Origin of the sequence: Mesobacillus thioparans, assembly GCF_965138835.1 — a bacterium.
Taxonomy (GTDB): Bacteria; Bacillota; Bacilli; order Bacillales; family Cytobacillaceae; genus Mesobacillus; species Mesobacillus thioparans.
Genome location: NZ_CBCSFH010000018.1, coordinates 1 through 56,124 on the forward strand (window position 1 = coordinate 1; position 56,124 = coordinate 56,124).

The window sequence follows — 56,124 nt, forward strand, 5'->3', positions numbered from 1 at the left end:
CAGGTTTGGAGGAAAAGCAGTGAAAGCTGTCCGAACAAGGTGTAACTTCAGACAGGTTTGNAGGAAAACCAGGAAAAGCTGTCCGAACNAGGTGNAACTTCAGACAGGTTTGATGAAAAAACAGNANNAGCTGTCCGAANAAGAGTCAACTTCAGACAGGTTTGATGAAAAAACAGCAAGAGCTGTCCGAACNAGGTGCAACTTCAGACAGGTTTGGAGGAAACCAACGAAAAGCTGTCCGAAGAAGAGTCAACTTCAGACAGGTTTGGAGGAANNCAANGAAAAGCTGTCCGAACNAGGTGCAACTTCAGACAGGTTTGAAAGAAAACCAGGAAAAGCTGTCCGAACCCAGTACATCTTCAGCCAAGATTGTTAAAGCAGAAGACCTCATAAAGCAAATAACCCCCCCTTCCTACTTGTCTTAAAGTTGGTAAGCAGCAACCATATATAATCCATCCCGAAATCGAAACCTACACATAGGAATATGACAATTAATCCCGTGTCTCTATAATTCATGAAGGACAAATGAATCTTTTGTTGAATTTATAAAATCATAAGCAAACCCTCACTCCAATATCGAATAGGAGGTCTTCATGACAAGCCAATTGAATTTATGGTCGTTCATTTTATCGATTATCTGGGTTTTACTATTTTTCGTAGTTTCCTCAATAGGGCCGAATGATTACACGATCTTTGGAGCACATCCACACGTCCTGCTTTTATGTGCCTTTTTACTGACATTATTTATTGGGCTAATCGGGCTTTCTGGTATAAAAAATTGGAAGAGCATGGCCAGGGGTTTATCAACGATCCTGCTAACTCTAGGGCTATCAGCATTTTTAGTCTTCATTATCTTCTTTGGCAAGTTAGCAAGTTAGTAGATACAGGCACAGTTGCCATCCTCAGACAATAAGATATATCAGTTATTCCATATGCTATATACCCTTTCCAAAAGTAACTCAAGTTTCATTGTTCCCTTCGCTCTGCCAGCTGCAATCCTAAGCTGTTCCTGATCATAAATTTTTCATTGATGTTCTCTATATAAGTTTCCGCTTACCTCAAAATGGGTATAATAACCAACAATCCCCTTATTAACATCATTTGGCATACATAATTTTTGGAGAAGTGAATTCAAGATGCATCGATTGCATCGAAAAAAATTTTTTTGTATAATTAATGTCAAATATAGTCAAAGTCAGATTGGGGGAGGTTTAGTGAGGAATATATCGGACATCATAGAAATTTACCTTAAGCAGGTCTTGGAAATGAGCGATAAGGACATCGTTGAAATCAAGCGAAGTGAAATCGCCGATAAATTTCAGTGCGTGCCGTCCCAAATCAATTATGTCATCAATACAAGATTCACGATTGAACGTGGCTATCTTGTTGAAAGTAAACGGGGTGGCGGCGGATACATCCGGATCATCAAAGTCCAGGCTTATGATCATGCCCACTTGATTGATGATTTACTGTCTTTGATTCGGACACGGGTTTCGCAAAGCAGTGCTGAAGATGTCATCTACCGGCTTGTCGAGGAAGACGTAGTCACGGCACGCGAGGCGAAAATCATGCTGAGTGTACTCGACAGATCTGTCCTGTATATTGAGCTGCCGCAGCGTGATGAGCTGCGAGCGAGAATGTTGAAGGCGATGCTGATGGCATTAAAGTATAAATGATACCCAAGCAGACAAAGAGGTGAGGGCATTGATTTGCCAAGAGTGCAATCAAAGGCCGGCAACGCTGCACTTCACGAATTATTCAAATGGTGAAAAGTCGGAACTGCACTTGTGCGAAATGTGTGCACAGGAAAAAGGTGATTTGTTCATGATGAACAATGGCCCGGCTTTTTCGATCAATAGCTTGCTGGCCGGATTATTGAATATGGAGCCTGCTTTTCCTGAACAAAAGAAGGAAGCTTTTGAGACTGAGCAAGTTGCCCAGTGCCCGCAGTGTTCGATGACATTTCCGCAATTTGTTAAAGTAGGCAGGTTTGGCTGTGCGACTTGCTATGATACTTTTCGCGAGCAATTGACCCCGATCGTCAGGAGACTCCATAGCGGAAATTCCATGCACAATGGGAAAATACCGAAAAGGATCGGAGGCGACCTTCACTTAAGGAAGACAATCGATCAACTGAAGCAAACCCTGAAGAACCAAATCTCGGAGGAGGAATTTGAGAAAGCTGCCGGGACGAGGGACCAGATCAGGGAACTTGAAAGGAAATTGTCAGCAGGTCAAGAGGGAGGGGAGTAGCCTTGTCATTGGAGAAGTTCATCAATCAGGCTGTCAGCTCCTGGATGAGTGATGATGGTCCTGATTCAGATATTGTCCTTAGCTCTCGTATCCGCTTTGCACGGAACCTTGATGAATATAATTTTCCGACATTGTTCACCAATGGAGAGGCAGAGGCGGTCATCGGCACAATCATGGAACGTGCCAGTCAAACTTCAGCAGTTGGCTTCGGACAGCTGGAAATGATCAAAATGGATGAGATTCCGCCCCTTAAGAAAAGGGTTTTGGTCGAGAAGCATTTAATCAGCCCTCATTTAGCTGAAAACGCGGTCCATGGTGCAGTCCTCTTGTCGGGAAATGAAGAGATCAGCATCATGATCAATGAAGAGGATCATATCAGGATCCAATGTTTATTCCCGGGCTTCCAGTTAACAGAAGCTTTAAAGGCTGCCAATGAAATCGATGACTGGCTTGAAGAAAATGTGAATTATGCTTTTGATGAAAAATTCGGCTATCTGACCAGCTGCCCGACCAATGCCGGAACTGGCCTGAGGGCATCGGTGATGATGCACCTGCCAGGACTTGTTCTGACTCAGCAAATGAACCGGATTGTCCCGGCGATTAACCAGCTGGGTTTGGTGGTAAGAGGTATTTACGGCGAGGGCAGTGAAGCACTGGGCAATATTTTTCAAATATCGAACCAGATCACACTTGGAAAATCGGAAGAAGATATCGTGGATGATCTGAAAAGTGTCGTCAGCCAGATAATATCTCAGGAAAGGTCGGCGCGAGAAGCATTAGCGAAGACTTCGAACATACAATTAGAAGACAGAGTGTTTCGCTCTTACGGGACGCTTGCCAACAGCAGGATCATCGAGACAAAGGAAGCTGCACGATGCCTGTCTGATTTGAGGCTTGGTATAGATATGGGTTATATAAAAAATATCTCGAAATCGATTTTGAATGAATTGATGATTTTGACTCAGCCAGGTTTTTTGCAGCAATATGCGGGAGGACCTTTAAGACCGAATGAACGGGATATCCGCAGAGCTGCTTTAATAAGAGAACGATTGATAATGGAGACAAAAGAAGAGTCAGGAGGATGATCTTATGATGTTTGGACGATTTACAGAGAGAGCACAAAAAGTATTGGCACTCGCACAGGAAGAGGCAATTCGCCTTGGACATAACAATATCGGTACAGAACACATCTTACTTGGCCTTGTGCGTGAGGGTGAGGGCATAGCAGCAAAAGCGCTTTATGGTCTCGGCCTTGGTGCAGAGAAAATCCAGAAGGAAGTGGAAAATCTGATTGGCCGCGGCCAGGAGACATCCCAGACAATCCACTATACTCCTAGGGCCAAAAAGGTGATTGAACTTTCAATGGATGAAGCGAGAAAGCTTGGACATTCCTATGTAGGCACAGAGCATATCCTTCTTGGCTTGATTCGTGAGGGAGAGGGCGTAGCAGCCAGGGTGCTGAACAATCTTGGCGTCAGTCTCAATAAAGCACGCCAGCAGGTCCTTCAGCTGCTTGGCAGCAATGAAACATCCGGACATCAGGGAGGCGGTGCGGCGAATGCCAATACTCCGACACTTGATAGCCTGGCGAGGGATTTAACAGCAATCGCAAGGGAAGGCAGCCTTGATCCGGTTATCGGCCGAAGCAAGGAAATCCAGCGTGTGATTGAAGTGTTAAGCCGCCGGACAAAGAACAATCCTGTTCTGATTGGGGAACCTGGTGTCGGTAAAACAGCAATCGCTGAAGGCTTGGCACAGCAAATCGTCAATAACGAGGTACCGGAGATCCTTCGTGACAAGCGTGTTATGACTCTCGATATGGGAACAGTGGTTGCGGGCACAAAATACCGCGGTGAATTTGAGGATCGCTTGAAGAAAGTCATGGATGAAATCCGTCAGGCCGGTAATATCATTCTGTTCATCGATGAGCTTCACACGCTGATCGGTGCCGGCGGAGCGGAGGGTGCGATAGATGCATCCAATATCCTGAAGCCATCACTTGCCCGTGGTGAGCTCCAATGTATCGGCGCGACAACATTGGATGAATACCGCAAATATATCGAAAAAGATGCAGCATTAGAAAGACGCTTCCAGCCAATCACAGTGGATGAGCCAACGGCTGAGGAGTCAGTGCAAATTTTAAAAGGGCTTCGTGACCGGTATGAAGCTCACCACAGAGTATCGATCACAGATGAAGCAATCGATGCAGCGGTAAAATTGTCAGACCGTTACATTTCAGACCGTTTCCTTCCGGATAAAGCGATTGACCTGATCGATGAGGCTGGCTCTAAGGTCCGCCTGCGCTCATATACTACACCGCCAAACCTCAAGGAGCTTGAAGTGAAGCTTGAGGAAGTGCGCAAGGAAAAGGATGCTTCCGTACAAAGCCAGGAGTTCGAAAAAGCAGCTTCACTACGGGACACAGAACAGCGTCTGCGCGAGCAGCTTGAGAATACGAAGAAGACCTGGAAGGAAAAGCAAGGCAAGGAAAACAGCGAGGTTACTGTTGAAGACATCGCGAATGTTGTCTCCAGCTGGACGAATATCCCTGTTTCGAAGCTGGCACAAACGGAAACAGATAAGCTGTTGAATCTTGAAGAAATCCTTCACTCACGTGTGATTGGACAGGATGAAGCTGTCAAGGCCGTATCAAAAGCTGTCAGACGTGCACGTGCAGGCTTGAAAGATCCTAAACGCCCGATTGGTTCATTCATCTTCCTCGGCCCGACAGGTGTTGGTAAAACGGAATTGGCGAGGGCGCTTGCTGAGTCCATGTTTGGCGATGAGGATGCGATGATCCGTGTCGATATGTCCGAGTATATGGAGAAGCATTCAACATCACGTCTGGTCGGTTCGCCTCCAGGTTATGTAGGCTATGATGAAGGCGGCCAGCTGACTGAAAAGGTCCGCAGGAAGCCATATTCTGTCATCCTGCTTGATGAGATCGAAAAAGCACATCCAGATGTGTTTAATATTTTGCTGCAGGTCCTTGAGGATGGCCGTTTGACAGATTCTAAAGGCCGCACAGTCGATTTCCGCAACACGATCATGATCCTGACATCCAATGTTGGTGCAGAAGCGTTGAAGCGCAATAAATACGTAGGCTTCAACATCCAGGATGGAGAGCAGGATTACAAAGATATGAAGGGCAAGGTGATGGAGGAGCTGAAAAAAGCCTTCCGTCCGGAATTCCTGAACCGTATCGATGAAATCATCGTGTTCCATGCGCTTGAAAAACCGCATCTAAAAGAAATCGTGACACTGATGTCCGATCAGCTTGTGAAGCGTCTGAGAGAACAGGAAATCTCGCTTGAGCTCACGGATGCGGCAAAAGAGAAGATCTCTGAAGAAGGCTATGATCCGGAATACGGCGCCCGTCCATTGCGCAGGGCGATCCAGAAGCATATCGAAGACCAGCTGTCGGAAGAATTGCTGAAAGGAACAGTCCTGACAGGGCAAAATGTCGTCATTGATGTCGAAGAAGGCAAGTTCGTCGTCAAGACTCCGGAAGGATCCGCAAAGGCCTAATCTTGCTTAACATTTGAAACTCAAGGGGTATACGTATTAACATGCGTGTACCCCTTTTTTCTACTATGTTTTGGTGGAATTTGAGCAGCAGGATATGGACATAACTAACTTTGGCCTTTCCGTGAACATGAAAAAATTACATATATCCTCCAATCGCTATTATTTCTTTTATTACTTGTTAAGCATTATTATAGAGATAACTACATTTGTACTGAGAGGCTAAGAAAATGGCTAAAAGAAAAACAAAATTCATGTGCCAGGAATGTGGCTATGAATCTCCTAAATGGATGGGGAAATGTCCGGGCTGCGGACAATGGAATAAGATGGTCGAGGAAGTGGAGAGCACTGGCTCGACAAGAAAGGGCGCTTTTGCCAACACAGGGAATACCACTGTTGCGGCGAAGGCGACTCCAATCACTACAATTGAAACGGTCAGTGAGCCGCGGGTCAAGACGGACCTCAATGAATTGAATCGCGTGCTAGGCGGAGGTGTTGTCAGGGGATCACTAGTCCTGATCGGCGGAGATCCGGGTATCGGGAAATCGACACTCCTGCTCCAGGTATCCTATCAGCTGGCGAAAAAGGCTCATTCTGTCCTTTATATTTCAGGTGAGGAATCGATGAGGCAGACAAAGCTGCGTGCTGACAGGCTTGGAGTCACGTCTGACAATCTGTTTGTCTATTCGGAAACGAATCTGCATGAAATCAGCCTGACAATCGAAAACAGCAATCCGGACTTTGTCATCATCGATTCAATCCAGACGATTTTCCATCCGGAAGTAACCTCTGCGCCGGGAAGTGTGTCACAGGTAAGGGAATGTACGGCGGAACTGATGCGCATCGGAAAGACAAAAGGCATTGCTATTTTCATCGTCGGACATGTGACGAAGGAAGGGTCGATTGCCGGTCCAAGGCTGCTTGAGCATATGGTGGATACCGTTCTTTATTTCGAGGGAGAAAGGCACCATACATACAGGATCCTCAGGGCGGTTAAAAACCGTTTTGGTTCGACGAATGAGATGGGCATTTTTGAGATGAAAGAAGCGGGGCTTGAGGAAGTGGCAAACCCATCGGAGATCTTTTTGGAAGAAAGGTCGCAGGGTGCTTCCGGTTCGACGGTTGTCGCTTCGATGGAAGGTACCCGCCCGGTCCTGGTTGAAATACAGGCGCTGATTTCACCGACGAGTTTCGGGAACCCGCGGCGGATGGCTACGGGGATTGACCATAATCGCGTGTCGCTGTTGATGGCGGTGCTGGAAAAGCGGGTCGGTTTGCTTCTCGCCAACCAGGATGCTTATTTGAAGGTGGCTGGAGGGGTAAAGCTGGATGAACCGGCCATTGACCTTGCGGTTGCGGTAAGCATCGCATCGAGCTTCAGGGATAAGCCAACCCGTGCCTCGGATTGCATCATCGGTGAGGTCGGCCTCACAGGGGAAGTCCGAAGGGTATCAAGGATCGAGCAGCGTGTCCAGGAAGCAGCGAAGCTTGGTTTCGAAAGAATTATTTTACCGGAAAATAATCTTGGCGGATGGACTCCTCCACGGGGAGTGGAGTTGATTGGTGTATCATCTGTCAGCCATGCACTTAAAGTCACCTTAGGGGGTTGATGGATTGGAACAAAAGGAGCTTGAAGAAAAAGCGTTGGGTGAAATCCTCCGGTTTATTGCTCCCGGTACGCCGCTAAGGGACGGTATCGACAATGTTCTCCGTGCCAAAACAGGCGGGCTGATTGTTTTTGGCTACAATGAGAAGGTGAAAAATCTTGTGGATGGCGGGTTTGAGATCAACTGCAGGTTCAGTCCAAGCTTTCTCTATGAATTGGCGAAAATGGATGGGGCGATCATTCTTAACGAGACGGGCAGTAAAATATTGTTCGCCAACGCCCAGCTTGCTCCGGATACGGGTGTCCCGTCGACTGAAACCGGGATGCGGCACAGGACGGCGGAGCGCGTGGCACGACAGACAAAGGCTCTTGTCATCGCGATTTCCCAGCGGAGGAATGTCATCACCCTTTACCAGGGCAACCTGCGCTATGCATTGAAGGAAATCGGCGTCATTTTAACGAAGGCCAACCAGGCAATCCAGACGCTTGAGAAGTATAAAGTGGTCCTCGAGCAGAGCATTACCAATCTGGGAATCCTCGAATTTGAGGATCTAGTCACCTATAATGATTTGCTGCAGGTCATTCACCGGTTTGAAATGGTGCTGAGGATCAAGACCGAGCTGTTCACCTACCTGAGTGAACTTGGCATGGAGGGGCGGCTGATTCGCCTCCAGATGCAGGAGCTTTTATCTGAGATGGAACGGGAAGCCTTGCTGGTGATCAAAGATTATTCTGCAGAACCCGAGGTGAAGGCAGACGAAGTGATGACAAGGTTCCAGGAATTATCGAAGTCGGGTGTCATAGAGGATTCTACTATCCTGAAAATGCTCGGACACCAGGGATATGTGCACATGGACGAATTCATCTGTCCAAGAGGGTATCGGATGCTCAATAAGATTCCTCGGCTGCCGATGATCATCATTGAAAATCTGGTCAAACGCTTTGGGAAATTCACCAATATGATTTCTGCATCGGTCGAGGAACTGGACGATGTCGAGGGTATTGGAGAAGTAAGGGCGCGGAAAATCAAAGAGGGCTTTAAACTCATCAGGGACCAGCTAATGGCAGACCGCCAAATGTAATGTAGAGCATTGGCGGTCTGCTATTAATTGACACTGGCATGTGTCGATGCTAATTTAAAGAAGAGATACTCCTATAGGGATTTTGGCGAATTTCTATGAGTGGAGGAATATTTTAACAGCGCCTTCTTTTAAAAATGTCCAATAAATAACGTAACCTTTTCACAGGTTGAAACGTATTAAACTTTGGGTATATTAAATAGATTGAAAACGAAAATGTTTTCAATATACAGGGTTTCAAATTTTGGAAGTTGTTTATAATGAGTAAAAGGAGGTGAAAGGATGTTAAGACGTATCATTCAAGCCTGCTTCCTGATCATTGGGGGAACGCTTGGTATATTCTTAATTCCTGATTTATTATCATTGATGAACGCGGGAGATATGACCCTCATCAATAATCCTTATGTAACAGCCATTTTGGGCGCACTTATTTTTTATCTTCTTACTTTTTGGGCCGTCGATCCTGTGACCAATTTCGTGAAGTGGGCTGAAGAATCGCTGATCAAGGCACCAATCACGGATGTCCTTTTCGGCAGTGTGGGACTTTTCTTTGGTCTGCTCGTGGCGTTTTTGGTCGGTTTTGCTTTGAATGCCATCCAGGTGCCGGTCGTAAATACCGTGGCCCCGACACTGTTAACCCTTTTGTTTGGTTATCTGGGATTTCAGGTCGGCTTCAAAAAACGTGATGAGCTGCTTGGTTTATTTTCACGTTCGAAGAAAAAGGGCAATGAAGAAGAAGTGGAAAAAGAAAGTCGTGCAAGAGAGTGGAAGATTCTCGATACAAGTGTGATTATTGATGGCAGGGTAGCGGATATCTGCCAGACAGGATTCCTAGAAGGAACGATTGTCATTCCGCAGTTTGTCCTTGAAGAACTGCAGCATATCGCTGATTCATCGGATGTGCTGAAGCGTAATCGCGGACGACGGGGATTGGACATCCTTAACCGTATTCAAAAGGAACTTAAGATCAAGGTTGAAATTTATGAAGGCGATTTTGATGACATCCAGGAAGTCGACAGCAAGCTGGTGAAGCTGGCCAAGCTGACAAATGGCGTTGTCGTCACAAATGACTTCAACCTGAACAAAGTCTGTGAACTGCAGAAGGTTGCCGTACTGAATATCAACGATCTAGCCAATGCGGTCAAACCAGTCGTCCTTCCTGGAGAAGAGCTGAACATCCAGGTCATCAAGGATGGAAAAGAGCATAACCAGGGTATCGCCTATCTTGATGATGGCACGATGATTGTTGTCGAAGAAGGCCGTGACTTTATTGGAAAGCGCATTGATGTGCTCGTAACAAGTGTCCTGCAGACATCTGCAGGAAGAATGATCTTCGCGAAGCCCAAACTCGCGGAAAAAAGCGTAATCAGTTAATTTTTACATGACAAAACAAGCCTTTATGGGCAGTTGATCCCCGCTTCCGCATGAAGCAGGCTTCGGCTGCCCCTTTATGTGTATTTCACTTTGAAAAATGTCTAGCTCCAGTGCCTAGCCCCTCGTGTTGCTTCAGTGGTCCGTCCCCGAAGAAAAGAATTACTTCACTGGTCGGTCATCCAGCGCTTGTCGGGGCGAACCTATGAGCTAGCGCTTTTCAAATTAGATAGGAGTTTTCTATATGCCTTATCAGGTCATTATTCCTGCTGCAGGTCAGGGCAAGAGGATGGGGGCAGGGAAAAACAAGCTGCTGCTGAAGTTGGAAGCAACCCCAATCCTCATCCATACGCTAAAGGTGTTCGAAGCCGATCCAGAGTGCTTGGGCATCATTCTTGCGATCCATCCCGATGATGAGCAGGAGTTCAAGTCGTTATTGAATGAGTATGGTATACATAAGGTATCTTCACTTGTCACTGGCGGAAAGGAAAGGCAGGACAGTGTGTACAACGGACTGCTGGCAGTAAGTTCGCTTGATGGGATTGTGCTTGTGCATGATGCCGCCCGTCCATTCATCAAAGTCGAGACGATTCATAAGCTTGTGGATGCGGCAGGCAAGGACGGCGGAGCGATCGTGGCGGTTCCCGTGAAAGATACAATCAAGAAAGCGGCCAATAACCAGGTAGCTGAAACCGTCGAACGCTCGAGTCTGTGGTCCGTCCAGACTCCGCAGGCTTTTCGCGCCTCTATTTTGCTCGAAGCACATAACAAGGCAGCGAGGGACCAGTTCATCGGGACAGATGAATCAAGCCTGGTTGAACGCATCCCCCATCCTGTGAGCATCATAGAAGGGGACTATGATAATATTAAGCTGACAACACCAGAAGATTTATATTTTGCCGAGGCAATTCTGCGCAAGCGGAAGGAATCCGGTCTTTAATAGAGGTTCAAATCACAGCACTTTTAAAAGGAGTCATTCACTATGTTTAGAATTGGACAAGGTTTCGATGTGCATCAATTGACGGAGGGCCGACCGCTGATCATCGGCGGAATCACGATCCCGTATGAAAAAGGGCTGCTTGGCCATTCGGATGCGGATGTACTTTTACATACCGTTGCCGATGCGTGCCTGGGGGCAATTGGAGAAGGGGATATCGGCCGGCATTTTCCAGATACCGACCCTGAATTCAAGGATGCCGATTCGGCAAAATTGCTTGAGCATGTATGGAAGATTGTAAAGGGAAAGGGTTATGAGCTCGTTAACATCGACTGCACGATCATCGCCCAGCAGCCAAAGATGGCACCGCATATCGAAGCGATGCGTGAAAGGATCGCGGGACTGCTTGAAGGAAACACAGATCAGGTAAACGTCAAGGCAACGACAACAGAAAAGCTTGGATTCCCTGGCCGTGGTGAAGGGATCGCTTCCCAGGCAACCGTGCTGCTGAAGCAGACTGAGAAATAAATCCGGTGCTACTTCCGCTTTATATATCGATAATGGTACAATAATGAACAGCTATATTAGAGGAGGATTCACTATGTCATCAGATATCCGGGTGCGTTACGCTCCGAGTCCGACTGGACATTTACATATCGGGAATGCCCGTACAGCATTATTCAATTATCTATTCGCACGCAACAGAGGCGGAAAGTTCATTATCCGTATTGAAGATACAGATAAAAAGCGCAATATCGAAGGCGGAGAGCAGAGCCAATTGAAGTACCTTCAGTGGCTTGGGATCGACTGGGATGAGAGCGTCGATGTTGGCGGCGAATATGGACCATACCGCCAATCGGAACGTAACCATATTTATGAGCAATACAATCAGGAACTTTTGGATAAAGGCCATGCCTATAAATGCTACTGCACTGAGGAAGAACTGGAAGCTGAGCGCGAGGAGCAGGCAGCACGAAATGAGACGCCTCACTATTCCGGACGCTGCCGCAACCTGACAGCCGAGCAGAAGGAGCAGTTTGAAAAGGAAGGACGCCAGCCGAGCCTTCGTTTCAAGGTGCCTGCAGGCAAGATCCTGAAGTTCGATGATATGGTAAAAGGCGACGTCAGCTTTGAATCAGACGGAATGGGTGACTTTGTCATCGTCAAGAAAGATGGCACACCTACTTACAACTATGCGGTTGTCATGGATGACCACTTGATGAAGATTTCCCACGTCCTTCGCGGGGATGACCATATCTCCAATACACCGAAGCAGCTTGTGATCTATGAAGCGCTTGGCTGGGAGCCGCCTGTGTTTGGCCATATGACGCTGATCGTCAACGAAAGCCGCAAAAAGCTGAGCAAGCGTGACGAGTCTATCATCCAGTTCATCGAGCAGTATGAGGAGCTTGGCTATCTGCCTGAAGCGTTGTTCAACTTCATTACGCTGCTTGGATGGTCTCCATCAGGTGAAGAGGAGATTTATTCAAAGGATGAGTTCATTGAGATTTTCGACCCTGCCAGACTTTCAAAATCTCCGGCTCTCTTTGACCAGCAGAAGCTTGCCTGGATGAACAACCAATATATGAAAAAAGCAGATTTGGACAGGGTTGTCGAGCTTGCACTGCCGCACCTCGTCAAAGCTGGAAAAGTCAGCGAGAACCGTAATGCAGAAGAGGAAGCATGGGTACGCAACCTCATATCCCTGTATCATGATAAAATGAGCTTCGGAGCTGAAATCGTCGAGATGTCGGATTTATTTTTCCGCGATGAGGTAAACTATGATGAAGAAGCAAAAGAAGTTCTTGCAGGCGAGCAGGTTCCTGAAGTGCTGAAAGCATTCCTTGGTGAAATCGAGCAGCTTGAAGAATTCAAGGCGGATGGAATCAAGGCCGCAGTGAAGGCAGTCCAAAAGGGCACCGGCCATAAAGGCCAGAAGCTGTTCATGCCAGTTCGCGCGGCTGCGACAGGCCAGACACATGGACCGGACCTGATGCTTGCGATGGAATTGATCGGGAAAGACAAGGTTAAGGAAAGAGTCCAGAAACTTTTAGGCTAATAACTTTTTTAAGCTGTTTTAGTTAACAGAAATTCAAAAATGTAATATAGTAAGAGTAATTCTATAAAACCAAAGTGTTGAAGAGGAAAAGTAGAAGAATGACGCTTATTAGAGAGAACCATCACCGGCTGAAAGTGGTTCAGGCCTCTCATTTTTTGAAATGCGCCTCAGAGTCCCTATACGAAAAGGCAAACAAGGCCACAGTAGTATCGGGCGGGACCTCCCGTTAACAGGTGAAAGTTGAGGCCATGCCGGGTTTAAAGGCGGCCTAAACAGAGTGGAACCGCGCATACCAAGCGTCTCTGTCGTCTACGACAGGGGCGCTTTTTTATATGTGTACTGGCCGGCGGGATTATGTGCCCGGAAAGGCTGGATTCAGGAGCTGACGGTCACAAAAACGAGGAACATATGCCCGAAAAGGCTGAAGGAGTAAGATTTCGGTCACAAAAACGAGGAACATGTGCCCGAAAAGGCTGAAGGAGTAAGATTTCGGTCACATAAACGAAGAACATGTGCCCGAAAAGACTGAAACAGCAAAATTTCGGTCACATACAGCCAAAGCAATCAGGTTATAGCCAATCTCGGCTCTAAAGGTGCTCACTGCTGAGCAAAATTCCAATTGATTTTTAAAAGAAGGAGGGTTTCAACATGTTTAAGATGATGAAGGAAGATATAGAAGTTGTGTTTGAACAAGATCCTTCTGCGAGAAGCGCGCTGGAAGTGATTTTGACTTATGCGGGATTACATGCGATCTGGTCTCATCGTTTGGCGCATGCTTTCTATAAGCGCAAGTTTTATTTTATCGCCAGGGCCATCTCGCAGATCAGCCGCTTTTTTACGGGGGTTGAAATCCATCCGGGAGCAAAGATTGGCAGAAGGTTCTTCATCGATCACGGGATGGGCGTCGTCATCGGCGAAACTTGTGAAATCGGTGATAATGTGACGGTTTTCCAGGGAGTTACCCTCGGAGGGACCGGCAAGGAAAAAGGCAAGCGCCACCCAACGGTGATGGACAATGCGTTGATTGCGACTGGCGCGAAGGTTTTAGGTTCGATCACGATTGGAGAGAATTCTAAAGTCGGGGCAGGGTCGGTTGTCCTGAAGGATGTGCCGCCGAACTCCACTGTGGTCGGCATTCCGGGAAAAATCGTCATACAGGATGGGGTCAGGGTCAAAAAGGACTTCAATCATCGCGATTTGCCGGACCCTGTTTCAGATCGATGCCAGGAAATCGAAATGGAACTGGTTAAACTAAGAAAAGAACTTGAACTAGTGAAGTTACAGGAAGAGATGGAAGTTGCGAAACAAGGAAGGGGCATGGAAAATGGGAATCAAAATTTATAATACACTTACCCGCAATAAAGAAGAGTTTATCCCACTGGAAGAGGGAAAAGTGAAGATGTATGTCTGCGGACCTACTGTCTATAACTATATCCATATCGGAAATGCCCGTCCTGCCATTGTGTTCGACACGGTGCGCCGCTACCTTGAATTCCGCGGATATGATGTCCGATTTGTTTCTAATTTCACTGATGTCGATGACAAGCTCATCAAAGCAGCAAACGAATTGGGTGAAGACGTACCGTCCATCGCCCAGCGTTTCATCAACGCCTATTTTGAGGATGTCCACGCGCTTGGCTGCAAAAAGGCCGATGCACATCCAAGGGTGACCGAAACAATGGACTTGATCATCGACTTCATCGGTGCCCTGATTGAAAAAGGCTTTGCCTATGAATCTGGCGGGGATGTCTATTACCGTACGAGGGAATTCGAAGGATACGGGAAGCTTTCCCACCAATCGATCGAGGAACTGAAGGTCGGGGCAAGGATCCAGGTCGGAGAGAAGAAGAAGGACGCCCTTGATTTTGTCCTTTGGAAAACAGCGAAGGAAGGCGAGATTTCCTGGGACAGTCCTTGGGGCAAAGGTCGTCCGGGCTGGCACATCGAGTGCTCGGCAATGGCCCGTGAATATCTGGGGGATACCATCGATATCCACGCAGGAGGCCAGGACCTTGCATTCCCGCACCATGAAAATGAAATCGCCCAGTCAGAGGCATTGACAGGAAAGACGTTTGCCCGCTACTGGATGCATAATGGCTATATCAATATCGATAATGAAAAGATGTCCAAATCACTTGGCAATTTTGTCACCGTCCATGACATCATCAAGCAGCATGATCCGCAGGTGTTAAGGTTCTTCATGCTGTCGGTGCATTACCGCAATCCAATCAACTACAGCGTGGAGCTGCTTGAAAATACGAAGGCTGCCTTCGAACGTCTGAAGACTTCTTACCAGAACCTGAAGCACCGTATGGATGCAAGCGCTGAGTTGACCGATAACAATCAGGAATGGCTCGATAAAATCGCTGCGCTCCGCGGGCAGTTCATCAAGGAAATGGACGATGACTTCAATACAGCGAATGGTGTGTCCGTATTGTTCGACCTTTCGAAGCTCTCCAATCTGTACTTGATGGAAAAAAATACTTCTGCAGAAGTGATCCAGTCATTCATCAATGAATTCGAAGCATTGTTCGGTGTGCTCGGTCTGTCATTGAAGGATGAAGAGCTGCTGGATGAAGAAATCGAGGCGATGATTGAAAAAAGGACACAGGCACGGAAGGAAAGGAACTTCCAGCTGGCAGATGAAATCCGTGACCAGCTGAAGGAAATGAACATCATCATCGAGGACACTCCTCAAGGCATCAGATGGAAAAGAGGCTAAATGATGCTGCATTATGAAAAAAGAGTGGATGAAAAACAATTGAACAGCCTGGCGCTTGCTTATATGGGTGATGCGGTGTACGAACTGTATGTCCGGCATCACCTGCTGCACAGCGGCAAGGTCCGACCAAACCAGCTGCACAAGGAAGCAACCGCATATGTTTCGGCAAAATCGCAGGCTAAGTACCTCCATAAGCTGATGGAAATGGATGAGCTGTCGGAAGAAGAAATGGCCATTGTAAGACGGGGCCGCAATGCAAAGTCAGGCTCTGTCCCGAAAAATACCGATGTCCAAACATATCGCTACAGCACAGCCTTTGAGGCCTTGATTGGTTCTTTGCATCTGGCAGGGAATGAAAGACGGATAGAAGAACTGATTGCCAAAGTATTCGCACTCGCTGAAGAATAGATAGGAGGATGGGTTCCAGATGAGCCAGAGACAAAAGCAAAAACAGAACCGGAACACCAGGCAGAAGCAGGATGACGATAAAAACCGGAAACCTGCGCGGAACTTGGCGCAAAAACCGGACGATAAACCAGGGAAAAAACATGCCAGGAACCAGGACCAGAAACACGATGCAAAACGCGGCCAAAGGCCGGGAACAGGCCGTGATATGAAGCAAAGGCAACAACCTGAACAGCTGCTTGAACAAAATGAAAACCAGGATTACATCATTGGTAAAAATCCGGTGATCGAAGCGCTGAAATCTGATCGTGACATCAATAAGATCCTGATTGCCGAAGGCTCCCAGAGCGGACAGATGCAGCAGGTCATCGGGATGGCGAGGGAAGCGAATGTCATGGTCCAATTCGTCCCGAAAAAGAAAATCGACCAACTGGCAGAGGGTAATCACCAGGGTGTCATTGCCCAGGTAGCGGCTTACGAATATGCGGAACTCGATGATCTTTTCGCGGCAGCTGAAAAAAAGAATGAGACACCTTTCTTCTTGCTGCTTGATGAAATCGAGGATCCTCATAATCTGGGCTCGATCATGAGGACGGCAGACGCAACAGGCGCACATGGCATCATCATTCCGAAGAGACGGGCGGTTGGCTTGACAGCAACAGTCGCGAAATCGTCAACTGGTGCGATCGAGTACATCCCGGTTGTCAGAGTCACGAATATGTCGCAGACAATCGATGAGCTGAAGGAACGCGGTATCTGGATCGCCGGAACCGATGCATCCGCAAAACAGGATTATCGCCAAATGGATGGCACTTTGCCGCTCGGCCTGGTAATCGGCAGCGAAGGAAAAGGCATGGGAAGGCTGATTCGCGATAAATGCGATTTCCTATTGAGCATGCCTATGGTCGGACATGTCACATCCTTGAATGCATCAGTGGCCGCGGCGCTTTTGATGTATGAAGTTTACCGTAAACGTCAACCGCTAGGGGAATAAGAATGGATATCCTGCTTGTTGACGGCTACAATATCATCGGCGCATGGCCGGAACTGGTCAGCCTGAAGAAGAAAGAACTCTCAGCGGCCAGGGACAGGCTGGTGGAAATCATGGCTGAATACCAGGCTTACACCGGCTATCGCGTCATCATCGTTTTCGACGCTCATTTCGTATCGGGAACACAAAAAAAGTACAAGAACTACAAGGTGGAAGTAATTTTTACAAAAGAAAATGAAACAGCCGACGAACGGATTGAAAGACTGGCAATCGAGCTCAGCAACCGCAGGACGCAAATTCACGTAGCCACCTCTGACTATACCGAGCAATGGGCGATTTTTGGGCAGGGAGCCTTACGGAAGTCAGCAAGGGAGCTGCTTAATGAAACGAATCTCATCAGCAAAAAAATTGAAAAACGGGTCAAAGTGATTCAGGAGAAAAAGCCGAGTGCAAAGATTCCGCTTACAAAAGAAGTGGCAGAAATTTTTGAAAAATGGCGCAGAGGAGAGCATTGACCTGTTGACGCCTTAAAAAGCCCTGCTGTATAATATTTCTAACTGTATGTGCGGGCGGGGGGATCGAAATGAGTGCTGACATCGGGAATCGTTTAAATGACGCTTATTTATTGCTGGAAGATGAAGAAATTGTAGAAGCAGTGCACAGAGGAGAAAGCGATGCACTTGATTTTCTGATTCACAAATACAGGAATTTCGTGCGCGCGAAGGCGCGGTCATATTTCCTGATTGGAGCAGATAAAGAGGACATCGTGCAGGAAGGGATGATCGGCTTGTACAAAGCGATCCGCGACTTCCGTGAGGACAAGCTGACATCATTCAAAGCATTTGCAGAACTATGCATTACCCGTCAGATCATTACGGCCATCAAGACGGCCACAAGGCAGAAACACATCCCGCTCAACTCCTATGTTTCCCTGGACAAGCCGATTTATGATGAAGAATCGGACAGGACACTGATGGATGTTTTATCCGGAGCCAAAGTGATGGACCCCGAAGAATTATTTATCAATCAGGAAGAGTTTGACCAGATTGAAGTGAAAATGTCAGAGCTTCTGAGTGATCTTGAACGAAAAGTGCTCGCATTGTATCTGGATGGACAATCCTATCAGGAAATTTCTGAAGAGCTGAATCGCCATGTCAAGTCAATCGATAATGCCCTTCAGCGCGTTAAGCGAAAGCTTGAAAGGTATCTCGAACTGAGAGAGCTGTCAGTGTAGGCGGAATTGACGAAAAATAGCCATAAAACTGACTTTTATTCCCGGAACCGCTTATTGACACAATCTATCAGCCATGTTATCTTTTTAAAGATATAATAGATGGCGGTTTCATAGAGCAACACCGGAACCAGCCTGTTGAAGCGGGTGTAGATGTCAATGAACAACAAAGTGACTCTTGCTTGTCAGGAATGCGGATCACGCAATTATTCCACTGCGAGCAACAAACAAACGCAAACGGAACGACTGGAGCTGAAAAAGTACTGCAGCAACTGCGGTGCCCATACGGTTCATAAGGAAACGAAATAAGGTTTTCAGATAGATTATCATCATATGGAATTCCGATAAGTTGGAGGTTACAAAATGCAGCGCATCACTAATTTTTTCAGTGAAGTTGGACGTGAAATGAGGAAGGTCAGCTGGCCTAGACGCAAGGAACTGACTCGCTACACAATTACAGTTCTGTCTACAGTTGCTTTTGCTGCTCTGTTCTTCGCAGTGTTAGACCTTGGTATTTCTGAATTGATTCGCTTAATTCTTGAATAACCACTACGCACTCATGGTATAATGGAAAATATAAACGCAGGACAAGTTTAAAAGCCCGGATAACGGGTTTTTTATTTGCTTGAAAAAAATTCGCATTCAATGCCTGGGCTGCAGTGTTCGCTTAACTGTATTGCCTGGACGTTTGGAAATGGGGAGGGACGGACGATTTAGTCCTCGATAATGGAAAAGAATTGGTATGTAGTGCATACTTACTCAGGCTATGAGAACAAGGTTAAGACAAATCTTGAAAAGCGTGTTGAAACAATGGGCATGCAAGATAAGATTTTCCGCGTGATTGTACCTGAAGAAGAAGAAACAGATTTCAAAAATGGTAAAAAGAAAGTTGTGAAGAGAAAGACTTTCCCTGGCTATGTTTTAGTAGAGTTAGTCATGACAGATGATTCCTGGTATGTTGTCCGCAATACGCCAGGCGTAACAGGCTTCGTCGGCTCTTCAGGCGCAGGATCGAAACCTACTGCACTGCTGCCGGAAGAAGTAACCTTCATCCTTAAGCGCATGGGCGTAGTGGAGAAGAAGGTAGATGTCAACTTCGAACTTGGCGAAACAGTTCAGGTCAGCGAAGGGCCGTTTGCTAACTTCACAGGCACAATTGAAGAAATCGACAAGGATAAGGCGAAGCTTAAGGTTCTTGTCAATATGTTCGGCCGTGATACACCGGTTGAGCTTGAATTTTCCCAGATTGAAAAATTATAATCTGAAATAACTTGAAATCAACTTTAAAAAGTGTTAATATTTCATAGGTCAGTATGTCTTGGACGATTGACAGATATATGTCAAGTTCTTTATTTTATATAAAGGCTTTTGTTATGAGTGGGAGGGGAAAATCCCCTATTACCACATCACGGACTTTAAGGAGGTGTGTCTCGTGGCTAAAAAAGTAATTAAAATGGTTAAATTACAAATCCCTGCTGGTAAAGCCAATCCGGCACCACCAGTTGGACCTGCACTAGGTCAAGCCGGTGTTAATATCATGGGATTCTGTAAGGAATTTAATGCTCGTACAGCTGATCAAGCTGGATTGATCATTCCTGTTGAAATCACGGTTTTTGAAGACCGTTCATTTACATTTATTACGAAAACTCCTCCTGCTGCAGTTCTTTTGAAGGTAGCAGCTGGAATCCAGTCTGGTTCTGGTGAACCAAACCGTAATAAAGTAGCAACAGTCAAGCGTGAGAAAGTACGTGAGATTGCTGAACAAAAAATGCCTGACCTAAACGCAGCTAGCGTTGAAGCAGCAATGCGCATGGTTGAAGGTACTGCACGCAGCATGGGAATCAATATCGAAGACTAATTTCTGCTGCAGAGGATGAATGGGTTGCGGAGTTGAATTCGATTTCACCCGCAACCTTTTGTCTGATACGGCGCCTTTATGGCGCCTTCGCTTTTCGTTGTCTAGCTCCGATGCCTAGCTCCTTGAGCCAAGGTGTCTTCGCTTTTCAACATGTCTAGCTCTGGCACCTAGCCCCTCGGGACACTTCAGCCCTGCCAATAAAGTCAAAGAACGACTTTATTGGCTGGTCTTCCAGTGCCTGTCGGGGCTGACCAGGTGCCTCCGCTTTTCAAAGTGGGAGGTTATTCCGTTAAAACCACAATTTAGGAGGAAATAAAAATGGCTAAAAAAGGTAAAAAGTATCTTGAAGCTGCTAAGCTTGTAGACCGCTCTCAAGCATATACAGCTGCAGAAGCAGTTGAGCTTGCTAAAAAGACAAGCACAGTGAAATTCGACGCTACAGTTGAAGCTGCTTTCCGTCTGGGCGTAGACCCTAAGAAAGCTGACCAGCAAATCCGTGGAGCAGTTGTGCTTCCAAACGGAACTGGTAAAACTCAACGTGTACTAGTATTCGCTAAAGGCGAAAAATTAAAAGAAGCAGAAGCTGCTGGCGCAGACTATGTTGGCGATGCAGAATACATCAACAAGATCCAGCAAGGCTGGTTCGACTTCGATGTAATCGTTGCTACACCTGACATGATGGGTGAAGTTGGTAAGCTTGGTCGCGTATTGGGACCTAAAGGCTTAATGCCAAACCCTAAGACTGGCACAGTTACTTTCGATGTAACGAAAGCAGTTAACGAAATCAAGGCTGGTAAAGTAGAATACCGCGTTGACAAGTCTGGTAACATCCACGTACCTATCGGAAAAGTTTCTTTCGAAGACAACAAGCTTGTTGAAAACTTCAACACAATCTTCGAAACAATGATGAAGGTAAAGCCAGCTGCAGCTAAAGGAACATACATGAAGAACGTTACGATCTCTACTACAATGGGACCTGGCGTTAAAGTTGATCCTTCAACTGTAAAATAATAGTATTTGACAACCAACGAAGGATTGGATATAATTCTTCTTGTTGTGAAAATAGAATTACATTTGTACCGCAGACAGCAGGGGCTTATCGCTTAATATCCTGCCGAGGTCATACGATAGAGCAACACATTTGCTATTGTATACTTCCTCCGCGTCTGCCATGATGCGGAGGTTTTTATTTGATCGGTATAAATGCAGAAATCTACAGGAGGTGTAAGGATGAGCACAATTATCGAAGCGAAAAAGCAAATCGTTGACGAGATTGCTGGCAAACTTAAAGAAAGCAAATCAACAATCGTTGTTGATTACCGCGGACTTACTGTTGCTGAAGTAACTGAACTTCGTAAAGAGCTTCGCGAAGCTGGCGTTGAATTCAAAGTTTACAAAAACTCTATGACACGCCGTGCTGCAGAAGCGGTTGAACTTGCTGACTTAAACACATCTTTAACAGGTCCTAACGCAATCGCGTTCAGTACTGAAGATGTCGTTGCACCAGCTAAGATCCTTAACGAATTCGCTAAGAAACACGAAGCGCTTGAAATCAAAGCGGGCGTAGTTGAAGGAAACATCGTTACAGTAGAAGAAATCAAGGCACTTGCAGACCTACCGTCTCGCGAAGGTCTACTTTCTATGCTACTCAGCGTACTTCAAGCTCCAATCCGCAATCTTGCTCTTGCTGCAAAAGCTGTTGCAGACCAGAAAGAAGAGCAAGGCGCGTAAGTTAAGATTAACCACCGTTTAACAATAAAAAACTAACCTATTAGGAGGAAACAAATCATGACTCAAGAACAAATCATTGAAGCAGTTAAAAATATGACTGTTTTAGAACTTAACGATCTAGTAAAAGCAATCGAAGAAGAATTCGGCGTAACTGCTGCTGCTCCAGTAGCAATGATGGGCGGAGCTGCTGCTGGTGGCGCTGCTGAAGAGCAAACTGAATTTGACGTAGTTCTTGCATCTGCTGGCGACCAGAAGATCAAGGTTATCAAAGTTGTACGTGAAATCACAGGTCTTGGTCTTAAAGAAGCGAAGGAAGTTGTTGACAACGCTCCTAAAGCTCTTAAAGAAGGCGTTTCTAAAGAAGAAGCTGAAGAAATCAAAGCTAAGCTTGAAGAAGTTGGAGCTAACGTCGAAGTTAAGTAATCAACCTTACAATAAAAAGCTCGCTGCTAAAGCGGGCTTTTTTTTCGCTTTATATCTTTGAAGGTGAATCAGGGTTATATGACCTTAACTCCGAGAAGTGTCTAGCTTCAGCGCCTAGCCCCTCGAGACGCTTGTCTAGTGTTGCCTCCTAGAAACTACGAAACTTCAACTCCGCCCGCAGAAGCAAAAAGCGCTTCTTTGTCGGAGTCTCCAGTTTCTCCGTTTCTGGACAGTCGGCTATACTTTTCGAGTTCGGTCCGCTCAATGAAGTCAAAGAACGACTTCACTGAGCGGACCTCCAGCGCTTGTCGGGTCTGACCAAGGCGCTTCCGCTTTTCGATTTTTTGCTTTTTAATCACAAAGAGTTTATAATACCGCAGTAGCAATGCAATCCGCGATCGCATTCTTCAACATGAGTCCCCGTGGAGGTGAGAGATTTTGACTGAACATTATTACTCCCGCAAACCCAGCACTGACAGCAATCCCGTGAAATGGCAAAGTGAATTGAAGGGGAATAGCTTCCGCTTCAAAACAGACAGCGGCGTTTTTTCGAAAAAGGAAGTTGATTTTGGCTCAAAGCTATTAATCGACACCTTCGAATTAAATAAACCCGATGGGCTGGTTCTTGATGTCGGCTGCGGTTATGGGCCAATCGGACTTTCGATTGCCAGGGCTTATCCGGAAGCGATGGTCCACATGGTGGATGTCAATGAAAGAGCGATTATGCTTGCAAAAGAAAATGCGTCCGAAAATAAAGCGGACAATGTGAGAATCTATGAAAGCGACCGGCTGGATGGAGTGGAGGAAGATGGTTTCGATGCCATTCTCACAAATCCGCCGATCCGCGCCGGCAAAAAGGTCGTTCACGATATTTTCGAACAAAGTTTTCAGCATCTAGCAGAAGGCGGAGAGCTTTGGGTGGTCATCCAGAAGAAGCAGGGTGCTCCATCCGCGATGGAAAAAATGAAAGAACTTTTTGGCGATGTAGAGGTTGAGATGAAAAGTAAAGGATACTTTATTCTCAAATCTGTTAAATGTTGACGTGAGAAAACCGCTATGTTAATATTATAAAATGCCAATATATTAGTTTCCTTTTCAATTGCTATTTTCATCGAAAGTTGTATAATTTTGGGCATAAAGGGAAAACTAACAAAATAATTGTTCGTTGCAGGAAATGTGGTTTTTAGGTGAAAACCCTTTTTCTTTTTGTCTTTTGAAATGAAGGAAACTTCATGGACAAGACAGGGATAGATGAATAATAACGCTTGATTTGAGGGGTGAATCAGTTGACAGGTCAACTAGTTCAGTATGGACGACACCGCCAACGTAGAAGTTATGCTCGCATCAGTGAAGTTTTGGAATTGCCGAATTTGATTGAAATTCAAACCTCTTCCTATCAGTGGTTTCTTGATGAGGGCCTCCGTGAAATGTTCCAGGACATTTCACCGATTGAAGACTTTACTGGTAACTTATCGTTAGAGTTTATCGATTACAGTCTTGGCGAACCGAAATATCCAGTGGAAGAATCTAAAGAAAGAGACGTTACTTACTCTGCACCATTGCGAGTAAAGGTCCGCCTTGTGAATAAGGAAACAGGTGAAGTAAAGGACCAGGATGTCTTCATGGGCGATTTCCCGCTTATGACTGAAACTGGCACGTTTGTCATCAACGGTGCTGAAAGGGTTATCGTTTCCCAGCTAGTACGTTCACCAAGTGTGTACTACAGCGGAAAGTTAGATAAGAACGGGAAGAAAGGGTTCACTGCAACCGTTATTCCTAACCGCGGCGCCTGGTTAGAGTATGAAACAGATGCCAAGGATGTTGTATATGTAAGGATCGATCGTACGAGGAAACTCCCTGTTACGGTTCTTTTGCGTGCATTAGGGTTCGGTTCTGATCAAGAAATCATTGATCTGATCGGTGATAACGAATATATCCGTAACACTCTTGAAAAAGACAATACGGAAAGTACGGAAAAAGCGCTTCTGGAAATTTACGAGCGCCTCCGTCCTGGCGAACCGCCTACAGTTGACAATGCAAAAAGCCTTCTGGTATCAAGATTCTTTGATCCAAAACGCTATGACCTTGCAAATGTAGGGCGTTATAAGATCAACAAAAAGCTTCATATTAAAAACCGTTTATTCGGGCAAAAGCTTGCAGAAACATTAGTGGATCCTGAAACAGGGGAGATCATCGCTGAGAAAGGCGTCACTCTTGACCGCCGTACTTTGGATAAGATCATCCCTGCGCTTGAGAACAATGTTGGCTTCAAGACAATCAGCCCTTACGGCGGCGTGGTTGAAGAGGATGTAACGCTGCAAAGCATTAAGATCTACTCTCCGAACGATGTTGAGGGCGAGAAAGAAATTAATGTTTTAGGAAATGCGTATGTCCCTGAACCGATCAAGAACATCACGCCAGCTGATATCATTTCATCCATCAGCTACTTCTTCAACTTGCTGCATGGTGTTGGCGACACGGATGATATCGACCATTTAGGAAACAGACGCCTTCGTTCTGTTGGTGAGCTGTTGCAGAACCAGTTCCGTATTGGTTTGTCCCGAATGGAGCGTGTAGTCCGTGAAAGAATGTCCATACAGGACACAAACACGATTACACCACAGCAATTAATCAATATCCGCCCGGTCATTGCGTCCATCAAAGAGTTCTTTGGAAGCTCTCAGCTTTCACAGTTTATGGACCAGACGAACCCGCTGGCTGAATTGACACATAAAAGGCGTCTTTCTGCATTGGGACCTGGTGGTCTTACACGTGAACGCGCTGGTTTCGAAGTGCGTGACGTTCACTACTCCCACTACGGACGTATGTGCCCGATTGAAACGCCTGAAGGTCCAAACATTGGTTTGATCAACTCACTGTCCAGTTTTGCGAAGGTTAACCGCTTCGGATTCATCGAGACTCCGTATCGCCGTGTTGACCCAGAAACAGGAAAAGTGACAACCCACTTTGATTACTTAACAGCTGATGAAGAAGACAACTATGTTGTTGCACAGGCAAATGCGCGCCTAGCTGAAGACGGCTCTTTCATCGATGAAGAAGTTATTGCCCGTTTCCGTGGTGAAAACACTGTCGTCAAACGTGACCGCGTCGATTATATGGACGTATCACCGAAGCAGGTGGTATCCGCAGCGACAGCATGTATTCCATTCTTGGAAAACGATGACTCCAACCGTGCGCTAATGGGTGCGAACATGCAACGTCAGGCTGTTCCGTTAATGCAGCCGGAAGCACCAGTGGTAGGAACGGGAATGGAGCACGTGAATGCAAAGGATTCCGGTGCTGCAGTAATCTGTAAGCATGAAGGAATTGTGGAACACGTTGAAGCTCGTCAAGTATGGGTTCGCCGCGTTACAGAAGTAGACGGACAAGAAGTTAAGGGTGACCTTGATAAATACCGTATGCTTAAGTTCATCCGTTCCAACCAGGGTACTTGTTATAACCAGCGCCCAATCGTAAGCCTTGGTGACCGTGTAGTGAAGGGAGAAATCCTTGCGGACGGACCATCAATGGAAAAAGGTGAACTTGCACTTGGCCGTAACGTCCTTGTAGGCTTCATGACATGGAATGGTTATAACTACGAGGATGCGATCATCATGAGTGAGCGCCTCGTTAAGGACGATGTGTATACGTCGATCCATATAGAAGAATACGAATCAGAGTCCCGCGATACGAAACTCGGGCCTGAAGAAATTACACGCGATATCCCGAACGTCGGGGAAGATGCATTAAGAAACCTTGACGAGCGCGGAATCATCCGTGTCGGTGCTGAAGTGAAAGATGGGGATCTTCTTGTTGGTAAGGTAACACCTAAAGGGGTTACTGAATTGACAGCGGAAGAGCGACTCCTTCATGCGATCTTCGGTGAAAAAGCAAGGGAAGTACGTGATACATCATTACGCGTTCCTCACGGCGGCGGCGGGATTGTCCTTGACGTCAAAGTGTTCAACCGTGAAGATGGCGACGAGCTTCCTCCAGGCGTAAACCAGCTTGTCCGTGCTTACATCGTTCAGAAGCGTAAGATTTCTGAAGGTGACAAAATGGCAGGACGCCACGGTAACAAAGGGGTTATCTCGAAAATCCTTCCGGAAGAGGATATGCCTTTCTTGCCGGATGGAACACCAGTCGATATCATGCTTAACCCACTAGGGGTTCCATCACGTATGAACATCGGTCAGGTGCTTGAGCTTCACCTTGGTATGGCTGCTCGTTATCTTGGAATCCATGTTGCTTCACCAGTATTCGACGGTGCCCGTGAGGAAGATGTATGGGCGACGATCGAGGAAGCTGGCATGGCAAGGGATGCGAAGACCATCCTTTATGATGGACGCACAGGCGAACCATTCGACAACCGTGTATCTGTCGGTGTCATGTACATGATCAAGCTTGCTCACATGGTAGACGATAAGCTTCACGCTCGTTCTACTGGACCATACTCACTTGTTACGCAGCAGCCACTTGGCGGTAAAGCCCAGTTCGGCGGACAGCGTTTCGGAGAGATGGAAGTATGGGCACTTGAAGCATACGGCGCTGCTTACACATTGCAGGAAATTCTAACAGTCAAATCCGATGATGTTGTCGGACGTGTTAAAACATACGAAGCAATTGTAAAAGGTGAAAACGTACCTGAACCAGGTGTGCCTGAGTCATTCAAGGTATTGATGAAAGAACTTCAGAGTCTTGGTATGGACGTCAAGATCCTTTCAGGCGATGAAAAAGAAATCGAAATGCGCGACTTCGATGAAGACGAAGAACTGCAGCATGCTGAAACATTGACAATTGCTCCAGAAGCGGAAGAAATGGATTCGGAAAAGGTTGGAATGAAAGAATAGGTCCATCTAATTGGCACACGTGTACAAACAGTTGAATAACAGTATTGTCCACGTGTGTTCCTTTTTGGATGGCTATAAGGGTAAAACCCTAGATTAAAAGGGAGGTAGGCCCCTTGCTAGATGTTAATAATTTTGAGTACATGAAAATTGGCCTCGCTTCATCCGACAAGATCCGTTCATGGTCTTTCGGTGAGGTTAAGAAGCCGGAAACAATCAACTATCGTACTTTGAAGCCAGAAAAAGACGGCTTATTCTGTGAGCGTATCTTCGGACCGACTAAAGACTGGGAATGTCACTGCGGTAAGTATAAGAGAGTTCGCTATAAGGGTGTTGTCTGTGACCGATGCGGTGTTGAAGTAACTCGCGCAAAAGTCCGTCGTGAAAGAATGGGACACATCGAGCTTGCTGCTCCTGTTTCTCACATTTGGTATTTCAAAGGAATTCCTAGCCGCATGGGACTAGTCCTTGACATGTCTCCTCGTGCGCTTGAAGAAGTTATCTACTTTGCTTCGTATGTGGTAACGGAAACTGGTGACACTGCTCTTGAAAAGAAGCAATTGTTATCAGAGAAAGAATATCGTGCTTACCGTGAAAAATACGGAAACAAGTTCCAGGCTGCGATGGGAGCAGAAGCAATCAAAAAGCTGCTTGCTGACATCGACCTCGATAAAGAAGCAGACATGCTGAAGGAAGAATTAAGGACTGCACAGGGACAGCGTCGTACTCGTGCGATCAAGCGTCTTGAAGTAGTCGAAGCGTTCCGTGGATCAGGCAATGAGCCATCATGGATGATTCTTGATGTCCTTCCTGTCATCCCGCCGGAACTTCGCCCGATGGTACAGCTTGATGGCGGTCGTTTCGCAACTTCCGACTTGAATGACCTGTATCGCCGTGTGATCAACCGTAACAACCGTCTTAAGCGTCTTCTTGACCTTGGTGCTCCTAGCATCATCGTCCAGAACGAAAAGCGTATGCTGCAGGAAGCTGTTGATGCGCTGATCGATAACGGCCGCCGCGGACGTCCGGTAACTGGACCAGGTAACCGTCCACTGAAGTCCCTTTCACATATGCTGAAAGGTAAACAAGGTCGTTTCCGTCAAAACCTTCTTGGTAAGCGTGTTGACTACTCTGGCCGTTCAGTTATCGTCGTAGGTCCTAACCTGCACATGTACCAGTGCGGACTGCCAAAAGAAATGGCTCTTGAGCTGTTCAAGCCGTTCGTCATGAAAGAACTTGTCCAAAAGGGCTTAGCCCATAACATAAAGTCTGCCAAGCGTAAAATCGAGCGCGTCCAGCCGGAAGTTTGGGATGTACTTGAAGATGTCATCAAGGAGCACCCAGTATTGCTTAACCGTGCCCCGACTCTTCACAGACTGGGTATCCAGGCATTCGAACCAACATTGGTAGAAGGACGAGCAATCCGTCTTCATCCGCTCGTATGTACAGCCTACAACGCTGACTTCGATGGTGACCAGATGGCTGTCCACGTTCCGCTATCTGCTGAAGCACAGGCAGAAGCGCGTCTATTAATGCTCGCAGCACAGAACATCCTGAACCCTAAAGATGGCAAGCCAGTTGTTACTCCTTCACAGGATATGGTATTAGGTAACTACTACCTGACACTTGAAAGAGAAGGCGCTGTCGGTGAAGGAATGGTCTTCAAGGATACAAATGAAGCATTGATCGCCTATCAGAATGGCTATGTGCATCTTCATACACGTATTGCTGTTGCCGCTTCATCACTTGGCAACCAGACATTCACGGAAGAGCAAAATCGCCAGCTCTTGATCACGACTGTTGGTAAGCTGATTTTCAATGAAATCCTGCCGGCGTCCTTCCCTTATATCAACGAGCCTTCCAAGCAAAACCTCGAGGAGAAGACTCCTGAGAAGTATTTTGTGGAAAAAGGCGCTGATATCAAGGAAGCTATCAAGGGTATGTCACTGGTTGATCCATTCAAGAAGAAAATTCTTGGAAACATCATTGCCGAAGTATTCAAGAAGTTCAAGATCACCGAAACTTCAAAAATGCTTGACCGTATGAAGGGACTTGGCTTCACATACTCCACTAAAGCGGGTATTACGGTTGGTGTGGCTGATATCGTGGTTCTTAAAGAGAAGCAGGAAATCATTTCAGAAGCACAGACTAAGGTTGATAATGTTCTTAAGCAGTTCAGACGCGGTTTGATTACCGAGGATGAGCGTTATGATCGCGTTATTTCCATCTGGAGCCAGGCGAAAGACAATATCCAGGCTAAGCTGATGAAATCACTAGATAATTCAAACCCAATCTTCATGATGAGTGACTCCGGAGCCCGTGGTAACGCGTCCAACTTCACTCAGCTTGCAGGTATGCGTGGTCTGATGGCCAACCCGGCTGGACGAATCATCGAATTGCCGATCAAGTCAAGTTTCCGTGAGGGTCTGACAGTATTGGAATACTTCATCTCCACTCACGGTGCTCGTAAAGGTCTTGCCGATACAGCACTTAAGACTGCTGACTCAGGTTACCTGACTCGCCGTCTTGTAGACGTAGCGCAGGATGTCATCGTTCGCGAAGACGATTGTGGTACAGACAGAGGCTTGTTCATCAAATCGCTTAAAGATGGTACCGAAGTAATCGAACCTCTGGAAGAGCGTCTGATCGGCCGCTATGCAAGAAAGGCGATCAAGCACCCTGAAACGAAGGCTGTGATTGTACCTGAAAATGGATTGATCACAGAAGACTTGGCAGTTGAAGTAACTGAAGCTGGAATCGAGGAAGTGTGGATCCGTTCTGCATTTACATGTAATACACGCCATGGTGTATGTAAGAAGTGTTACGGACGCAACCTTGCGACCGGCCAGGAAGTCGAAGTTGGCGAAGCAGTCGGTATCATCGCTGCCCAGTCAATCGGTGAGCCAGGTACACAGCTTACGATGCGTACATTCCATACAGGCGGTGTTGCCGGAGACGATATCACACAAGGTCTTCCGCGTATCCAGGAATTGTTCGAAGCACGTAACCCTAAAGGGCAGGCTGTCATCTCTGAATTGGAAGGTGTCGTAGTCGGCATCAACGAAGGAAAAGATCGTCAGCAGGAGATCGTTGTCCAGGGTGAAATCGAAAGCCGCACTTACACGGCTCCATACACAGCACGCCTGAAAGTTGCTGTAAATGACCATGTAGATCGCGGCCAGGAACTTACAGAAGGTTCTATTGATCCTAAAGAGCTCCTGAGAGTCAAAGATGTCCAATCCGTGCAGGAATACTTATTGAAAGAAGTTCAAAAAGTATATCGTATGCAGGGTGTTGAAATCGGCGACAAGCACGTAGAAGTAATGGTGCGCCAGATGATGCGCAAAATCAGGGTGATCGACGCTGGTGAAACCGATGTACTTCCAGGCACATTGCTTGAAATCCATCAGTTCACTGACGCTAACCGCAAAGCACTTCTTGATGGCAAAACGCCAGCAACAGGACGTCCAGTATTGCTTGGTATCACAAAAGCATCACTTGAGACGGATTCATTCCTGTCTGCAGCATCTTTCCAGGAAACAACAAGAGTGCTTACAGATGCAGCGATCAAAGGCAAGCGCGATGAGCTTCTCGGCTTGAAGGAAAATGTTATCATCGGTAAACTTGTTCCAGCAGGAACTGGTATGCAGCGCTACAGAAGAGCTGAGCCAATTTCGACTGAAGAAGCAAATGCCGAAGATGCGATCACGGTAGAATAAAATAAATGCGCGGTGCTTTCTGCTACGGCAGAAAGTGCCGCCTTTTTAAAGAAAAAGAGCGATTCTATGAATAAAGGAACGTTTTAGCGAAAAAAGTTACTTTATGTTGTTGACATCCCTTGCGCTAGATGTTACTATTTCAAAGGTGCTCCTATTTACCGGTTACTTTGGAGGATATCGATGTCTTATGAAAAAGTAGCTAAGGCTAACAAGATCATAGTAGGATCAAAGCAAACAGTGAGAGCCCTGAAAGCGGGCGAAGTAATGGAGCTGGTGATTGCAGAGGATGCAGACGCGAAAGTGACGGCAGACTTGGTGCGGATAGCCAGTGAAATGAACACAGCTATTTCTTATGTCGATTCGATGAAAAAACTCGGAAAGGCATGTGGAATCGCGGTAGGTGCTTCAGCTGTAGCGATAACCAAGTAAAAACTGTTTTTGCAGCAGACTGCAAGAACTTTGTTTTTTGTAAAAAAATGAACCACCTGGATGTGTGGGCTTACACAAAATTTGAAGGGAGGAAAAATCATGCCTACAATTAACCAATTAGTGCGCAAGCCACGTAGCTCAAAAGAGGAGAAGTCAAAATCTCCAGCGCTTAATAAAGGTTACAACAGCTTCAAAAAAGCACAAACTAACGTTTCATCTCCACAAAAGCGTGGTGTATGTACTCGTGTTGGTACTATGACTCCAAAGAAGCCAAACTCAGCGTTGCGTAAATACGCTCGTGTACGTTTGACTAACGGAATCGAGGTAACAGCTTATATCCCTGGTATCGGGCACAACCTTCAAGAGCACAGCGTTGTTCTTATCCGTGGAGGACGTGTAAAAGACTTACCGGGTGTGCGTTACCACATCGTTCGTGGAGCTCTTGATACTGCTGGTGTAAACAACCGTATGCAGGGCCGTTCTAAGTACGGTACTAAGAGACCTAAAGCAGCTAAGAAATAATAAACAAAACTACTAACCCTTTTTGAAAGGAGGAAATTACATGCCACGTAAAGGTCCAGTTGCAAAGAGAGACGTATTGCCGGATCCGATTTATAACTCAAAGCTAATCACTCGTCTGATCAACAAAATGATGATCGATGGTAAGAGAGGTAAATCACAAAAGATCCTTTATTCAGCTTTTGATATCATTCGTGAGCGTTCAGGCAAAGAGCCAATCGAAGTATTCGACGCAGCTCTTAAGAACATCATGCCTGTTCTAGAAGTAAAAGCACGCCGTGTAGGCGGAGCTAACTACCAAGTACCAATCGAGGTGCGTGCAGATCGACGTACAACTCTTGGTCTTCGCTGGTTGGTAAACTATTCACGTCTTCGTGGAGAAAAAACAATGGAAGAGCGTCTTGCTAATGAAATTCTTGACGCTGCTAACAACACTGGTGCTTCAGTTAAGAAGCGCGAAGATACACACAAAATGGCGGAAGCTAACAAAGCATTCGCTCACTATCGTTGGTAAAATTACCTTCAATCTAAAAACACTTATACTAGGAAGGAGAAAGACCAAATGGCAAGAGAGTTCTCCTTGAAAAAAACTCGTAATATTGGAATCATGGCTCACATTGATGCTGGTAAAACAACAACAACTGAGCGTGTTCTATATTATACAGGCCGTATTCATAAAATCGGCGAAACTCATGAAGGTGCTTCTCAAATGGACTGGATGGAGCAGGAACAAGAACGTGGAATCACGATCACTTCTGCTGCAACAACAGCTTCTTGGAAAGAACACCGCGTTAACATCATCGACACACCAGGACACGTAGACTTCACTGTTGAAGTTGAACGTTCCCTTCGTGTACTTGATGGTGCAGTAGCAGTACTTGACGCTCAGTCAGGTGTTGAGCCACAAACTGAAACAGTTTGGCGCCAGGCTACAACTTACGGAGTTCCACGTGTAGTATTCGTTAACAAAATGGATAAGCTAGGCGCGGACTTCCTATACTCAGTATCAACTATTCATGATCGCCTTCAAGCGAACGCTCACCCGATCCAACTTCCGATCGGTGCTGAAGACGAGTTCGAAGCAATCATCGACCTAGTTGAAATGAGAGCTATCTTCTACGGTAATGACCTTGGAACAGAAATCACTGTTGGGGAAATTCCTGAAGAATATATGGCTCAAGCAGAAGAATACCGTGAAAAGCTAGTTGAAGCGGTAGCTGAGCTTGATGAAGAGTTAATGGAAAAATATCTTGGCGGAGAAGAGCTGTCAGTCGAAGAGATCAAAGCTGCAATTCGTAAAGGTACAACAAATGTTGAATTCTACCCAGTTATCTGTGGTTCAGCGTTCAAAAACAAAGGTGTTCAGCTAATGCTTGACGCTGTTATCGACTACCTTCCATCTCCACTGGATGTACCTTCAATCAAAGGTACTCTTCCAGATTCAGAGGAAGAGGTTGAGCGTCATTCAGACGACGACGAGCCATTCTCAGCTCTTGCGTTCAAAGTTATGACTGACCCTTATGTTGGTAAATTAACATTCTTCCGCGTTTACTCTGGTACTCTTGAGTCTGGTTCTTATGTACAGAACTCAACTAAAGGTAAGCGTGAGCGTATTGGACGTATCCTTCAGATGCACGCGAACAGCCGCCAGGAAATCTCAAAGGTTTACGCTGGTGACATCGCTGCTGCTGTTGGTTTGAAAGATACTACTACTGGTGACACTCTATGTGACGAAAAGTCTCTAGTAATCTTAGAGTCCATGCAGTTCCCAGAACCAGTAATCCAGTTGTCAGTTGAGCCTAAGTCAAAAGCTGACCAGGACAAGATGACAACTGCATTGCAAAAACTTCAAGAAGAAGATCCTACATTCCGCGCTCACACTGACCAGGAAACTGGACAGGTTATCATCGCTGGAATGGGTGAACTTCACCTTGATATCATCGTTGACCGTATGAGGCGTGAATTTAAAGTGGAAGCAAACGTTGGTGCACCTCAGGTTGCATACCGTGAAACTTTCCGTGAATCAGCTAACGTTGAAGGTAAATTCGCTCGTCAATCCGGTGGACGTGGTCAATACGGACACGTTTGGATCGAGTTCTCTCCAAACGAAGAAGGAAAAGGCTTCGAGTTCGTGAACGGTATCGTCGGTGGTGTTGTTCCGCGTGAATACATCCCTGCGGTTCAAGCTGGACTTGAAGATGCTCTTGATCGCGGAGTTCTTGCAGGATATCCACTTGTTGACATCAAGGCAAGACTATTCGATGGTTCTTACCACGATGTTGACTCCTCTGAAATGGCGTTTAAAATCGCTGCTTCAATGGCACTTAAGAATGCTGCTTCCAAGTGTAAGCCAGTTATCCTTGAGCCTGTCATGAGGGTTGAAGTTGTTATTCCTGAAGAATACCTTGGAGATATCATGGGTATGATCACTGCTCGTCGCGGACGCGTCGAAGGTATGGATGCTCGTGGTAACGCACAAGTTGTTCGTGCGATGGTTCCACTATCAGAAATGTTCGGTTATGCAACTGCTCTTCGTTCAAGCACACAAGGCCGCGGCGTATTCTCAATGCACTTCGACCACTACGAAGAAGTTCCTAAATCAGTTTCTGAAGAAATCATCAAAAAAAATAAAGGTGAATAATTGATTTTCACCCTTTAATCAAGTATAACTACTAATGTAAGCATACACTGTGGAGTAGGCAACCTACTCCGCAGCACATTAAAATATACTTAATTTTCATATATCAAAGGAGGATTTTTCTAATGGGAAAAGCTAAATTCGATCGTTCTAAGCCACACGTTAACATCGGTACAATTGGTCACGTTGACCATGGTAAAACAACTCTAACAGCTGCTATCACTACTGTTCTTTCTAAAGTAGGCGGCGGTGAAGCACGCGGTTACGACCAAATCGACGCTGCTCCAGAAGAGCGCGAGCGTGGTATCACAATCTCAACTGCACACGTTGAGTACGAAACTGCAACTCGTCACTATGCACACGTTGACTGCCCAGGACACGCTGACTATGTTAAAAACATGATCACTGGTGCTGCACAAATGGACGGCGGTATCCTTGTAGTATCTGCTGCTGATGGCCCAATGCCACAAACTCGTGAGCACATCCTTCTTTCTCGTCAGGTAGGCGTACCTTACCTTGTTGTATTCATGAACAAGTGTGATATGGTTGACGACGAAGAACTTCTTGAATTAGTAGAAATGGAAGTACGTGACCTTCTTTCTGAATACGACTTCCCTGGCGATGACATTCCAGTTATCAAAGGTTCTGCTCTTAAAGCTCTTGAAGGAGCTCCAGAATGGGAAGAAAAAATCAACGAGCTTATGGCTGCAGTTGACGAGTACATCCCAACTCCAGAACGTGACACTGAAAAGCCTTTCATGATGCCTGTTGAGGATGTATTCTCAATCACTGGCCGTGGAACAGTTGCTACTGGACGTGTTGAGCGTGGACAAGTTAAAGTCGGTGACGTTGTAGAAATCATCGGTATGACTGAAGAGCCAAAATCAACTACTGTAACAGGTGTTGAAATGTTCCGTAAGCTTCTTGACTATGCTGAAGCTGGAGACAACATCGGTGCACTTCTTCGTGGAGTAGCTCGTGAAGATATCCAACGTGGCCAAGTACTTGCTAAGCCAGGTTCTGTTAAACCACACACAAAGTTCAAAGCTGAAGTATACGTTCTTTCAAAAGAAGAAGGTGGACGTCACACTCCATTCTTCACAAACTACCGTCCACAGTTCTACTTCCGTACAACTGATGTAACTGGTATTTGTAACCTTCCTGAAGGCGTAGAAATGGTTATGCCTGGCGACAACATCGAAATGACTGTTGAACTAATCGCTCCAATCGCTATCGAAGAAGGAACTAAGTTCTCAATTCGTGAAGGCGGCCGTACTGTAGGCGCTGGCGTAGTTGCGACTATCCAAGAGTAATTTTAAATAGAAACAACGAAAGCAGCTGGATGACGATCCAGCTGTTTTTTTATGTGTTAAAAAAGTGCAGAGTGATCGATAAACCTTCTATTATTATATAGAAGTTTGTGATCATGTTTCTTGTTCATGATGGAAAGGGGAAGTTTTATGGGGAGCCATGTTCCCTTGAGAGTGAAAAAAACGCAACTGACGGTCACATATATCGAAAATATGTATCCGTGAAAATGAAAAACGGAATCTGGCGGTCAGGTGTATTGAAAGATTATTTGCCCTTACATCTATACATAATAAAGTTTTCCCGAAAAGATCAACCGCGATTATGTAATCAACATTTTGGATCCGAACAAAGATTGTAACCATAAGTGTTAATGCCGCATTTAAAAAAAAATCCTGAACCAGTTCCTTCTATATAATAGTATCCTCAAGCAACAGGAATTATTTTCTGAGCGTCCAAATAGTTAGAAATCTCTCTCTCCACTTGTAAAATACGATTGCGCCCGCTATAATAGTAAAAGTGTGTTGAACATAATTAAAAAGCGGAATACTTCTTGCATTTGGGTTATGTTTTATGTATAATAGACAATGTTGGTCTTTGACTGCGATGATGCGGAAGGTTGCTGACACACCCGGCCGCTTTGCCATGGCGAGTGTGTGGGAAATTTTCGCGGAGAATGTCTATTTTAAAATAGGCGAAAAGGAGGGAAAGTAATGGCAAAACAAAAAATTCGTATCCGTTTGAAAGCTTATGATCACAGGATTCTTGATCAATCTGCAGAGAAAATTGTTGAAACTGCGAAACGTTCTGGTGCGGCGGTGTCTGGTCCAATCCCACTACCTACAGAAAAGTCAATTTACACAATTCTTCGTGCGGTGCATAAGTACAAGGATTCTCGTGAGCAGTTCGAAATGCGTACGCATAAGCGTCTGATTGATATCATCAATCCGACTCCGCAAACGGTCGATTCACTAATGCGTTTAGACCTGCCATCAGGTGTAGATATCGAAATCAAACTTTAATCAATAAAACATTATAATTCACAGGAGGTGTGACTGAAATGACCAAAGGAATCTTAGGAAGAAAGATTGGTATGACTCAAGTATTTGCTGAAAACGGTGACCTTATCCCGGTAACTGTTGTCGAAGCTGCTCCAAACGTTGTTCTTCAAGTGAAATCTGCTGAAACAGATGGCTACGAAGCGATCCAGCTGGGTTTTGATGACAAACGCGAAAAGCTTTCCAACAAGCCTGAAAAAGGACACGTTGCAAAAGCAAACACTGCTCCTAAGCGCTTCGTAAAGGAATTCAACGGAGTCGAAGTAGCGGGATATGAAGTTGGTCAGGAAGTCAAAGTTGATATTTTCGCAGAAGGCGATATCGTAGATGTTACAGGAATCTCAAAGGGTAAAGGTTTCCAAGGTGCTATCAAGCGTCACGGACAATCTCGCGGACCAATGGCTCACGGTTCACGTTACCACCGCCGCCCTGGTTCAATGGGTCCTGTTGCTCCAAACCGCGTATTCAAGGGTAAATTGCTGCCTGGTCGCATGGGTGGAGAGCAAATCACTGTTCAAAACCTGCAAATCGTCAAAGTTGACGCAGAGCGTAACCTTCTTCTAATCAAAGGAAACGTTCCAGGTGCTAGAAAAGCCCTTCTAAAAATCAAAACTGCTGTAAAAGCTAAGTAATTTTTACAGGAAAGGAGGAAACAAGAATGCCTAAAGTAGCATTATTCAACCAAGCTGGTTCACAAGTTGGAGAAATCGAACTTAACGATTCAGTATTTGGTATTGAGCCTAACAACCACGTAATGTTCGAAGCAGTTGTAATGCAGAGAGCTTCATTACGTCAAGGAACTCACAAAACTAAAATTCGTTCTGAAGTAGCGGGCGGTGGACGTAAGCCGTGGAAACAAAAAGGAACTGGACGTGCGCGTCAAGGTTCTATCCGTTCTCCACAATGGCGCGGCGGCGGTACTGTATTTGGACCTGTTCCACGCAGCTACAGCTATAAATTGCCTAAGAAAGTTCGTCGTTTAGCAATCAAGTCTGCTTTATCATCAAAAGTGCAAGCTGAGAACATCCTTGTTCTTGAGAGCCTAGCTTTCGAAGCTCCAAAGACAAAGGAATTCAAGAGTGTACTAACTGGTCTTTCTATTAACACGAAGGCTTTGATCGTAACAGCAGGTCTTGAAGAAAATGTCGCACTATCTGCACGTAACATTCCTGGAGTAACTGTTGTTACTGCTGATGGAATCAACGTACTGGATGTTTTAAATCATGATAAGCTGATCATGACAAAAGCAGCTGTTGAAAAAGTAGAGGAGGTGCTTGCATAATGGATGCACGCGATATCATTAAGCGCCCCGTTATTACAGAACGTTCTTCTGACCTAATGGCTGAGAAGAAATACACTTTCGAAGTTGATACTAGAGCTAACAAGACTCAAGTTAAAGATGCTATTCAAACTATTTTCGGCGTAAAAGTTGAAAAAGTTAACATCATGAACTACAAAGGTAAGTTCAAGCGTATGGGCAAATTCGGCGGTTATACAAACAAACGTCGTAAAGCAATCGTTAAACTTACTCAAGACAGCAAAGAAATCGAATTCTTCGAAGTATAATAATCCAATAAGAAGAGGAGGGAAACGAAATGGCGATTAAAAAGTACAAACCTACCTCCAACGGTCGTCGTAATATGACAGCATCTGATTTTGCTGAAATTACAACTGACAAGCCGGAAAAATCCTTGCTTGCTCCGTTGCACAGAAAAGGCGGTCGTAACAACCAGGGTAAGTTAACTGTTCGTCATCAAGGTGGCGGCCATAAGCGTCAGTACAGAATCATCGACTTTAAGCGTAACAAAGATGGCATTCCAGGACGCGTTGCCACAATTGAGTATGATCCAAACCGTTCAGCAAACATTGCGTTAATTAATTATGTAGATGGTGAAAAGAGATATATCCTAGCTCCTAAAAACCTAGAAGTAGGTCTGGAAGTTATGTCTGGCCCAACAGCTGACATCAAGGTAGGTAACGCTCTTCCACTAACAAACATCCCAGTTGGTACTGTAGTACACAACATCGAATTGAAGCCTGGCAAAGGCGGACAATTAGTTCGTTCTGCAGGAACTTCAGCACAGGTTCTTGGTAAAGAAGGCAAATATGTATTAGTTCGTTTAAACTCTGGCGAAGTACGTATGATCCTTTCTGAGTGCCGTGCAACTGTTGGTCAAGTTGGTAACGAACAACACGAATTGATCAACATCGGTAAAGCAGGTCGTTCACGCTGGTTAGGCAAACGCCCAACAGTTCGTGGATCTGTAATGAACCCTAATGATCACCCACACGGTGGTGGTGAAGGACGCTCTCCAATCGGACGTAAATCACCAATGTCACCATGGGGCAAGCCGACTCTTGGATACAAGACTCGTAAGAAGAAGAACAAATCCGACAAGTTTATTGTACGTCGTCGTAAAAAATAACGGGATTGAGCTACGGTTCGCGGGAACCGTAGGACAATCACGAAGGGAGGTTCAATCATGGGTCGCAGCTTAAAAAAAGGACCTTTTGTTGATGAGCACTTAATCACAAAGATCGAAAAGTTAAATGAAACTGAAGGCAAGAAAGTTGTAAAAACTTGGTCTCGCCGTTCTACGATCTTCCCACAATTCATCGGACACACGATTGCTGTCTACGATGGTCGCAAACATGTACCTGTTTATGTCACTGAAGACATGGTAGGCCACAAGCTTGGAGAATTCGCTCCAACTCGTACTTACAAAGGTCATGGAAATGACGATAAGAAAACAAGACGTTAATGAGAGGAGGGCATCCAAATGCAAGCTAAAGCTGTTGCAAGAACAGTTCGTATTGCTCCTCGTAAAGCTCGCTTAGTTCTAGATTTAATTCGAGGAAAGCAAGTTGGTGAAGCAGTTGCTATCTTAAACCTTACCCCAAAGGCAGCTTCTCCAATCGTAGAAAAAGTGTTGAAATCTGCATTAGCAAACGCAGAGCACAACTATGAGATGGATGTTAATAACCTTGTCGTATCCGAAGCTTACGCTAACGAAGGACCAACGTTGAAACGTTTCCGTCCACGTGCTATGGGCCGTGCAAGTGCAATTAACAAACGTACTAGCCACATTACAATCGTTTTATCAGAAAAGAAGGAGGGATAATCAGTGGGTCAAAAAGTAAATCCAGTCGGTTTGCGTGTCGGAATCATCCGTGATTGGGAATCTAAATGGTACGCAGGCAAAGACTATGCTGATCTTTTACACGAAGACCTTAAGGTTCGTGAGTACATCACTAAGCGTTTACGCGATGCATCTCTTTCTAAAGTAGAAATCGAGCGTGCTGCAAACCGCTTGAATGTAACTGTCCACACTGCGAAGCCAGGAATGGTTATCGGTAAGGGTGGTACAGAAGTTGAAGCACTTCGTAAAGCGCTAAATGAACTTACAGGCAAACGTGTTCATATAAACATTCTTGAAATCAAAAAAGCTGATATCGAAGCGAAATTGGTTGCGGAAAACATCGCACGCCAATTGGAAAACCGTGTATCTTTCCGTCGCGCACAGAAGCAAGTTATCCAACGTGCAATGCGTGCTGGCGCTAAAGGTATCAAGACAATGGTATCCGGCCGTCTAGGCGGTGCAGACATCGCTCGTTCAGAACATTACAGCGAAGGAACAGTTCCACTTCATACTCTTCGTGCCGATATCGATTATGCTACTGCTGAAGCAGATACAACTTACGGTAAGCTAGGCGTTAAAGTATGGATTTATCGTGGAGAGGTCCTTCCTACGAAGAAGAAAACTGAGGAAGGAGGCAAATAATATGTTATTGCCAAAACGCGTTAAATATCGCCGTCAACACCGTGGCAAAATGCGCGGTCAAGCTAAAGGCGGTACTGAAGTAAACTTCGGTGAATTCGGTTTGCAAGCTCTTGAAGCTTCATGGATCACGAACCGCCAAATCGAATCTGCCCGTATTGCAATGACTCGTTACATGAAACGTGGCGGTAAAGTCTGGATCAAGATTTTCCCACACAAGCCATATACTGCAAAGCCTCTAGAAGTCCGAATGGGTTCTGGTAAAGGTGCTCCTGAAGGTTGGGTAGCCGTTGTTAAACCAGGCAAGGTAATGTTCGAAGTAGCTGGCGTTTCTGAAGAAATCGCACGTGAAGCATTACGCCTTGCAGCACACAAGCTTCCTGTAAAGTGCAAGTTTGTTAAACGAGAAGAAATTGGTGGTGAATCTAATGAAAGCTAATGACATTCGTGACCTTACCACTGCTGAAATTGAACAAAAAGTTAAATCTTTAAAAGAAGAGCTATTCAACCTGCGCTTTCAATTAGCGACTGGACAACTTGAAAACACAGCTCGCATTCGTGAAGTACGCAAAGCGATTGCTCGCATGAAAACTGTAATTCGTGAAAGAGAAATCGGCGTTAACAGATAATTGAGAGGAGGTTCTCACAATGAGTGAACGCAACCAACGCAAAGTTTATACTGGACGCGTAGTATCTGACAAGATGGACAAAACTGTTACTGTACTTGTTGAGACTTACAAAAAGCATCCTTTATACGGCAAGCGTGTAAAATACTCTAAGAAGTTTAAGGCTCATGATGAGCAAAATGAGGCAAAGATCGGCGATGTAGTTCGTATCATGGAAACTCGTCCGCTATCTGCCACAAAACGTTTCCGCCTTGTAGAAGTGGTGGAAAAAGCTGTTATTATCTAATTGTTCGGATTAAGGTTTATTCCGAAGGGAGGTTACTCGCATGATCCAACAGGAAACACGTTTAAAAGTTGCTGATAATTCAGGTGCTCGTGAAGTACTAACTATTAAAGTTCTAGGCGGTTCTGGCCGTAAGACTGCTAATATTGGTGACATTATCGTCTGCACAGTGAAACAAGCAACACCAGGTGGCGTTGTTAAAAAAGGTGACGTTGTCAGAGCAGTTATCGTTCGTACAAAAACTGGTATGCGCCGCACTGACGGTACTTACATTAAGTTTGACGAGAATGCTTGTGTAATCATCCGTGACGATAAGAGTCCTCGTGGTACTCGTATCTTCGGACCAGTTGCACGTGAACTTCGTGACAACAACTTCATGAAGATCGTTTCATTAGCTCCAGAAGTACTATAATCTATTTCAAATGCCTTTAAGGAGGTGCACACAGATGCATGTAAAAAAAGGTGACAAAGTAATGGTCATCTCTGGTAAGGACAAAGGCAAAACAGGGATTATCCTTGAAGCTTATCCTAAGCAAAGCCGTGTTCTTGTAGAAGGAATCAACATCGTGAAAAAACACGCTAAGCCTTCTCAAGTAAATCCACAAGGTGGAATCTTGAACCAGGAAGCACCTATCCATGTATCAAACGTAATGCCTGTAGATCCGAAATCCGGCAAGCCAACCCGAGTTGGTTACACTGTCGAGAACGGCAAGAAGGTACGCGTTGCTAAACAATCCGGTGAAGTTCTAGATAAATAGTCTATTGAAGAAGGGAGGTACAATCGATGAACCGCCTAAAAGAAAAGTTCAACAATGAAATTACTCCTGCTCTTATGAGCAAGTTTAACTATAAGTCAATCATGGAAGTTCCAAAACTTGAAAAGATCGTAATCAACATGGGTGTTGGTGAAGCTGTTGCCAACGCTAAAGCTCTTGATGTTGCAGTTGAGGAATTGGCAACGATCTCTGGTCAAAAACCAGTTGTGACTCGTGCTAAGAAATCAATCGCTGGCTTCCGCCTTCGTGAAGGTATGCCAATCGGTGCGAAAGTAACTCTTCGCGGTGAGCGCATGTACGAATTCATCGACAAGTTAATTTCAGTTTCTTTACCACGTGTACGTGACTTCCGCGGTATCTCTAAGAAGTCTTTCGACGGACGCGGTAACTACACACTTGGTGTTAAAGAACAGTTAATCTTCCCTGAAATTGATTACGATAAAGTAAACAAAGTACGTGGCATGGACATTGTTATTGTAACGACTGCTAACACTGATGAAGAAGCTCGTGAACTATTAACACAATTCGGAATGCCATTTCAAAAGTAATCTCTAATAAGAGGGAGGCGAAAACGTGGCTAAGAAATCAATGATTGCGAAACAAAAACGCACGCCTAAATACAAAGTACAAGAGTACACTCGCTGTGAGCGCTGCGGCCGTCCGCACTCTGTATACCGCAAATTTAAGCTTTGCCGTATTTGTTTCCGTGAATTAGCATACAAAGGACAAATTCCTGGTGTGAAAAAAGCTAGCTGGTAAAACTGAAAGCTCTGGAAGGAGGTAAATTAAATGGTCATGACAGATCCGATTGCAGATTTGCTAACTCGTATTCGTAATGCGAATATGGTTCGTCACGAAAAATTAGAAGTACCTGCTTCTAACATTAAAAAAGAAATCGCTGAGATCCTTAAGCGTGAAGGTTTCGTGCGTGACGTTGAATATATCGAAGACAATAAGCAAGGTATCATCCGTATCTTCTTGAAGTACGGTGCAAACAATGAGCGTGTTATCACTGGTCTTAAGAGAATCAGTAAGCCAGGACTTCGCGTTTATGCAAAATCAACTGAAGTACCTCGTGTACTTAACGGTTTAGGTATCGCACTAGTATCAACTTCAAACGGCGTTTTAACTGACAAAGAAGCTCGCGCTAAGCAAGTGGGCGGAGAAGTTTTAGCATACGTTTGGTAATAGATTTTTCTGAATGAATGGAGGTGCAACAAATGTCACGCGTAGGTAAAAAACCAATTGAAATTCCAGCTGGTGTTACTGTTACTCTTGATAACAATCACGTAACAGTAAAAGGACCAAAAGGTGAATTGTCTCGTACTTTTCACTCTGACATCGAAATCAAGATCGAAGAGAACGTAATCAACATTTCTCGTCCAACTGATAACAAAGAACATCGTGCATTGCACGGAACGACTCGTGCGGTTCTTGCTAACATGGTTGAGGGTGTTTTTAAAGGATTCGAAAGAGGTCTTGAGCTAGTAGGTGTAGGTTACCGTGCTTCTAAGCAAGGTAACAAGCTTGTACTTAACGTAGGATACTCTCATCCGGTTGAAATCGAGCCAGAAAAAGGCATTGAAGTCGAAGTTCCTTCTAATACGAAAATCGTTATTAAAGGTACTGATAAAGAGCGTGTTGGCGCATTGGCTGCTAACATCCGTGACGTACGTCCGCCAGAGCCTTACAAAGGCAAAGGTATTCGTTATGAAGGCGAATATGTACGCCGCAAAGAAGGTAAAACAGGTAAGTAATGCCGCATAGGTTAACGAAAGGAGTGACGTAAATGATTACGAAGGCTGATAAAAACGCTACTCGCCGTAAGAGACACGGTCGTGTCCGTGCGAAACTTAGCGGAACTGAAGCTCGTCCTCGTCTAAATGTGTTCCGTTCTAACAAGCACATTTATGCTCAACTAATCGACGATGTAAATGGAGTAACTCTAGCGAGTGCTTCTACTCAAGATAAAGAAGTGAATGTTGAAGGCAATAACCTGGAAGCAGCAAAGCAAATCGGTGAATTGATCGCTAAGCGTGCTGTAGAAAAAGGTTATAAGTCAGTAGTATTTGACCGTGGCGGATACCTCTATCATGGCCGCATCCAGGCACTTGCTGATGCTGCCCGCGAAAACGGCTTAGAATTTTAATAGAAAAAGGAGGGACATACAAAGATGCGTCGTATTGATCCAAACAAACTTGAACTTGAAGAACGCGTAGTTACGATTAACCGTGTTGCTAAAGTTGTTAAAGGTGGACGCCGTTTCCGTTTTTCTGCTCTAGTAGTAGTAGGAGATAAAAATGGTAATGTCGGCATGGGTACTGGTAAAGCACAAGAAGTACCTGAAGCGATTCGCAAAGCTATCGAAGATGCGAAGAAAAACCTAATCCAAGTACCTATGGTTGGTACTACAATTCCACACCAGGTTATCGGACACTTTGGCGCTGGTGAAATCCTTCTGAAGCCTGCTTCTGAAGGTACAGGAGTTATCGCTGGCGGACCAGTTCGTGCGGTACTAGAATTAGCAGGTGTTGCTGACATCCTGTCTAAGTCACTTGGAACTAACACTCCAATCAACATGGTTCGTGCAACTCTTGAAGGTCTTTCTCAACTTAAGCGTGCAGAAGACGTAGCAAAACTTCGCGGTAAATCTGTGGAAGAACTGTTAGGATAAGGAGGGAAATCAAATGGCTAACAAATTAGAAATTACCCTCACTCGCAGCCTGATCGGCCGTCCGCAAGATCAGCGCGAAACAGTTAAGGCTCTTGGCTTACGTAAAATGAACCAAACAGTTGAGCAACAAGATAATGCAGCAATCCGCGGCATGATCAACAAAGTTTCTCACCTGGTTACAGTCACTGAAAAATAATTTAACCTTTTTAAAATAAGGAGGTGCCAACATGAAACTTCATGAATTAAAGCCTGCAGAAGGTTCTCGTAAAGAACGCAAACGTCTTGGACGTGGTATCGGTTCTGGTCAAGGTAAAACTGCTGGTAAAGGTCATAAAGGTCAAAACGCTCGTTCTGGCGGCGGTGTACGCCCTGGTTTTGAAGGTGGTCAAACTCCTTTATTCCGACGCTTGCCTAAACGCGGTTTCACGAACATCAACCGTAAAGAGTACGCAGTCGTTAACCTTGATAGCCTGAACGTATTCGACAATGGAACTGAAGTAACTCCAGAACTTCTAATCGAAACAGGTCTTGTCAGGAAAGAACTTGCAGGTGTTAAGATCCTTGCTAAGGGAAGCCTTGAGAAGAAATTGACTGTTAAAGCTCATAAGTTCTCCTCTGCAGCCGAGGAAGCGATTAAAGCTGCCGGCGGTCAAACTGAGGTGATTTAATGTTCCAGACAATCTCCAATTTTATGCGCGTGGGTGAAATTAGAAATAAAATTCTCTTCACCCTTTTAATGTTGATTGTATTTCGTCTCGGTACATTTATTCCTGTACCGAACGTAAATGCAGATATTTTGAGAGCACAAGATGACATGAGTGTCTTCGGAGTGCTGAACACATTCGGCGGCGGTGCGCTAAAGAACTTCTCTATCTTCGCGATGGGAATCATGCCGTACATCACCGCTTCAATCATCATCCAGCTCTTGCAGATGGATGTTGTGCCAAAGTTTACTGAATGGTCCAAACAAGGTGAAGTCGGACGCCGTAAATTAGCTCAGTTTACCCGCTATTTTACGATCGTTCTTGGTTTTATCCAGGCACTCGGTATGTCTTATGGCTTTAACAACATGGCAGGCGGAATGTTGATTCAAAATGCCGGTATCACTTCTTACCTGATGATTGCCCTTGTTCTGACTGCTGGAACTGCATTCCTAATGTGGCTCGGTGAGCAGATCACGGCAAAAGGCGTAGGAAATGGTATTTCAATCATTATCTTTGCAGGTATTGTTGCCGGTATTCCGACGATGGCCAACCAGATCTTTGCACAGCAGTTCTCTGACGCAGGCGACGCTCTGTTCCTACGTATTGTGACTGTCCTGTTGATTTTATTGGCTGTTATCGCAATCATTGTTGGTGTTATCTTTATCCAGCAGGCAACACGTAAAATACCGATCCAGTACGCTAAGCGCATGAGCGCAGGAAACAACTCGGTTGGCGGCCAGAACACTCACCTTCCTTTGAAAGTGAACGCAGCTGGTGTCATCCCGGTTATCTTCGCGATTTCGTTTATCGTTACACCTCCGACAATCGCTCAGTTCTTCGGCACGAATGATGTGACACTTTGGATCCAGAAGACGTTTGATTACACCCAGCCGATCGGCATGGTCGTCTATGTGGCGTTAATCATCGCGTTCACGTATTTCTATGCGTTCATCCAAGTGAATCCTGAACAAGTAGCCGAGAACCTGAAGAAGCAGGGTGGATATGTCCCTGGTATTCGTCCGGGAAGAAATACACAGGAATATTTGACAAGGGTCCTTTACCGCCTGACTTTGGTTGGTGCGCTATTCCTTTCAGTTATCTCTGTGCTGCCAGTGTTTTTTATTAAATTCGCTGGTCTGCCTCAATCGGTACAGATTGGCGGAACTAGCTTGCTGATCGTTGTCGGCGTTGCGCTTGAAACGATGAAGCAGCTTGAAGCTCAGCTTGTAAAACGCCATTATAAAGGCTTTATAAAATAAGATTTAGGGGACTCGTGTCCCTTGAATCTTTAATAGAGACTGAGGGGGGAAAACTTGTGAATTTGGTTCTGATGGGGCTTCCGGGTGCCGGTAAGGGCACGCAAGCCGATAAAATTGTTGGTAAATACAACATCCCTCATATCTCAACTGGAGATATGTTCCGTGCAGCTATCAAAGAAGGAACGGAACTTGGATTACAGGCAAAATCATTCATGGACAAGGGAGAGCTTGTTCCTGACGAAGTAACGATCGGGATTGTCCGTGAGCGCTTAAGCAAAGAAGATTGTGAAAATGGATTCCTTCTCGATGGATTCCCACGCACAGTTGCACAGGCTGAAGCACTGGACAGCATGCTTGCTGATCTTGGCAAAAAAATTGATTATGTCATCAACATCGATGTGGATCAGAGTATCCTAATGGAGCGTTTGACAGGACGCAGGATTTGTAAAAACTGTGGAGCGACTTACCACTTAGTGTTCAATCCTCCTGCAAAGGAAGGCGTTTGTGACCGTTGTGGCGGCGAGCTTTACCAGCGCGCTGATGATAATGCAGAAACAGTTCAAAATCGTCTGGATGTTAATATCCAGCAAACAAAGCCTCTGTTGAACTTCTATGAAGATAAAGGTTACTTACGCAATATCAACGGTCAGCAGGACATTGGTGTCGTTTTTGCTGATATCGAAGAGTTGCTTGGGGGCTTAAATTAATGATCATATGCAAAACCCCTCGTGAAATAGAAATTATGCGGGAAGCAGGTCGCATTGTAGCGCTGACACATCAGGAGTTGAAGAAACACATTGCTCCTGGCATTACAACCAAAGAGCTGGATGCCATTGCTGAGGACTTTATCCGCAAACAAGGTGCAACTCCTTCTTTTAAAGGTTATAATGGTTTCCGCGGCAGCATCTGTGCATCCGTTAATGAAGAACTAGTTCACGGGATACCTGGCGATCGGGTTCTTAAGGAAGGCGACATCATCAGCATCGATATCGGAGCAAAGTACAACGGATACCACGGGGATTCCGCCTGGACTTACCCGGTAGGCAAGGTTGATGAGGAAAGCCAGCGTCTTTTGGACGTGACAGAAGAGTCACTGTTCAGAGGACTGAAAGAAGCTAAGCCTGGGGAACATCTTTCGAACATCTCCCATGCAATTCAAACGTATGTGGAATCAGAAGGTTTTTCTATTGTTCGTGAGTATGTCGGCCACGGAATTGGGCAAGAATTGCATGAAGACCCGCAAATTCCTCATTACGGCCCTCCCAACAGAGGTCCGAGGCTGAAGCCTGGAATGGTTCTATGCATAGAACCGATGGTGAATGCAGGAAGCCGCTATGTGAATACGTTAGCCGATAATTGGACTGTTGTAACGGTTGACGGTAAAATGTGTGCCCATTTTGAGCATACCATTGCGATCACTGAAACTGGTTTTGAGATTTTAACAAAAGCCTGATCACGGTGTTCAGCCGTCTGATTCTGTTTTTTTAGTCTTAAAATAGGCAAAAATGATTTTCTATGCGGACGGGAAGCCAGCTTTATGTTATAATCATAAGGTTGAATATTTTTCAACAATATTCTCGATTGCATGCCGTATCACAAATAGAAAGTTCCATTCCGCGTCAGCGGGCTATGATTTAATACGAATTTGAATAAAGAAGGGAGACCAGTTTATGGCGAAAGATGATGTAATTGAAATTGAAGGCACAGTATTAGAAACTTTGCCGAATGCAATGTTTAAGGTAGAATTAGAGAATGGTCATACAGTGTTGGCTCATGTTTCCGGCAAAATCAGAATGCACTTCATTCGGATCCTGCCTGGAGATAAAGTAACAGTTGAGCTTTCTCCATATGATTTGACTCGCGGAAGAATTACTTACCGCTTTAAATAAACCGTGACTCCGTACTATCAAGGAGGTTAGAGTAATGAAAGTGAGACCATCTGTTAAGCCAATCTGTGAAAAATGCAAAGTTATCCGCAGAAAAGGCAAAGTAATGGTGATCTGTGAAAACCCTAAACATAAACAAAAACAAGGTTAATATTAAAGGAGGTGCGCATCTAGATGGCACGTATTGCTGGTGTAGATATTCCACGTGAAAAGCGTGTAGTTATTGCTTTAACATATATTTTCGGAATCGGCAGATCAACTGCTGAGAAAGTTCTTGCTGAGGCTGGTGTTTCTGAAAACACTCGCGTTCGCGACCTTACTGAGGAAGAACTTAACAAAATCCGTGATATCATTGACAAGTTAAAGGTTGAAGGTGACCTTCGCCGTGAAGTTTCACTAAACATCAAGCGTCTAATGGAGATCGGTTCATACCGTGGCTTGCGTCATCGTCGTGGATTGCCTGTTCGCGGACAAAACACGAAGAACAACGCACGTACTCGTAAAGGTCCTCGTAAGACTGTAGCTAACAAGAAAAAATAATCCGTAAAGGAGGGTAACATTTAAATGGCTCGTAAAACTAATACACGCAAACGCCGCGTCAAAAAGAATATTGAAAGTGGAGTTGCGCATATTCGTTCAACTTTCAACAACACTATCGTAACAATTACAGACGTACATGGTAATGCATTATCATGGTCTAGTGCAGGTGCGCTTGGTTTCAAGGGTTCACGTAAATCCACTCCATTCGCAGCACAAATGGCAGCAGAAACTGCAGCTAAGACTTCTATGGAACATGGTCTAAAAACACTTGAGGTTACTGTTAAAGGACCAGGTGCTGGTCGTGAAGCAGCAATCCGTGCTCTTCAAGCAGCAGGTCTTGAAGTTACAGCAATCAAAGATGTAACTCCAGTTCCACATAACGGCTGCCGCCCGCCAAAACGTCGCCGTGTTTAATTTTTCTGTATAGAATTTGTACTCCTGTCTATAATGGGATATGATACAAATATTTTCTAGGTATACAGAAAACATTAATCCAGTTGTTGTGCACAAACGGGAACGTATACATGGGGGAATTTCGGTAAGGAAAAAAAACCTGCCGGGGTTTCGACGTTTTGAAGGAGGGTATATTTGATGATCGAAATAGAAAAACCAAAAATCGAAACGGTTGAGATCAGCGATGATGCCAAGTACGGCAAGTTTGTCGTAGAACCGCTTGAGCGTGGATATGGTACAACTTTGGGTAACTCCTTACGTCGTATCCTATTATCCTCACTCCCAGGTGCAGCTGTCACATCGATTCAAATCGATGGAGTACTTCATGAGTTCTCAACAATTGAAGGCGTCGTAGAAGATGTAACATCAATCATTCTAAACGTTAAGAAGTTAGCGTTGAAAATCTACTCTGATGAAGAGAAAACACTTGAAATCGATGTTCAGGGCGAAGGTCCAGTCACTGCAGCTTCAATCACGCATGACAGTGATGTAGAAGTCCTTAATCCGGATCTTCACATTGCAACTCTTTCAAGCAAAGGTTCATTGCGTATGCGCCTGAATGCTAGAAGAGGACGCGGATACAATCCTGCTGACCAGAATAAGCGTGAAGACCAGCCGATCGGTGTCATTCCTATCGACTCTATCTACACACCGGTTTCACGAGTATCTTATCAAGTAGAAAACACACGCGTAGGGCAAATGACGAATTATGACAAGCTGGTATTTGACGTATGGACAGATGGCAGCACTGGTCCTAAGGAAGCTATTGCACTAGGTTCAAAAATCCTGACTGAGCACTTGAACATTTTTGTCGGTTTGACTGACGAAGCTCAAAATGCTGAGATCATGGTAGAGAAAGAAGAAGACCAAAAAGAAAAAGTCCTTGAGATGACGATTGAGGAACTTGATCTTTCTGTTCGTTCATATAACTGCTTAAAGCGTGCTGGTATCAACACTGTCCAGGAGCTTGCTCACAAGACAGAGGAAGATATGATGAAAGTACGCAACCTTGGCAGAAAATCACTAGAAGAAGTAAAAGCTAAACTAGAAGAGCTAGGCTTAGGCTTACGCAAAGATGACTGAGTTATTGATTGACTGGCCATTTTGCTGACAGTCGTAACACTGCCGGCTTATGACTTCAACAAAGGAGGGAAACACTCATGGGATACAGAAAGTTAGGACGCACAAGTGCCCAGCGTAAAGCAATGCTACGTGACTTAACAACTGATTTGATTATCAATGAGCGTATTGAAACTACTGAAACACGTGCAAAAGAGCTTCGTTCAGTTGTTGAGAAAATGATTACTCTTGGAAAGCGCGGAGATCTTCATGCTCGCCGTCAAGCTTCTGCTTGGGTTCGCCACGAAGTTGCAAACGCTGAAACAAACCAGGATGCAGTTCAAAAATTGTTCGCTGACATCGCTCCACGATACGCAGAGCGCCAAGGTGGATACACTCGTATTATGAAACTTGGACCACGTCGCGGTGACGGTGCGCCAATGGTAATTATCGAGTTAGTTTAATACCATTAAACACTCAAACAAGGGCGATGGACAGTTTATACAAACTTGTTTCATCCCCTTTTTTTGCTATACAGGGTCATTCCCTTACGAAAACTAAAAAAAGCAGCACAAGCCAAAAACGAGCGTTATGATGCGCAGGCCACTTGGAAAGAAGAGTTCACTGGCCCCATCGGCCGGTTATTCCGTGGGATTTAAAGCATCCAGGGATCGGTGGATTGATCCTCGATCGATTACGTACCGGAGCTGTTCTGCCTGTCTCGTCTAGCTCATGCACTTCTCCCCAGTCCTTTTATGGACCTGCAATTCGCGGATCGCTTCCGCTCGGGGAGAGGTGCAGGCTTTTTTTATATCCAGAGATTTTTGTATAATGATGACTAGTAGAAATCAAAAGAGAAGAGACAGTGAAGAAGAGTCGAGAGGATGGCGGAGATGAGCAAACCACTAGTACGTATAGAAGGTGTTTCGTTCAGCTATGAAGAGCAGCAGACGCCTGCGCTTAAAAACATCACCTTCGATATTTCAGAAGGAGAATGGCTGGCGATTGTCGGTCATAATGGTTCAGGTAAATCGACGCTGGCAAAATTATTGAATGGTCTTCAGTTTCCGCAGGAAGGCACGATCACAGTATGCGGGACTGTGTTGTCTGAAGATACAGTGTGGGAAGTAAGAAAAAATGTAGGAATGGTCTTTCAAAATCCTGATAACCAGTTCGTTGGAACGACGGTAAGGGATGATGTGGCTTTTGGTCTGGAAAATCACGGCGTGCCACGGGAGACGATGGTTGAGCGTGTACAGACTTCACTTGATAAAGTCAAAATGGGAACCTTTCTGAATCAAGAGCCGCACCATCTGTCAGGCGGCCAGAAACAGCGTGTCGCCATAGCGGGTGTGATTGCCTTGCAGCCTGCTATCATCATTTTGGACGAAGCGACATCGATGCTTGATCCAAGGGGCCGGGCAGAAGTAATTGAAACCGTACGAGAATTGAAAGACCGCGAAAACATCACAGTCATTTCGATCACACATGATCTTGAAGAGGCTGCGAAAGCAGATCGGATCATCGTCATGAACAAAGGGGAGCTTTATCGTGAAGGTACTCCCGAACAGATTTTCGAGATGGATGAAGAGTTGGTCAAGCTGGGTCTGGATATCCCATTCCCGGTAAAAATGAGCAAGATCATGCGTCAAAAAGGAATAGGACTTACGAAAACATATTTAACAGAAGAAGAGCTGGTGACGGAATTATGGACATCTCACTCAAAAATGTAGAATATCGTTACCAGGCTGATTCCCCGTTCGAACGTCTTGCGATTTCGGATGTTTCAATTGATATCCCTTCTGGCACATACCTTGCTGTCATTGGCCATACAGGTTCAGGGAAGTCTACCGTTCTTCAGCACCTGAATGCGCTGTTGAAACCAACAAAAGGCTCTGTCTTGATCGGCAGCCGGGAAATCAAGGCAGGACGGAAAGAGAAGAACCTGAAGGGTGTCCGCGAAAAGGTGGGCATCGTCTTCCAATTCCCGGAGCATCAGTTATTCGAAGAGACAGTGGAAAAGGATATCATGTTTGGCCCGATGAATTTTGGCGTTTCTGAAAGCGAAGCAAAGGCACGTGCCATCGCAGCACTCAAGCTCGTAGGATTGCCTGAAGACATCCTTGAAAAATCGCCGTTTGACCTTTCAGGAGGACAGATGCGGCGGGTTGCCATCGCAGGTGTGCTGGCGATGGAGCCAGAGGTCATCGTACTGGACGAGCCGACTGCAGGGTTGGACCCTCGCGGACGGAAAGAAATTATGGACTTATTTTATTCTCTTCATAAAAAAAGGAATCTATCAACTGTTCTTGTCACCCATAGCATGGAAGACGCCGCCAGGTATGCGGATGAAATAGTTGTCATGCATCAGGGCAAGGTTTTTACAAAAGGGACACCTGATCAGATATTCTCGGATCCAGTCGCATTGCTGGAGCTTGGGCTCGATGTACCGGAAGTTGTCGGACTGCAATTAAAGATAGAAGAAGCCTTCAATACGAAATTCAGCAAGGTCAGCCTTTCTGAAGACGAGCTCGCGAAAATGGTCGCAGAGTTCTTGGAAGGGGGCGGTCCACAATGATGGAGAAAATGATTTTTGGCCGCTATGTGCCGGGGGATTCGCTCCTTCACCGGATGGATCCGCGATCAAAGCTGATTATGGTCTTCTTGTTTGTCATCGTTGTTTTTATTGCCAACAATGTGCCGACCTATGCTGTGCTGGCAGCTTACACCTTCCTGATGGTAGGATTGTCGAGGATTCCGCTAAGGTTCTTGTATGGCGGGCTCAAGCCAGTGTTTTTGCTTGTGCTGTTTACATTCCTGCTTCATATCTTCATGACCAAGGAAGGCGATATTGTCTTCGAGCTTGGCTGGCTGAAAATTTATGAGGAAGGCCTCAGGCAGGGGATATTCATTTCACTCAGATTCCTGCTGTTGATTCTCATGACGTCACTGCTGACTCTGACGACCACGCCGATCGAGATTACCGATGGACTTGAGACATTGCTGAATCCATTGAAAAAATTCAAGTTCCCTGTCCATGAGCTCGCATTGATGATGTCGATCTCCTTAAGATTCATCCCGACGCTCATGCAGGAAACCGATAAAATCATGAAGGCTCAGACGGCACGCGGAGTGGAGTATAACAGCGGCCCTGTCAAAGAGCGTATCAAGGCGATCGTGCCTTTATTGATTCCGCTGTTCATCAGCTCATTCAAGCGGGCCGAGGAGCTTGCTGTCGCAATGGAGGCAAGAGGCTATAAGGGCGGAGAAGGACGTACCAAATACCGCCAGCTCACATGGGGCATGGCCGATACCTCGATGATTCTCTTCCTGGCAGCTGTCACGGTCCTATTATTCGTATTAAGAGGGTAATCATTATGCCGCGAATCAAATGTATAATCTCATACGATGGCACCGGTTTTTCCGGCTATCAGGTGCAGCCAGGCAAAAGGACGGTCCAGAGTGAGCTGGTGAAGGCACTGGAGAGGCTGAATAAAACAAGCATCAGGGTGAGCGCATCAGGCCGTACAGACGCAGGGGTACATGCCCGCGGCCAGGTGATCCATTTTGACACGATGCTGGAAATTGAGCCGGCCAGATGGCAAATCGCGCTCAATTCCTTGCTGCCTGACGACATCGCCGTCCGTTCAGTGGAAATAGTAAGGCCGGATTTCCATGCTCGCTTTGATGCAGCAGGCAAGGAGTATCGTTATTTTTTGCTTCAATCCAAGAATCGCGATCCTTTTCAGCGGAATTATGCCTATCAGTTCCAGTATGAGCTAGATCTAGACTCTATGAGGGAAGCGGCAAGGCTGCTTATTGGCACACATGATTTTACTAGTTTTTGCTCGGCGAAAACAGAAGTGGAAGACCGGGTGCGGACTTTGCAGGAAATCGATTTTTACGAGGAAAATGGCCTGCTTGTATTCAGATTTGTCGGCGAGGGCTTCCTGTACAACATGGTAAGGATCCTTGTCGGGACATTGCTGGAGGTAGGGACAGGCAAGAGAGCTGCCGGCAGCATGCCTCAGCTGATCGAGGCCCGTGACCGTACACAGACCGGTAAGACCGCGCCTGGACACGGACTGTACCTTTGGAAGGTTTTTTATGGAGAAGAACATCATCAATTCGAAAATTAATTTCAAAAAAATGATATGACAACTAATCCTGGTGTTGACAATCTCTCAACCACAGGTTAAGATATCATATGTATGTATTTTAAACCCACGATCAGCCCCGGAAGAGCTTTATCGTGTTTGAAAATATACCAAAATGAACTTGATTTTTTTTTGACTATTTAGGAGGGAAACTCATGCGTACAACGTTTATGGCAAATGCCAACAATATCGAACGTAAATGGTACGTAGTTGACGCTGCAGGCAAGACTCTAGGTCGCCTTTCAACTGAAGTAGCAGCTATTCTACGTGGTAAACATAAACCAACTTTCACACCACATGTTGACACTGGTGATCACGTAATCATCATCAACGCATCTAAGATCGAACTTACAGGCAAGAAATTGACTGACAAAATCTACTACCGCCACACAATGCACCCAGGTGGATTGAAGCAAAGAACAGCTCTTGAAATGCGTACAAACTACGCTGAAAAGATGCTTGAACTTGCAATCAAAGGCATGCTTCCAAAGAACTCTCTTGGACGCCAAATGTTTAAAAAGCTTCATGTATATGCTGGTAACGAGCATCCACATCAAGCACAACAACCTGAAGTTTACGAACTTCGCGGATAATTATTAAGGAGGTAATTAACTTGGCACAGGTTCAATATATCGGTACCGGTCGTCGTAAGAGCTCCGTTGCGCGAGTTCGTTTAGTACCAGGCACTGGAAAAATTACAATCAACGATCGTGAAATTGAAGACTATATCCCATTCGCAGCACTACGTGAAGTAGTAAAGCAGCCGCTTGTTGCTACTGAAACTGTAGGAAGCTACGATATCCACGTTAACGTAAATGGCGGTGGATACACTGGCCAGGCTGGCGCAATCCGTCACGGTATCTCTCGTGCATTGCTTCAAGCTGACCCAGAATTCCGTCCAACACTTAAGCGTGCTGGACTACTGACTCGTGACGCTCGTATGAAAGAACGTAAGAAATACGGTCTTAAAGGCGCTCGTCGTGCACCTCAGTTCTCAAAGCGTTAATTTTACGCTTCCGAAAGACTCCCACTTGGTTGGGGGTCTTTTTTTGATTATTTGCGTTGTGAAGCAAATAATCAATTGGTGAATGGAAAAAAACGTGCGGAATTTCCAGTTCGCCAATAAATCCTGATTTTCGCCAATAAAAAAGAAAAATCGCCAATAAAAATGGATTATCGCCAATAAAATTTTGAACCCCGTCAATAGGATTTGAAAATT

Annotated in this window: 69 protein-coding genes and 2 other annotated features; of the genes, 68 read left to right on the forward strand and 1 reads right to left on the reverse strand. The window is 45.4% G+C overall.

Features of this window, described 5'->3' with window-relative positions:
* Window positions 1-593: 593 nt before the first annotated feature.
* The 24 genes from ACNAZ4_RS21055 (at window position 594) to rplL (ending at window position 22,191) form a co-directional block, all read left to right on the forward strand.
* Window positions 594-878 carry a hypothetical protein gene (locus ACNAZ4_RS21055; RefSeq protein ID WP_415817840.1) on the forward strand — a complete coding sequence of 95 codons (285 nt, stop codon included), beginning with the start codon at window positions 594-596 and terminating at the stop codon, window positions 876-878.
* Between the two features lie 336 nt (window positions 879-1,214).
* Window positions 1,215-1,676 (forward strand): CtsR family transcriptional regulator, encoded by a 462-nt coding sequence (locus tag ACNAZ4_RS21060; RefSeq protein WP_415817842.1) that lies wholly within the window; start codon window positions 1,215-1,217, stop codon window positions 1,674-1,676.
* 28 nt (window positions 1,677-1,704) lie between these two features.
* On the forward strand, window positions 1,705-2,253 hold the full coding sequence (locus ACNAZ4_RS21065) for a UvrB/UvrC motif-containing protein (RefSeq protein WP_415817844.1): 549 nt from the start codon (window positions 1,705-1,707) through the stop codon (window positions 2,251-2,253).
* A 2-nt stretch (window positions 2,254-2,255) separates the two neighbouring features.
* Window positions 2,256-3,338: a protein arginine kinase gene (locus ACNAZ4_RS21070; RefSeq protein WP_415817846.1), complete on the forward strand. Its 1,083-nt coding sequence runs from the start codon at window positions 2,256-2,258 to the stop codon at window positions 3,336-3,338.
* Between the two features lie 4 nt (window positions 3,339-3,342).
* Complete coding sequence (gene clpC / locus ACNAZ4_RS21075) at window positions 3,343-5,781, forward strand: ATP-dependent protease ATP-binding subunit ClpC (protein ID WP_415817848.1); 2,439 nt, start codon at window positions 3,343-3,345, stop codon at window positions 5,779-5,781.
* Window positions 5,782-6,008: 227 nt separating this feature from the next.
* Complete coding sequence (radA, locus tag ACNAZ4_RS21080) at window positions 6,009-7,388, forward strand: DNA repair protein RadA (protein ID WP_415817850.1); 1,380 nt, start codon at window positions 6,009-6,011, stop codon at window positions 7,386-7,388.
* 4 nt (window positions 7,389-7,392) lie between these two features.
* On the forward strand, window positions 7,393-8,466 hold the full coding sequence (gene disA / locus ACNAZ4_RS21085) for a DNA integrity scanning diadenylate cyclase DisA (protein WP_415817852.1): 1,074 nt from the start codon (window positions 7,393-7,395) through the stop codon (window positions 8,464-8,466).
* Window positions 8,467-8,745: 279 nt separating this feature from the next.
* Entirely contained in the window at window positions 8,746-9,837 is a 1,092-nt protein-coding gene (locus tag ACNAZ4_RS21090) for a PIN/TRAM domain-containing protein (protein ID WP_415817854.1), read from the forward strand.
* Between the two features lie 241 nt (window positions 9,838-10,078).
* Window positions 10,079-10,774, forward strand: a complete 696-nt coding sequence (gene ispD, locus ACNAZ4_RS21095) for a 2-C-methyl-D-erythritol 4-phosphate cytidylyltransferase (RefSeq protein WP_415817856.1) — start codon at window positions 10,079-10,081, stop codon at window positions 10,772-10,774.
* 42 nt (window positions 10,775-10,816) lie between these two features.
* Entirely contained in the window at window positions 10,817-11,299 is a 483-nt protein-coding gene (ispF, locus tag ACNAZ4_RS21100) for a 2-C-methyl-D-erythritol 2,4-cyclodiphosphate synthase (RefSeq protein WP_415817859.1), read from the forward strand.
* A 73-nt stretch (window positions 11,300-11,372) separates the two neighbouring features.
* Window positions 11,373-12,830, forward strand: coding sequence for a glutamate--tRNA ligase (gltX, locus tag ACNAZ4_RS21105; protein WP_415817861.1), 1,458 nt, complete (start codon window positions 11,373-11,375; stop codon window positions 12,828-12,830).
* A 68-nt stretch (window positions 12,831-12,898) separates the two neighbouring features.
* Window positions 12,899-13,137, forward strand: a binding site (T-box leader).
* 341 nt (window positions 13,138-13,478) lie between these two features.
* Window positions 13,479-14,174, forward strand: a complete 696-nt coding sequence (gene cysE, locus ACNAZ4_RS21110; protein ID WP_415817864.1) for a serine O-acetyltransferase — start codon at window positions 13,479-13,481, stop codon at window positions 14,172-14,174.
* Window positions 14,155-15,552: a cysteine--tRNA ligase gene (gene cysS / locus ACNAZ4_RS21115; protein ID WP_415817866.1), complete on the forward strand. Its 1,398-nt coding sequence runs from the start codon at window positions 14,155-14,157 to the stop codon at window positions 15,550-15,552. Before cysE ends, cysS begins: the two co-directional genes overlap by 20 nt.
* Window positions 15,553-15,555: 3 nt before the next feature.
* Entirely contained in the window at window positions 15,556-15,960 is a 405-nt protein-coding gene (locus ACNAZ4_RS21120; RefSeq protein ID WP_415817956.1) for a Mini-ribonuclease 3, read from the forward strand.
* A gap of 205 nt (window positions 15,961-16,165) precedes the next feature.
* A complete protein-coding gene (rlmB, locus tag ACNAZ4_RS21125; protein WP_415817958.1) occupies window positions 16,166-16,951 on the forward strand; it encodes a 23S rRNA (guanosine(2251)-2'-O)-methyltransferase RlmB in 786 nt (261 codons plus the stop codon).
* A 2-nt stretch (window positions 16,952-16,953) separates the two neighbouring features.
* Window positions 16,954-17,463, forward strand: coding sequence for an NYN domain-containing protein (locus ACNAZ4_RS21130; RefSeq protein ID WP_415817868.1), 510 nt, complete (start codon window positions 16,954-16,956; stop codon window positions 17,461-17,463).
* 68 nt (window positions 17,464-17,531) lie between these two features.
* Window positions 17,532-18,182, forward strand: a complete 651-nt coding sequence (gene sigH, locus ACNAZ4_RS21135; protein ID WP_079504287.1) for an RNA polymerase sporulation sigma factor SigH — start codon at window positions 17,532-17,534, stop codon at window positions 18,180-18,182.
* 156 nt (window positions 18,183-18,338) lie between these two features.
* On the forward strand, window positions 18,339-18,488 hold the full coding sequence (gene rpmG / locus ACNAZ4_RS21140; protein WP_415817870.1) for a 50S ribosomal protein L33: 150 nt from the start codon (window positions 18,339-18,341) through the stop codon (window positions 18,486-18,488).
* A gap of 54 nt (window positions 18,489-18,542) precedes the next feature.
* Entirely contained in the window at window positions 18,543-18,725 is a 183-nt protein-coding gene (gene secE, locus ACNAZ4_RS21145) for a preprotein translocase subunit SecE (RefSeq protein WP_041966537.1), read from the forward strand.
* Between the two features lie 180 nt (window positions 18,726-18,905).
* Complete coding sequence (nusG, locus tag ACNAZ4_RS21150) at window positions 18,906-19,439, forward strand: transcription termination/antitermination protein NusG (protein WP_415817872.1); 534 nt, start codon at window positions 18,906-18,908, stop codon at window positions 19,437-19,439.
* Between the two features lie 172 nt (window positions 19,440-19,611).
* Window positions 19,612-20,037: a 50S ribosomal protein L11 gene (gene rplK, locus ACNAZ4_RS21155; RefSeq protein WP_142999694.1), complete on the forward strand. Its 426-nt coding sequence runs from the start codon at window positions 19,612-19,614 to the stop codon at window positions 20,035-20,037.
* Between the two features lie 318 nt (window positions 20,038-20,355).
* Window positions 20,356-21,048, forward strand: a complete 693-nt coding sequence (rplA, locus tag ACNAZ4_RS21160) for a 50S ribosomal protein L1 (protein ID WP_415817875.1) — start codon at window positions 20,356-20,358, stop codon at window positions 21,046-21,048.
* Window positions 21,049-21,098: 50 nt separating this feature from the next.
* Window positions 21,099-21,235, forward strand: a sequence feature (ribosomal protein L10 leader region).
* Between the two features lie 32 nt (window positions 21,236-21,267).
* On the forward strand, window positions 21,268-21,768 hold the full coding sequence (gene rplJ, locus ACNAZ4_RS21165) for a 50S ribosomal protein L10 (protein ID WP_415817877.1): 501 nt from the start codon (window positions 21,268-21,270) through the stop codon (window positions 21,766-21,768).
* A gap of 57 nt (window positions 21,769-21,825) precedes the next feature.
* Window positions 21,826-22,191 carry a 50S ribosomal protein L7/L12 gene (gene rplL, locus ACNAZ4_RS21170; protein WP_167834087.1) on the forward strand — a complete coding sequence of 122 codons (366 nt, stop codon included), beginning with the start codon at window positions 21,826-21,828 and terminating at the stop codon, window positions 22,189-22,191.
* Window positions 22,192-22,346: 155 nt separating this feature from the next.
* Here the strand turns inward: rplL and ACNAZ4_RS21175 are convergent, their stop codons facing one another.
* Window positions 22,347-22,478: a hypothetical protein gene (locus tag ACNAZ4_RS21175; RefSeq protein WP_415817879.1), complete on the reverse strand. Its 132-nt coding sequence runs from the start codon at window positions 22,476-22,478 to the stop codon at window positions 22,347-22,349.
* Window positions 22,479-22,629: 151 nt separating this feature from the next.
* On the opposite strand from ACNAZ4_RS21175, the gene ACNAZ4_RS21180 reads away from it, so the two are divergent.
* From ACNAZ4_RS21180 to rpsI, 44 genes are all read left to right on the forward strand, one after another.
* The gene (locus tag ACNAZ4_RS21180) at window positions 22,630-23,232 is read left to right on the forward strand and encodes a class I SAM-dependent methyltransferase (RefSeq protein WP_415817881.1); all 603 of its coding nucleotides are present in this window, start codon (window positions 22,630-22,632) and stop codon (window positions 23,230-23,232) included.
* A 245-nt stretch (window positions 23,233-23,477) separates the two neighbouring features.
* The gene (rpoB, locus tag ACNAZ4_RS21185; RefSeq protein WP_415817883.1) at window positions 23,478-27,041 is read left to right on the forward strand and encodes a DNA-directed RNA polymerase subunit beta; all 3,564 of its coding nucleotides are present in this window, start codon (window positions 23,478-23,480) and stop codon (window positions 27,039-27,041) included.
* A gap of 113 nt (window positions 27,042-27,154) precedes the next feature.
* Window positions 27,155-30,757, forward strand: a complete 3,603-nt coding sequence (gene rpoC, locus ACNAZ4_RS21190) for a DNA-directed RNA polymerase subunit beta' (RefSeq protein ID WP_415817885.1) — start codon at window positions 27,155-27,157, stop codon at window positions 30,755-30,757.
* 180 nt (window positions 30,758-30,937) lie between these two features.
* Window positions 30,938-31,186 carry a 50S ribosomal protein L7ae-like protein gene (locus ACNAZ4_RS21195; protein WP_415817887.1) on the forward strand — a complete coding sequence of 83 codons (249 nt, stop codon included), beginning with the start codon at window positions 30,938-30,940 and terminating at the stop codon, window positions 31,184-31,186.
* A gap of 99 nt (window positions 31,187-31,285) precedes the next feature.
* Window positions 31,286-31,708, forward strand: a complete 423-nt coding sequence (gene rpsL / locus ACNAZ4_RS21200; RefSeq protein ID WP_023626436.1) for a 30S ribosomal protein S12 — start codon at window positions 31,286-31,288, stop codon at window positions 31,706-31,708.
* Between the two features lie 40 nt (window positions 31,709-31,748).
* Entirely contained in the window at window positions 31,749-32,219 is a 471-nt protein-coding gene (gene rpsG, locus ACNAZ4_RS21205) for a 30S ribosomal protein S7 (RefSeq protein WP_041966528.1), read from the forward strand.
* Between the two features lie 48 nt (window positions 32,220-32,267).
* Window positions 32,268-34,346, forward strand: a complete 2,079-nt coding sequence (gene fusA, locus ACNAZ4_RS21210; protein ID WP_415817890.1) for an elongation factor G — start codon at window positions 32,268-32,270, stop codon at window positions 34,344-34,346.
* A 122-nt stretch (window positions 34,347-34,468) separates the two neighbouring features.
* Window positions 34,469-35,656: an elongation factor Tu gene (gene tuf, locus ACNAZ4_RS21215; protein WP_415817892.1), complete on the forward strand. Its 1,188-nt coding sequence runs from the start codon at window positions 34,469-34,471 to the stop codon at window positions 35,654-35,656.
* Window positions 35,657-36,364: 708 nt separating this feature from the next.
* Complete coding sequence (rpsJ, locus tag ACNAZ4_RS21220) at window positions 36,365-36,673, forward strand: 30S ribosomal protein S10 (RefSeq protein ID WP_009791329.1); 309 nt, start codon at window positions 36,365-36,367, stop codon at window positions 36,671-36,673.
* A gap of 38 nt (window positions 36,674-36,711) precedes the next feature.
* Window positions 36,712-37,341: a 50S ribosomal protein L3 gene (rplC, locus tag ACNAZ4_RS21225; RefSeq protein WP_214710300.1), complete on the forward strand. Its 630-nt coding sequence runs from the start codon at window positions 36,712-36,714 to the stop codon at window positions 37,339-37,341.
* Between the two features lie 26 nt (window positions 37,342-37,367).
* Complete coding sequence (rplD, locus tag ACNAZ4_RS21230; RefSeq protein WP_415817895.1) at window positions 37,368-37,991, forward strand: 50S ribosomal protein L4; 624 nt, start codon at window positions 37,368-37,370, stop codon at window positions 37,989-37,991.
* Window positions 37,991-38,275, forward strand: a complete 285-nt coding sequence (gene rplW / locus ACNAZ4_RS21235; RefSeq protein ID WP_144481260.1) for a 50S ribosomal protein L23 — start codon at window positions 37,991-37,993, stop codon at window positions 38,273-38,275. Before rplD ends, rplW begins: the two co-directional genes overlap by 1 nt.
* A gap of 29 nt (window positions 38,276-38,304) precedes the next feature.
* Window positions 38,305-39,135 carry a 50S ribosomal protein L2 gene (rplB, locus tag ACNAZ4_RS21240; RefSeq protein WP_415817898.1) on the forward strand — a complete coding sequence of 277 codons (831 nt, stop codon included), beginning with the start codon at window positions 38,305-38,307 and terminating at the stop codon, window positions 39,133-39,135.
* Window positions 39,136-39,192: 57 nt separating this feature from the next.
* Window positions 39,193-39,471 (forward strand): 30S ribosomal protein S19, encoded by a 279-nt coding sequence (gene rpsS, locus ACNAZ4_RS21245; protein ID WP_044393904.1) that lies wholly within the window; start codon window positions 39,193-39,195, stop codon window positions 39,469-39,471.
* Window positions 39,472-39,489: 18 nt separating this feature from the next.
* Window positions 39,490-39,831: a 50S ribosomal protein L22 gene (gene rplV, locus ACNAZ4_RS21250; protein WP_079504264.1), complete on the forward strand. Its 342-nt coding sequence runs from the start codon at window positions 39,490-39,492 to the stop codon at window positions 39,829-39,831.
* 3 nt (window positions 39,832-39,834) lie between these two features.
* Window positions 39,835-40,491 carry a 30S ribosomal protein S3 gene (rpsC, locus tag ACNAZ4_RS21255; RefSeq protein ID WP_415817901.1) on the forward strand — a complete coding sequence of 219 codons (657 nt, stop codon included), beginning with the start codon at window positions 39,835-39,837 and terminating at the stop codon, window positions 40,489-40,491.
* Window position 40,492: 1 nt separating this feature from the next.
* Window positions 40,493-40,927, forward strand: a complete 435-nt coding sequence (rplP, locus tag ACNAZ4_RS21260; RefSeq protein WP_023626423.1) for a 50S ribosomal protein L16 — start codon at window positions 40,493-40,495, stop codon at window positions 40,925-40,927.
* Window positions 40,917-41,117: a 50S ribosomal protein L29 gene (gene rpmC / locus ACNAZ4_RS21265; RefSeq protein WP_023626422.1), complete on the forward strand. Its 201-nt coding sequence runs from the start codon at window positions 40,917-40,919 to the stop codon at window positions 41,115-41,117. The genes rplP and rpmC overlap by 11 nt, the downstream gene beginning before the upstream one ends.
* A gap of 19 nt (window positions 41,118-41,136) precedes the next feature.
* Window positions 41,137-41,400, forward strand: a complete 264-nt coding sequence (rpsQ, locus tag ACNAZ4_RS21270) for a 30S ribosomal protein S17 (protein ID WP_023626421.1) — start codon at window positions 41,137-41,139, stop codon at window positions 41,398-41,400.
* Between the two features lie 40 nt (window positions 41,401-41,440).
* Complete coding sequence (gene rplN / locus ACNAZ4_RS21275) at window positions 41,441-41,809, forward strand: 50S ribosomal protein L14 (protein WP_079504259.1); 369 nt, start codon at window positions 41,441-41,443, stop codon at window positions 41,807-41,809.
* A 34-nt stretch (window positions 41,810-41,843) separates the two neighbouring features.
* Window positions 41,844-42,155, forward strand: coding sequence for a 50S ribosomal protein L24 (gene rplX, locus ACNAZ4_RS21280; protein WP_041966520.1), 312 nt, complete (start codon window positions 41,844-41,846; stop codon window positions 42,153-42,155).
* A gap of 26 nt (window positions 42,156-42,181) precedes the next feature.
* Entirely contained in the window at window positions 42,182-42,721 is a 540-nt protein-coding gene (gene rplE / locus ACNAZ4_RS21285; RefSeq protein ID WP_415817904.1) for a 50S ribosomal protein L5, read from the forward strand.
* A 25-nt stretch (window positions 42,722-42,746) separates the two neighbouring features.
* Complete coding sequence (gene rpsN, locus ACNAZ4_RS21290) at window positions 42,747-42,932, forward strand: 30S ribosomal protein S14 (RefSeq protein ID WP_009499044.1); 186 nt, start codon at window positions 42,747-42,749, stop codon at window positions 42,930-42,932.
* A 30-nt stretch (window positions 42,933-42,962) separates the two neighbouring features.
* On the forward strand, window positions 42,963-43,361 hold the full coding sequence (rpsH, locus tag ACNAZ4_RS21295) for a 30S ribosomal protein S8 (protein ID WP_023626417.1): 399 nt from the start codon (window positions 42,963-42,965) through the stop codon (window positions 43,359-43,361).
* A gap of 32 nt (window positions 43,362-43,393) precedes the next feature.
* Complete coding sequence (gene rplF / locus ACNAZ4_RS21300) at window positions 43,394-43,930, forward strand: 50S ribosomal protein L6 (protein WP_415817906.1); 537 nt, start codon at window positions 43,394-43,396, stop codon at window positions 43,928-43,930.
* Window positions 43,931-43,962: 32 nt separating this feature from the next.
* A complete protein-coding gene (gene rplR / locus ACNAZ4_RS21305) occupies window positions 43,963-44,322 on the forward strand; it encodes a 50S ribosomal protein L18 (RefSeq protein ID WP_415817908.1) in 360 nt (119 codons plus the stop codon).
* Window positions 44,323-44,346: 24 nt separating this feature from the next.
* Window positions 44,347-44,847 (forward strand): 30S ribosomal protein S5, encoded by a 501-nt coding sequence (gene rpsE / locus ACNAZ4_RS21310; RefSeq protein WP_041966517.1) that lies wholly within the window; start codon window positions 44,347-44,349, stop codon window positions 44,845-44,847.
* Window positions 44,848-44,860: 13 nt separating this feature from the next.
* Window positions 44,861-45,043: a 50S ribosomal protein L30 gene (rpmD, locus tag ACNAZ4_RS21315; RefSeq protein ID WP_079504252.1), complete on the forward strand. Its 183-nt coding sequence runs from the start codon at window positions 44,861-44,863 to the stop codon at window positions 45,041-45,043.
* A gap of 31 nt (window positions 45,044-45,074) precedes the next feature.
* The gene (gene rplO / locus ACNAZ4_RS21320; protein ID WP_415817911.1) at window positions 45,075-45,515 is read left to right on the forward strand and encodes a 50S ribosomal protein L15; all 441 of its coding nucleotides are present in this window, start codon (window positions 45,075-45,077) and stop codon (window positions 45,513-45,515) included.
* Window positions 45,515-46,810 carry a preprotein translocase subunit SecY gene (gene secY, locus ACNAZ4_RS21325; RefSeq protein ID WP_415817914.1) on the forward strand — a complete coding sequence of 432 codons (1,296 nt, stop codon included), beginning with the start codon at window positions 45,515-45,517 and terminating at the stop codon, window positions 46,808-46,810. Before rplO ends, secY begins: the two co-directional genes overlap by 1 nt.
* A 56-nt stretch (window positions 46,811-46,866) precedes the next feature.
* Window positions 46,867-47,517 carry an adenylate kinase gene (locus ACNAZ4_RS21330; RefSeq protein ID WP_415817917.1) on the forward strand — a complete coding sequence of 217 codons (651 nt, stop codon included), beginning with the start codon at window positions 46,867-46,869 and terminating at the stop codon, window positions 47,515-47,517.
* Complete coding sequence (gene map / locus ACNAZ4_RS21335) at window positions 47,517-48,263, forward strand: type I methionyl aminopeptidase (protein ID WP_415817919.1); 747 nt, start codon at window positions 47,517-47,519, stop codon at window positions 48,261-48,263. Before ACNAZ4_RS21330 ends, map begins: the two co-directional genes overlap by 1 nt.
* A gap of 217 nt (window positions 48,264-48,480) precedes the next feature.
* Entirely contained in the window at window positions 48,481-48,699 is a 219-nt protein-coding gene (gene infA, locus ACNAZ4_RS21340; protein WP_019157108.1) for a translation initiation factor IF-1, read from the forward strand.
* A 34-nt stretch (window positions 48,700-48,733) separates the two neighbouring features.
* Window positions 48,734-48,847 carry a 50S ribosomal protein L36 gene (rpmJ, locus tag ACNAZ4_RS21345; protein WP_003156543.1) on the forward strand — a complete coding sequence of 38 codons (114 nt, stop codon included), beginning with the start codon at window positions 48,734-48,736 and terminating at the stop codon, window positions 48,845-48,847.
* A 23-nt stretch (window positions 48,848-48,870) separates the two neighbouring features.
* A complete protein-coding gene (gene rpsM / locus ACNAZ4_RS21350; RefSeq protein ID WP_415817921.1) occupies window positions 48,871-49,236 on the forward strand; it encodes a 30S ribosomal protein S13 in 366 nt (121 codons plus the stop codon).
* Window positions 49,237-49,260: 24 nt separating this feature from the next.
* Window positions 49,261-49,650, forward strand: coding sequence for a 30S ribosomal protein S11 (gene rpsK, locus ACNAZ4_RS21355; protein WP_023626407.1), 390 nt, complete (start codon window positions 49,261-49,263; stop codon window positions 49,648-49,650).
* Window positions 49,651-49,827: 177 nt separating this feature from the next.
* Window positions 49,828-50,772, forward strand: coding sequence for a DNA-directed RNA polymerase subunit alpha (locus ACNAZ4_RS21360; protein WP_144481248.1), 945 nt, complete (start codon window positions 49,828-49,830; stop codon window positions 50,770-50,772).
* Between the two features lie 77 nt (window positions 50,773-50,849).
* Window positions 50,850-51,212 carry a 50S ribosomal protein L17 gene (rplQ, locus tag ACNAZ4_RS21365; protein WP_144481247.1) on the forward strand — a complete coding sequence of 121 codons (363 nt, stop codon included), beginning with the start codon at window positions 50,850-50,852 and terminating at the stop codon, window positions 51,210-51,212.
* A gap of 429 nt (window positions 51,213-51,641) precedes the next feature.
* On the forward strand, window positions 51,642-52,481 hold the full coding sequence (locus tag ACNAZ4_RS21370; protein ID WP_415817924.1) for an energy-coupling factor ABC transporter ATP-binding protein: 840 nt from the start codon (window positions 51,642-51,644) through the stop codon (window positions 52,479-52,481).
* Complete coding sequence (locus ACNAZ4_RS21375; protein WP_415817927.1) at window positions 52,457-53,326, forward strand: energy-coupling factor ABC transporter ATP-binding protein; 870 nt, start codon at window positions 52,457-52,459, stop codon at window positions 53,324-53,326. The genes ACNAZ4_RS21370 and ACNAZ4_RS21375 overlap by 25 nt, the downstream gene beginning before the upstream one ends.
* Window positions 53,323-54,120, forward strand: coding sequence for a cobalt ECF transporter T component CbiQ (cbiQ, locus tag ACNAZ4_RS21380; protein ID WP_415817929.1), 798 nt, complete (start codon window positions 53,323-53,325; stop codon window positions 54,118-54,120). Before ACNAZ4_RS21375 ends, cbiQ begins: the two co-directional genes overlap by 4 nt.
* Before the next feature lie 5 nt (window positions 54,121-54,125).
* On the forward strand, window positions 54,126-54,887 hold the full coding sequence (truA, locus tag ACNAZ4_RS21385; RefSeq protein ID WP_415817931.1) for a tRNA pseudouridine(38-40) synthase TruA: 762 nt from the start codon (window positions 54,126-54,128) through the stop codon (window positions 54,885-54,887).
* A gap of 173 nt (window positions 54,888-55,060) precedes the next feature.
* Window positions 55,061-55,498, forward strand: a complete 438-nt coding sequence (gene rplM / locus ACNAZ4_RS21390) for a 50S ribosomal protein L13 (protein WP_079504238.1) — start codon at window positions 55,061-55,063, stop codon at window positions 55,496-55,498.
* Between the two features lie 20 nt (window positions 55,499-55,518).
* The gene (gene rpsI / locus ACNAZ4_RS21395) at window positions 55,519-55,911 is read left to right on the forward strand and encodes a 30S ribosomal protein S9 (protein WP_167834112.1); all 393 of its coding nucleotides are present in this window, start codon (window positions 55,519-55,521) and stop codon (window positions 55,909-55,911) included.
* The last annotated feature ends 213 nt before the right edge of the window (window positions 55,912-56,124 follow it).

Coding starts and splice junctions, on each gene's coding strand:
- ACNAZ4_RS21055 (WP_415817840.1), top strand. CDS start 594: ATGACAAGCCAATTGAATTTATGGTCGTTCATTTTATCGATTATCTGG.
- clpC (WP_415817848.1), top strand. CDS start 3,343: ATGATGTTTGGACGATTTACAGAGAGAGCACAAAAAGTATTGGCACTC.
- radA (WP_415817850.1), top strand. CDS start 6,009: ATGGCTAAAAGAAAAACAAAATTCATGTGCCAGGAATGTGGCTATGAA.
- ACNAZ4_RS21090 (WP_415817854.1), top strand. CDS start 8,746: ATGTTAAGACGTATCATTCAAGCCTGCTTCCTGATCATTGGGGGAACG.
- ispD (WP_415817856.1), top strand. CDS start 10,079: ATGCCTTATCAGGTCATTATTCCTGCTGCAGGTCAGGGCAAGAGGATG.
- ispF (WP_415817859.1), top strand. CDS start 10,817: ATGTTTAGAATTGGACAAGGTTTCGATGTGCATCAATTGACGGAGGGC.
- gltX (WP_415817861.1), top strand. CDS start 11,373: ATGTCATCAGATATCCGGGTGCGTTACGCTCCGAGTCCGACTGGACAT.
- cysE (WP_415817864.1), top strand. CDS start 13,479: ATGTTTAAGATGATGAAGGAAGATATAGAAGTTGTGTTTGAACAAGAT.
- cysS (WP_415817866.1), top strand. CDS start 14,155: ATGGGAATCAAAATTTATAATACACTTACCCGCAATAAAGAAGAGTTT.
- ACNAZ4_RS21120 (WP_415817956.1), top strand. CDS start 15,556: ATGCTGCATTATGAAAAAAGAGTGGATGAAAAACAATTGAACAGCCTG.
- rlmB (WP_415817958.1), top strand. CDS start 16,166: ATGAAGCAAAGGCAACAACCTGAACAGCTGCTTGAACAAAATGAAAAC.
- ACNAZ4_RS21130 (WP_415817868.1), top strand. CDS start 16,954: ATGGATATCCTGCTTGTTGACGGCTACAATATCATCGGCGCATGGCCG.
- sigH (WP_079504287.1), top strand. CDS start 17,532: ATGAGTGCTGACATCGGGAATCGTTTAAATGACGCTTATTTATTGCTG.
- rpmG (WP_415817870.1), top strand. CDS start 18,339: ATGAACAACAAAGTGACTCTTGCTTGTCAGGAATGCGGATCACGCAAT.
- secE (WP_041966537.1), top strand. CDS start 18,543: ATGCAGCGCATCACTAATTTTTTCAGTGAAGTTGGACGTGAAATGAGG.
- nusG (WP_415817872.1), top strand. CDS start 18,906: ATGGAAAAGAATTGGTATGTAGTGCATACTTACTCAGGCTATGAGAAC.
- rplA (WP_415817875.1), top strand. CDS start 20,356: ATGGCTAAAAAAGGTAAAAAGTATCTTGAAGCTGCTAAGCTTGTAGAC.
- rplJ (WP_415817877.1), top strand. CDS start 21,268: ATGAGCACAATTATCGAAGCGAAAAAGCAAATCGTTGACGAGATTGCT.
- rplL (WP_167834087.1), top strand. CDS start 21,826: ATGACTCAAGAACAAATCATTGAAGCAGTTAAAAATATGACTGTTTTA.
- ACNAZ4_RS21195 (WP_415817887.1), top strand. CDS start 30,938: ATGTCTTATGAAAAAGTAGCTAAGGCTAACAAGATCATAGTAGGATCA.
- rpsL (WP_023626436.1), top strand. CDS start 31,286: ATGCCTACAATTAACCAATTAGTGCGCAAGCCACGTAGCTCAAAAGAG.
- rpsG (WP_041966528.1), top strand. CDS start 31,749: ATGCCACGTAAAGGTCCAGTTGCAAAGAGAGACGTATTGCCGGATCCG.
- fusA (WP_415817890.1), top strand. CDS start 32,268: ATGGCAAGAGAGTTCTCCTTGAAAAAAACTCGTAATATTGGAATCATG.
- tuf (WP_415817892.1), top strand. CDS start 34,469: ATGGGAAAAGCTAAATTCGATCGTTCTAAGCCACACGTTAACATCGGT.
- rpsJ (WP_009791329.1), top strand. CDS start 36,365: ATGGCAAAACAAAAAATTCGTATCCGTTTGAAAGCTTATGATCACAGG.
- rplC (WP_214710300.1), top strand. CDS start 36,712: ATGACCAAAGGAATCTTAGGAAGAAAGATTGGTATGACTCAAGTATTT.
- rplD (WP_415817895.1), top strand. CDS start 37,368: ATGCCTAAAGTAGCATTATTCAACCAAGCTGGTTCACAAGTTGGAGAA.
- rplW (WP_144481260.1), top strand. CDS start 37,991: ATGGATGCACGCGATATCATTAAGCGCCCCGTTATTACAGAACGTTCT.
- rplB (WP_415817898.1), top strand. CDS start 38,305: ATGGCGATTAAAAAGTACAAACCTACCTCCAACGGTCGTCGTAATATG.
- rpsS (WP_044393904.1), top strand. CDS start 39,193: ATGGGTCGCAGCTTAAAAAAAGGACCTTTTGTTGATGAGCACTTAATC.
- rplV (WP_079504264.1), top strand. CDS start 39,490: ATGCAAGCTAAAGCTGTTGCAAGAACAGTTCGTATTGCTCCTCGTAAA.
- rplP (WP_023626423.1), top strand. CDS start 40,493: ATGTTATTGCCAAAACGCGTTAAATATCGCCGTCAACACCGTGGCAAA.
- rpmC (WP_023626422.1), top strand. CDS start 40,917: ATGAAAGCTAATGACATTCGTGACCTTACCACTGCTGAAATTGAACAA.
- rpsQ (WP_023626421.1), top strand. CDS start 41,137: ATGAGTGAACGCAACCAACGCAAAGTTTATACTGGACGCGTAGTATCT.
- rplN (WP_079504259.1), top strand. CDS start 41,441: ATGATCCAACAGGAAACACGTTTAAAAGTTGCTGATAATTCAGGTGCT.
- rplX (WP_041966520.1), top strand. CDS start 41,844: ATGCATGTAAAAAAAGGTGACAAAGTAATGGTCATCTCTGGTAAGGAC.
- rplE (WP_415817904.1), top strand. CDS start 42,182: ATGAACCGCCTAAAAGAAAAGTTCAACAATGAAATTACTCCTGCTCTT.
- rpsH (WP_023626417.1), top strand. CDS start 42,963: ATGGTCATGACAGATCCGATTGCAGATTTGCTAACTCGTATTCGTAAT.
- rplF (WP_415817906.1), top strand. CDS start 43,394: ATGTCACGCGTAGGTAAAAAACCAATTGAAATTCCAGCTGGTGTTACT.
- rplR (WP_415817908.1), top strand. CDS start 43,963: ATGATTACGAAGGCTGATAAAAACGCTACTCGCCGTAAGAGACACGGT.
- rpsE (WP_041966517.1), top strand. CDS start 44,347: ATGCGTCGTATTGATCCAAACAAACTTGAACTTGAAGAACGCGTAGTT.
- rpmD (WP_079504252.1), top strand. CDS start 44,861: ATGGCTAACAAATTAGAAATTACCCTCACTCGCAGCCTGATCGGCCGT.
- rplO (WP_415817911.1), top strand. CDS start 45,075: ATGAAACTTCATGAATTAAAGCCTGCAGAAGGTTCTCGTAAAGAACGC.
- secY (WP_415817914.1), top strand. CDS start 45,515: ATGTTCCAGACAATCTCCAATTTTATGCGCGTGGGTGAAATTAGAAAT.
- map (WP_415817919.1), top strand. CDS start 47,517: ATGATCATATGCAAAACCCCTCGTGAAATAGAAATTATGCGGGAAGCA.
- infA (WP_019157108.1), top strand. CDS start 48,481: ATGGCGAAAGATGATGTAATTGAAATTGAAGGCACAGTATTAGAAACT.
- rpmJ (WP_003156543.1), top strand. CDS start 48,734: ATGAAAGTGAGACCATCTGTTAAGCCAATCTGTGAAAAATGCAAAGTT.
- rpsM (WP_415817921.1), top strand. CDS start 48,871: ATGGCACGTATTGCTGGTGTAGATATTCCACGTGAAAAGCGTGTAGTT.
- rpsK (WP_023626407.1), top strand. CDS start 49,261: ATGGCTCGTAAAACTAATACACGCAAACGCCGCGTCAAAAAGAATATT.
- ACNAZ4_RS21360 (WP_144481248.1), top strand. CDS start 49,828: ATGATCGAAATAGAAAAACCAAAAATCGAAACGGTTGAGATCAGCGAT.
- rplQ (WP_144481247.1), top strand. CDS start 50,850: ATGGGATACAGAAAGTTAGGACGCACAAGTGCCCAGCGTAAAGCAATG.
- ACNAZ4_RS21370 (WP_415817924.1), top strand. CDS start 51,642: ATGAGCAAACCACTAGTACGTATAGAAGGTGTTTCGTTCAGCTATGAA.
- ACNAZ4_RS21375 (WP_415817927.1), top strand. CDS start 52,457: ATGGACATCTCACTCAAAAATGTAGAATATCGTTACCAGGCTGATTCC.
- cbiQ (WP_415817929.1), top strand. CDS start 53,323: ATGATGGAGAAAATGATTTTTGGCCGCTATGTGCCGGGGGATTCGCTC.
- truA (WP_415817931.1), top strand. CDS start 54,126: ATGCCGCGAATCAAATGTATAATCTCATACGATGGCACCGGTTTTTCC.
- rplM (WP_079504238.1), top strand. CDS start 55,061: ATGCGTACAACGTTTATGGCAAATGCCAACAATATCGAACGTAAATGG.